Raw genomic sequence first — 54683 nt, 5'->3', positions numbered from 1 at the left:
GCGCCGCAACATCTATCTGACCCCCTTCAGCCGGCCGGTGCGCGGCTGGATCGCGCAGCAGATGATGAAGATCGCGGCGACCGCCGCCGCCTCGACCGACATCGTCGTCCATGTCGACAGCGACAACGTCTTCATCCGCGAGCTGACGCCCGCCCATCTCGTCCGCGACGGAAGGGTCCGGCTGTACCGCAATCCGGAGAAGGTCGAGCTCGACAGCCATCGCGCCTGGCACGCCGCGGCGGCGAAGCTGCTGGGCCTGCCGCCCGGCGACTGGCACGGCGCGGAGTATATCGACGCGCTGGTCGTGTGGCGGCGCTCCGCGCTGGTCGCGATGACCGAGCGGATCGAGGCGGTGACGGGCAAGTCCTGGCAAGTGGCGCTGGCTCGCACGCCGCACTTCGCCGAATACGTGCTCTACGGCGTCCATGCCGACAAGATCATGGGGCTCGACGCGGCCGGCCTGTTCGCCGCTCCGCGCTCCCTCTGCCACTCGCGCTGGTCGGGCGATTTCTCGGGGCAGGCCGACGAGGACGCCTTCGTGGCGGGCGTCGAGCCCGACCATGTCTCCTGCCTCGTCCAGTCGACCATCGACCTGCCGCTGGAGCGCCGGCTCGCGCTCTATGCGCGCGTGCAGGCCTATGCGGCGCAGCAGGATTCCGAGCGCGGCTGAGCCGCGCCGGGCTCAGGCCGCCGGCGCCTTCGGCGCGTCGCCCTCGCGATAGACGGGATAGAACCCGCCCGACGACAGCTTGCCGAGCACGCCCGCCCAGCGGAAGCCGTAGTCGGCCCGGGCCGCGGGGCCGCGCAGCAGATGAAGGGGCGCGGCGAGCGCGAGCAGGCCGGCCTGCGCAGCGGCCTTCGCCCTCAGGGTCCATCGCGCCACGGCCGGACGCCGGCTGCGGGCCGCCATGATCGCGACGTAGATCTGGCCGCCAGCGTAGAGCCTGCGGCGCAGATAGCCTTCGTCGCAGCGGTCGGCTGGAACGTGCTCGATGACCTCCGCGCCCGGAAGCCAGCCGAAGCGCAAGCCCCGCGCCTGCAGGCGGCAGAACAGGTCGTAGTCCTCGCCGCCCGCGTGCCCATAGGCCGCGTCGAAGGCGACGCCGCCGTCGAGGGCTCGCGCCGTGCGGAAGATCGAGTTGTTGGTGCCGAGCGTGATTCCCGGCGATTTGCGCGGGCCCATGGCGAACAGCTCATGGCCGGCCGGGGCCGCCACCTCCCGCGAAAACAGGTTGCGGATCGCGGCCGTCGCGCGCTCAGGCGTCTCGAAGGCGGGCGTGACGCGGCCGAAGAACACGTCGTGATCGTGAGCGCCGAGCCCTTCGGCGACCGCCGACAGCCAGCCCGGCGCGATTTCCTCGTCGTCGTCGATGAAGGCGAAGGTCGGCGAGGTCACCGCCGCGAGGCCGGCGTTGCGGGCGACCGAGATGTTCGGCGGATGCGCCTCGACATAGGCGATCGGATAGGGGCTCTCCGGCCGCAGCGCCTCGACCACGGAGCGCGCCGAGCCGTCGTCGCTGTTGTCGGCGACGACGATGGCGACCGCCATCCCGCCCGGCGCCGCCTGCCGCAGGACGCTGAGCAGCGCGCGGCGCAGAGGCTCCGGCCGCCGATAGGTGCAGATGACGATCGTGAGGTCGACCATCGCGTCTCCGAAGCCTAGCGTCTCAGCTCCTGGAGATAGAGACGCAGGATCTTCGGGCTGTCGATGACGTAACGCCGCCACATCCGGCGCGGCTCGGACAGCAGCCGGAACAGCCATTCCAGCCCGCGCTTGGACATCCAGGCCGGCGCCCGGCGGCGTCGGCCGACCAGGAACTCCACGGCCGCTCCGATGCACAGGCCGACGCCGCGCGCGATGCCGCGGGCGCGCAGAGCCTCGGCGAGCAGCTCCTGCTGGGGAGAGCCCACCGCGAGGAGCACGAAGCGCGCAGGATGGGTTTCGATGAAGTTCACGGTGGCGTCGAACGCTTCAGGATCGGTCAGAAGCCCCATTGGGGCGTCGAAATGACGTGCGTTCGTCAAGGAGGCCTTGGCGACGAGCGCCTCAAACAACTGCGCGTCGCCTCCCACCAGCAGGACCGGCGACGAGCGGTCGAACTCCGGGGCCGACAGCAGACTGACGACGAGATCGGCGCCGGGCGTCGCGGGCAGGGCGAGGCCCCTGGAGCGCGCCAGCGCTTCCACGATGCGGCTGTCGTTGAGGCAGAGCCACGCGTTGCGATAGGCCGGCGCGACCTCTTCGTCGGTGTCCGCGATCCGCACGACATGCGCGACGTTCGGGGTGACCACCGAGGCGAACGGCGCCTCCGCCTGCCGCGTCAGGAGCAGCGACACGACGTCCGGCATCGTCAGACGGTCGAACGAGACGCCCAGGAAGCGAAGCCGCGCCGGCTCGTCGACGCCGCTCTGATCGTGGGAGATCAGCGCGAATGACGCGTTCGGCGCCGGCATGCTGAGGGCGTTCATGGGGTCGGTCCGGTCTTTCGGTCGCGTCGATTGCATTCTCAACCACCGTCACGATCATTTCGCAAATGCGAAAAAGCTTGGGCTCTGCTCACTAATAGCATGGCTAACAAGGCGATGTTGCAGAAGGCCAGTCCCCGCATGAAGAGCGTGGCCTCCGTGAAGTTATGAAGCAGATAAAGCAAGAGTATGAGCCCGAGCATGCCGACGGCCGCGCGTTCGGCGGCGCCCGCGCTTCCGGCTGCGACATATCGCAGCGCGGTAAGGCCGCGTCGAGCGACCACCAGCACGCCGAGAATCGTGGCGGGCAGGCCGATATGGAGCCAGAGCTCGAGATAGCCGTTGTGAGCCTGGTTGATCGTGCCGATGTCGACGTCGCCGAGCCAGGTGCCGGGATCGAGCCGCTGCAGGGGATCGTTCGCTTCGCCGACGTCCCAGAAGGCGCCGTAGCCATGACCGAGCCACGGCCGCTCCAACGCGGCGTTCAGCGCGAAGGACCAGAGCTCGTCGCGGCCGGTGAAGGTCGCGTCTCCCGTGACGGCCGCCACGATGAGCAGCGGATCGAAGTCGAAGGCGGCGAAGATCGCGAGCAAAAGCGCCGAGGCGAGCAGGCCGGCGCCGAGCACCAGGAGGACGAAGCGCGCGCCGATCCACTCGGCGAGCGCGAAGACCGCGACGATTCCGAACGCGAGCGCGGTGAGCGCGATCGAGGTCTTGCTCTTGGTCAGAACGAGGAAGAGCAGCGCGGGGAGGAGCGCGGCCAGTCCGACCGCCACGGATCGGGCGCGCGACGCGCCGAGGATCCAGGTGGCGGCGACCACGACCGCGAGCATGGAGACGATGCCGGCGACGTTCTTCTGGCTGTAGATGCCGCGCACGCCGATGTCGGTGATCGCGACGCCCGGCGCGACCGCCGTCGCCACGAGGTTGAGCAGCACGACCGCGGTCAGGGTCCCGAACAGAACGCCGTGCAGCCGTCTGAGGTCGGTCGTCCCGGCGGCGATCGCCGCCGCGGCGACGGTGAGGAACACGAGCAGCAGCGCGCGGCGGATCGTGAGGGCCGGATAATCCGACCAGACGACGCTCAGCAGGCAGAAGCCGACCACGGCGGCGAGGCCGAGATTGGCGCCCAGCAGCGCGAGCGCCGCCGTCCGGTTCACCCACAGGACGGCGAGCGCCAGGCCGAACATGCCGAGGACCGCGATGCGGTCGAGCGAGCTGCCGTCGACGCGCTGCGCCGCCGAGGGATCGCCGAACGGCTGGGTGCCGATGAAGACATAGGCGAGGAAGCCAAGCAGCAGCGCCAGATGGAGGCCGCCGCCCACGCCGCGCCGCGCCGCGGGAGCGGTCCTGGTCGCGGGGATGGTAGCGTCGCTCATGCTCTGCCGCTCCGGCGAGGAGGTCGGGACGCAGCGCGGGCCCCAGCGGGGTTCGATGGCCGCGACATGCGCGCCACAGCGCGCCGACGGCGCGCTTCGTGACCAACTCTAGCGTTCTCAGCGCCCGATTAGGAGGGCGGCGGGCTTAAGGCGATGTTAAATCCCGCGAGCAGTAGTGTCGGAGCGAGGAAGCCCGCAGCCGATGGACGTCGTCTCGATCGTCATTCCGACCCTCAACCGGCCGCAGCCGCTGCGCCGGGCGGTCGAGAGCGCTTTGGCCCAGGCGCGCCCGGCCGACCTCGATATTGAAATCCTCGTCGTGGACAATTCCGCCGACGGCAACGCGCGCGCCGTTGTCGACGCGTTCCCTGCGATCTCCGGCCTGCCGGTTCGGTACGTCGCGGCGCCTGCGCCCGGCGTCGCCAACGCCCGCAACGCCGGCGTCTCCGCGGCGACCGGCCGCTGGATCGCCTTCCTCGACGACGACCAGGAGGCCTCCCCCGGCTGGCTCGCCGCCCATGTCGCGACCGCGCGGACGACCGGCGCGGACGCCGTCTTCGGTCCCGCCGAGGCGCGCGCCGAGGACGGACGCGCGATGGGGCCGTTCGGGCCGTATTTCTCCCGCGCCATCGACCGGCCGGACGCCGCCGACATCACCGATCTCAGCGCCTATGTCGGCACCAACAATTCGATGTTCGACCGGATCCGCTGCCTTTCAGACGATCCGCCGTTCGACACGAGCCTCAATGAATTCGGCGGCGAGGACAGCCTGCTGCTCAAGCGGCTTGTGATCGCGGGGCGCCGCTTCGCCTGGTCGGCGGAGGGCGGGGTCGTCGAATGGGTGCCGCCGCGGCGGCTCAACTGGGCCTATGTCCGAAAGCGCAAGTTTCTGAGCGGCCAGATCCGCAGCTTCGTGCCCCACATGCTGAAGCCGACCCGATGGGGGACCATCGCGCTGTGGATGGCGGTGGGCGCCGCACAGGCCGTCGCGGCGGGCGCGATGGCCGCGGCCTTGGCGCCGATCGACAGGACGCGCTCGGCCAAGGCGCTGGCGACCGCGTTCGGCGGCCTGGGCAAGATCCTGTGGATGCCGCGTTTCCGTTCGGCGATGTACGGATCGGGCCTAGTCTCTTGAAGCGCGGCCGCCCTCCGGCGGCGTCCGTCAGCCGCCGCACGGCGCTGGCCGGCGGGCTCGCGGCGCTGGCGGCGCGGCCGGCGGCCGCGAAGGCCGCATCGCCTCAAACGATCACGATCCGCGACGATCGTCCGGGCCGCCCGATCAGCCCGCTGATCTACGGCTCCAACGAGATCGGGGCGATGGACGGCGGTCCGCTGTCCGCCGATCTCGACCGGGCCGCCGGCGTCACCGCCCGACGGCTCGGCGGCAACCTCATGACGACCTACGACTGGGCGACCAACGCCTCGAACGCCGGCAAGGACTGGGAGCAGGCCAACGGTTTCTTCCTGCCGGACGCCCTGAAGCTCGACGCAGCGGCGCGCCGCGAGCCTTTCGCGGTCGTCGACGCCATGCACCGCGCCACCCTCGCCATGGGCGCGCGCAGCTTGGTCGCCGTGCCGCTCGCAGGCTTCGTCGCGGCCGACGCGGACGGCGAGGTCGCCTCGCGCGACGCCGCGCCCTCCGCCCGCTTCAAGCCGGTGCGATGGACCGGCGCGACGCCCGCGGCCGCGCCGATCGACCCGACGGTCTGCGACGCGCCCCAGCTTCTCGCCCGACTGGTGGAGCGCTATGGCGGCGCGGGTTCCGCGGAGGGGATCTACGCCTATTCGCTCGACAACGAGCCTGGGCTCTGGGCCGAGACCCATCCGCGGATCGTCCGGGCCAAGCCGACGATCGCTGCGTTGATGGAGCGCTCGGTGGCCGCTGCGCGCGTCGTCAAGGCGATCGATCCGCAGGCGCAGGTCTTCGGCCCCGCGAGCTGGGGGCCGACCGAATTCGCCACCTTCCAGGACGCGCCCGACTGGCCGGCGCACCAGCGCTTCGGCAGCTTCCTCGGCGCCTATCTCGACGGCTTCCGGCGGGCCTCCGAGCAGGCGGGCGTGCGGCTGCTCGACGTCCTCGACGTGCATTGGTACCCCTACAGCCGGCGTGGAGACCTGTTCCGCACGGAGGATCCTTCGCTCGCCTCAGCTCTGCTCGACGCGCCGCGCAGCCTGTCGGAGCCTGGCTTTTCCGAGGACAGCTGGGTTCCGCGCGCGCTGCCCGTCGGAAGCGGCGGGGAGGGGGTGACGCTGCCGCTGCTCCCCTCCCTGCAGCGGCTCGTCGACCGGTGGTTTCCGGGCACGAAGATCGCCGTCACGGAGTTCAATTATGGCGGCGCCGGAGCGGTCGCCTCCGGCCTTGCGCTCGCGGACGCGCTCGGGCGCTTCGGCGTAGAGGGCGTGCATTTCGCAAGCCATTGGGGGAGCCTCGCGGGCTTTCTCGGCGAGGCCTACCGGCTCTATCGCGCGCCCGACGCGGCGGGCGGCCGGTTCGGCGATCATTCCATCGGTCTCAAGGGCGCCGGCGGGCCGGGTCTCGCCGCCTACGCCGCCGGAGCCGCGGCGGAAGAGGTCCCGTTGCGACTTGTCGTCGTCAACAAGACCGAAGCTCCGCTCGCCGTCGATCTCGGCTTCGCGAGCGGACGCACGCTCAGCCCCCTCGCGGTGACCGGCTTCGACGCGTCGCAGCCCATGGAGTCCGCCGTCGACGAGCGGCCCGAGCCGGTCGACGGCGGCTGGCGGATCGTTCTGCCGCCGCGGTCCGCCCGCCGCTACGCCTTCGGCTGACCTGCGCCGACGCTGCGCGCAAGGCCGTCGCGAAGGCCGATGGCGGGCCGAAAGCTCAGGAGCCGCTCGGCCGCCTCGGTGGAAAAGGTCGCGTCGCGGGCGAACAGCGCCATCTCGCCGGAGGTCGGGGCGAGCGCCGCGGCCCGAAGGCCGGGCAGACCGAGCCGGCGCCACGCCTTGGCGGGCAATGAGAGCGCGCGGCGAAAGGCGATCTCGCGCGCGCCGACGGGCCTGAGCGGCGGCGCGCCGATCGCTTCTGCGAGCGCCGCGAAATAGGCGCGCCAGGACGGCGTTTCCGGCCCGACGACGTTGAGCGCGTCGGCGCCCTCCAGTCCCGGGGCACCTCCTGACGTCAGGGCCCGGACCGCCTGAGCCGCAAGTTCTGCGACGTCGTCCACATGGACGAGCGGCGCGGAGCCGCCCGCAGCGGCGCCGAAATCGCCCCAGGCGCCGGCCTGGATGCGATCGGCCATCTTGTCGACCCAGAAGCGGCTGCCGCGCCCATAGACGACGCCCGGCCGCAGCAGCAACGCCCGCCGGCCTGCCGAGGCGTCGGCCGCGACCCAGTCGCGGATCAGCCGCTCGCAACCGGCTTTGGCCTCGCCGTAGGAACCGAGCGCGCCGACCGGCCCGTCCGTCTCGACGATGCGGCCGGCGCGCTCGCCATAGACGGCGATCGAGGAGAAATGGACCAGGTCCCGCACGCCCGCGTTCGCCATGGCGGCGAGCAGGCGGCGGCACTGCGGGACCATGTCGGCGTCCGGGCCATAGGCGGCGTGCACGACCAATCCGGCGCCGGCGACGGCCGCCGCGACCTCGGCCTCGCGGTCGAGGTCGCAGGCGATCGGCGCGACGCCCGGCCGGCCGACAAGCCACGCCGGCGGCGCGGAGCGGCGGACGCCTGCGCGCACGGCGAAGCCCTGGTCCGCGAGGCGGCGCGCGACGGCGGCGCCGATGAAGCCCGCGGCTCCGGTGACGAGGATCTGAGAAGTTTCGGACGCGACCATCGGGGATCAGGCCTCCGCGCGGTGGGGTCGGACCGCCGCAGCCAGCGTCGTCAGGGTGTCGCGCGCGAACAGGGCGAGCAGCGCGACATAGAGCACGGCGCCGAGCGGGACGGAGATGAGAAGCGAGGTCAGGTCGCCCGAGGAGCGCAGCGCCGCGCCCAGCACCGCGACCGCGACCCCCATCCCGCCCGCGAGGATCCAGGCCGGCAGGAAGGCGCCGAGCCGCGCGGTCCGCGACCATGAGAGCAGGCGGTTGGGCAGGCCGATCGCGATCGCCGCCTGAACCCCGTCGCCCACGAGGCGGGCGAGCCCCACGGCGATCGGACCGAGCGCGATCGCGGCGACAAGGGCGACCACGGTCGCCGCGAAGCCGACGATGCTCGACATCAGCCCGAATTCGGGCCGCCCGCTTGCCGACAGCGCGGTGAAGATCAGGCGCGCGGGGACCGCGATCGCTCCGCCGAGCGCGAGGCAGGTCGCGATCTTCGTCGCCTGCTCCCAGCCGGGTCCCGCGACCACCGGCAGCAGCGCGGGCGCGACGGCGGCGAGGCCGACGAAGATCGGCGTGATGACGAAAGCGGTGCGCGACGCGATGGTGGAGGCGCTGTCCCTGAGCCGGGCGGCGTCGGCGCCCGCGAAGAAGGAGAAGGCGAGGTTGTGCGCGATGGCCACGATCGCGCCGCGGATGGGCTCGATCAGGCGCATCGCCATGTTGACGTAGCCAAGCGTCGTCACGCCGTAGAACACGCCGACGATGTTGTTGAAGGCGAGATAGGTCAGGTTGTCCGCCAGCCGGTCGAGGAAGGAGAAGCCGGCGAAGCGGCCGATCTCCTTCAGCCGGGGCGTGGACCAGCGCGGCCGTATCACCGCCCCGAGCCGCATCTGCAGAAGCACGGCGCGGGCGATCATCACGAACAGGCGGACCGCGATCAGCGCCCAGACCGCGGCCCCGGCGAAGGCGAGCGCGAGCGCGAGCGTCACGCCGATCGCGTGGCCGGCGAGATTGGCGAAGGCGACGTCGTTGAACCGCCGGCGCCGTCGCGCGAGCGCGGTCGCGATGTCCGTGTGTCCGCTGAAGAACATCGAGAGCGACGCGACCGGAAGCAGCAGGGCCATCTGCGGTTCGTCATAGGCGGCGCCGAGCGCCATTCCTGCCGGCACGGAGAGCGCGAGCAGGGCGAGCCCGACCGCCCATGACGCCGCGAGCGCCGCCTCGAGATGAGAGCGGCGCAGGCCGCGCTTCTGCGCCAGCGCCTCCTCGAACGGCGTGCCGACAAACACCGACATCACGGCGACGACCGTGAGGACGAGCGCCGTGATTCCGAAATCGCGCGGCGAGAGCATGCGCGACAGCACCGCCGTGCTGCCCGTGAGGAGCAGGATGCGGCCGACGGCGTCGGCTCCGGCCCAGCCCACCCAGCCGAGCACCCGCTTCGCCGGGCCTGCGTCGTGGCTGGACGTCATTGCGCCGCCAGCACGCTCCGGGGGCGCGGCGCGGCCGGATCCTCGACCCCTCCGTCGACCCTGGCCCTGCTCAGAGCCTCGGCCAGAGGGCGCTTCGGCGCCGCGCTCGCCGGGCGGATCTTGCCGGAGCGGCCGATCGCGACCATGGCCCAGAGCGCGACGCAGGCCACGCCGATGAGCGCGCCGAGCGCCGCTCCCAGAACGGCGAAGACGACAAAGGCGACCAGCCGCGAACCGCCTTCGGCCGGCAGCGCCACCGAGACGATCCGGAGATTGATGGCCGAGATCCGGCCGAACTCGTCGGCCTCGCGCGAGCGCGCCTCGAACGCCGCCAGCAGGTCGCGGTTCGCCTTGACCTCCTGCTCGAGCGCGCCGAGCTCGATCTGCGACTTGCGCGCCTTGGACACCTCGGCTGAGAGATCGGCGACGGTGCGGGAGATCGCGCGCTGCTCGCCGCGAGCGCGTTCGACCTCGACCTTCGAGGCCTCGCGGATGCGGTCGAGTTCGGATTTGATGCGCCGCTCGATCTCGTCGACCCGGCTCTGCGCGCTGGTGAGCGCGGGGTGGCGCGGACCGAGGTTCAGGCGCAGGTCCGCGAGGTTCTCGCGCGCTGCGCTGAGGCGCTCGATCAGATAGGACAGCGTGCGGATGTCCTCGGTGGCGGTGAGAGCCCCGACCGAGCCGATGTCGCGCTTGGCCTTCTCCAGTTGGTCGACCCGCGCGACGGCGCGGGCCAGACGATTCTGCGAGGCGCCGAGTTCGGTCACGGCCTCTTCGAGCCGCTGCTCCGAGACCAGCTTGTCGCCGGTCACGAGCAGGCCGTTCGCGGCGCGGAAGTTCTCGACCTTGACCTCGGACGCGTTCAGTCGCTCGCGCAGGGCGGCGAGCCGCCCGTCGAGCTCCGAGGTAAGGCGTCGGCCGGCGTCGGCGCGGGTCGCCGCGTCCTCCGCCATGAACGCCTTCACCACCGCGTTCGCGATCCGGGCGGCGAGTTCGGGCGTGCGCGCCGTCGCGGTGACGTCCACGAGGAAGCTGCGTTCGCCGCGTTTCACCGTCAGCATGCGTCGGAGCGCGGTCAGCGCCTTGGCGTCGACCGGTTCGCCGTCGGCGCCGAGGCTCGGACGCAGGTCGGTCGCGCCCTGCGCCGGCGCCTCCTCGCCGTCCGCGACGGGCTGGAACGCCGGATCCTCCGCCAGCTTCTCCTCCCGGATCACCCGGGACAGGACGCGCTCCGAGGTCAGGAGCTGCATCTGGCTTTCGACGAAGTTGATCGCCGAGTTGGCGTCGAGCTGGCTGTTGACCATCTCGTTCTGGAACACCTGCAGGTTCCGGGGATCGATCAGAAGCTGCGCGGTCGAGACGAAGCGCGGCGGCAGCGCCGAGCGGACGGCGAGCCCGGCGAGCGCGCCGATCACGGCGAGCGCGACGATCAGCCAGGCGGCGCGGCGCAGATAGGAGGTCAGCACAGCGAACGCGTAGGGCCACACGCCCGCGTCGGCCGGCGCGACGGGGCGGGCGCCGTCCGGATGTCCTGCGTCGCTGACCGTGCTGCCTGCCATTGTCCGCGATGTTCCGCTTCGCGCGCCGCGGCCGGAGCCGGAATGGACTCTCCCGCGCGGGGCGTCGTCAAAGGTCGCTCGACAGCGACCGCGACCCGGCCTCAAACTTCCATGGTAATCTTAATTTTTCGTGGGACGACAGGGCGGTTAAGCGGCCGCGCCCGACGGCTCGCCCGGCCTGCCGGTCCGCCGACGATGACGTCGTGACGCTTTTGCGGTATCTGCGCGGGAACCAACGGACGTCGGCCCTCCCATCAGCCGGACGGACATGGACCACCAGCGCGCAAACGGGCCGTCGCCTTTGATCGATCGATCGCCATCGCTTTCCGAGCCGTCCAAGGTCTCCGCCGCCCGCCGCTTCTCCGTCGCGCCGATGATGGATTGGACCGATCGGCATTGCCGGCTGTTCCACCGCTCGCTCACCCGGCGGGCGCTGCTCTACACCGAGATGGTGACGACGGGCGCGGTGCGGTTCGGCCCGCGCGAGCGGCTGCTCGGGTTTTCGGCCGAGGAGCAGCCTGTCGCCGTCCAGCTGGGCGGGTCTGAGCCGCAGGAGCTCGCCGAGGCCGCGCGCATCTGCGAGGATTTCGGCTACGCCGAGGTCAATCTCAATGTCGGCTGCCCCTCCGACCGCGTGCAGGACGGGCGGTTCGGCGCCTGTCTGATGGCCGAGCCGGAGCGGGTCGCAGCGTCGGTCGCCGCGATGAAGGCCGCGGTCGCCATTCCCGTCACAGTGAAGTGCCGGATCGGGATCGACGATCAGGACCCCGAGGAGGCGCTCGACGCGCTCGCCGACGCGGTCGTCGCAGCCGGTTGCGACGCGCTGATCGTCCATGCGCGAAAAGCATGGCTGAAGGGCCTGAGCCCGCGCGAGAACCGTGACGTGCCGCCGCTCGACTACGATCGCGTGTTCCGCCTGAAAGCGCGCTTCCCCGCCCTGCCGGTTTCGATCAATGGCGGGATCGGTTCGCTGGACGAGGCCATCGCGCTGCTGCGGCCGCGCGACGGCGTGACGCTCGACGGCGTCATGCTGGGACGGGCGGCCTACCAGAATCCCGAACTTCTTCTTGGCGTCGACGCGCTCGTGTTCGGCGCGGAGCCGTCGCACGCCCATGCGCGCGAGGCGGTGACAAGCCTGTTCCCCGCGATCTCGCAACATCTCGCAAAGGGCGGCCGCCTTTCGAACGTCACCCGCCACATGCTCGGCCTGTTCGCCGGAAAGCCCGGCGCGCGGGCCTACCGCCGGCTGCTGAGCGAGCAGGCGCCGCGTGAAGGCGCAGGGCTCGACGTGCTCGCGCGCGCGCTTGACCTCGTCGACGATCGGGAGATTGTGAGCGCCGCCGCCTGAGCGGCCTCCTCCCTCGGCGCGGAACCTCCATCGATGAGCATCTTCGCGTCGATCCCGGTCGACGAACTGGCGTCGCTCGGCGTCGGGCTGGTGTTCGCCGGCGTGATCACCGGCGTGCTCGCGGGGCTCTTCGGCGTCGGCGGCGGCGCCGTGATCGTGCCGGTGCTGGCTTCGCTGTTCGAACATCTCGACATGGCCGAAGGCTTCGAGATGCAGCTTGCGGTCGGAACCTCGCTCGCGATCATCATGCCGACATCGGTCCGGTCGCTGCAGGCCCATCGCGCGCGCGGCGGAGTCGACATGGCGGTGCTGAAGGCCTGGGCGCCCGGGATCTTCGTCGGCTGCGTGGTCGGCGCGGCGGCGGCCTCCTATGTCCGCTCCGACTGGCTGAAGCTGATCTTCGCCGTCTTCATGCTGCTGATGGCGGGACGATTGCTGTTCGCGAAGGCGAGCTGGACGATCGCCGACGATCTTCCGGGCCGCGCCGGCATGCTGGGCTACGGCCTGTTCATCGGGATCATCTCGTCGCTGATGGGGATCGGCGGCGGGACCTATGGCAGCCTGATCATGACCCTGCACAACCGGCCCATGCTGCAGGCGATCTCGACGTCCGCCGGGCTCGGGGCGCTGATCTCGATCCCGGGAACCCTGTCGTTCATAGTGGCGGGGTGGCCGCACCAGGCGGAGCTGCCGCCGCTCTCGCTCGGCTTCGTCTCGCTGATCGGCATTCTGCTGATGGCGCCGATCGCGACCCTGGTCGCGCCGCTCGGCGTGCGTCTGGCGCACGGGCTGTCGAAGCGCGCGCTCGAGACCTCGTTCGGGCTCTTCCTGGCGTTGGTCTCGGCCCGCTTCTTCTACGACTTCCTGACCTGAGTCCGATCAGGGCACGTTGACGCCCATCGAGATCAGGACATCCCTGCCGTAGACGTAGAGCAGCGCGACCGCGACGATGATCGCGAGCCAGAGCGCGATCGCGCGGAGGGCGGCCTGTCCGCCGCCCGGGCCCGCGTAGCGCCGGAGCAGGCCGGGGCCGATCCACACCGCGAGGCAGATGGCGGCGATCGCGCCGGCCCAGCGCTCGTCGGGGAAAGCGCCGAAGCCGCCCGCGAGATCGGCGACCACGAAGGTCACGATCGCGGCGAGCACGACTCCAAGGAGAATCTGCGCGGTTCCACCCTTCATTCGGCATGCTCCCGGCGGGGGCCGGCGACGCGCGCGGCCTGGCGGCGGACCGGCAGCAACGTGCGCATCACCCGCTCGCGCTCCTCGGGCGAAAAGCGCGCCCATCCGCCGATTTCGGCGAGCGTGCGGTAGCAGCCCTCGCACCAGCCGGTGGCGGGATCCATCACGCAGATCGAGACGCAGGGCGATTTGATCGGGCGGCTGTCGAGCATCGTCGCCTGATGTGGCCTGGCGGCGGTCGACGCGCAAGCGACGTTCGCGTCAGGAGGCCGCCGCGACCAGCGCGGCGAGCGCCGCGATTTCGGCGAGCTCCGCGACCGCGCCGCAGACGTCTCCGGTGTAGCCGCCGATCTGCCGGCGCGCGAGGGCCGTGACGGCGAGCGCCGCGAGACCCGCGACGACGATCGCCGCTCCGCCGGGCCCGAACCCGCTCAGGGCGAGCGTCGCCGCGGCGCCGAGCGCGCAGCCGCCCGCCACGGCGCGCGGCGAGGGACGCGCGGCGGCGCCGGCGCCGTCAGGCCGGGCAGGGGCGAGCAGCAGCGTGGGAAGCAGGGCGAGCGGCCGCGCGAGCGCCGCCGCCGCGATGAGCGCCGCGGCGGCGCCTCCCGGACCGAGTCGTTCGCCGAGGGCTGCGATGAGCGTGACGCGGGCGATGAGGGCGAGCGTCAGCGCCGTGACGCCGTAGGAGCCGACATGGCTGTCGCGCATGATGGCGAGCTTCGCCTCGCGCGTGCGGCCGCCGCCGAAGCCGTCGGCGACGTCGCAGAGCGCGTCGTGGTGGAGCGCGCCCGACAGGATGGCGGCGACCGCCACGGCGAAGGCCGCCGCGGCGAGCGGCGGCAGGCCGAGCGCCAGCACGAGGCCAAGCGCGGCTGCGGCGCCCGCGCCGACCGCGGCGCCGGCGAACGGCGCGGCCGCCGCCACGCCGTCGAACACGCGCGCCGCCGGCGATCCCAGCCCGTCGGGGACCGGCAGCCGCGTGAAGAACCGCAGCGCGTCGACGCCGGCGTCGAGGGCGACGCGCGCCGCGCCGCGGCTCGCCGTAGGAGGGGAGGGAGGAGAGGTCATTCGGCTCCGACTGCTGGCGCCCGGCCGTGCGCGCTCCATCCGTGAAGCGCGCCCATGGAACGTTTCTCTATGGGGACCGGCGTTTAGCGCAACTCTTTCCGTCGCGCCGAGGACCGCGTGGCGGCGCCTTCCACGGACCGGAGCAGCTCCCCGCTCATTCCTGGCCGCCCAGCCCGGCGGCGACACGCCTGCGGGAAAGACGGCGCAGAGCGGGCGGCTTGGCGCGGGACGCCCCATCCGCTATCCCCGCGTCTCAGTCACCCTCACGGAACAGACATGGCTCGCGCGCCGCAACCCCTGCCGGAGACACCGACCGGCCTGCCTTTCGACGACATAAGGGCGCTGCTCGCGAAGCTGCCCGGGCCCGACGGCGAGGCCGTCGCGCGCGTGCGGGAGCGTGAGGCGCAGCTCGTCAAGCCGGCCGGCTCGCTCGGGCGGCTCGAGAACCTGACCGAGTGGCTCGCCGCCTGGCAGCGCAAGGCGCCGCCGACGGTGGCGCGGCCGCTCGTCGCGGTGTTCGCCGGCTCGCACGGCGTGGCCGCCCGCGGCGTCTCGGCCTATCCGGCGTCGGTCACGCGGCAGATGCTCGACGCCTTCGCGGCCGGCCACGCCGCCATCAACCAGATCTGCTCGACCTTCGACATCGGCCTGAAGGTCTTCGACCTCGCGACCGAGAAGCCGACGCCGGACATCTCGGACGCGCCCTCCATGAGCGAGGCGGAATGCGCGGCCACAATGGCCTACGGCATGGAGGCGATCCATGGCGGGATCGACCTGCTGGTCGTGGGCGAGATGGGCATCGCGAACACCACGGTCGCCGCGGCGCTCGCCAACGCGCTGTTCGGCGGCGAGGCGGAGGACTGGGTGGGGCGCGGCACCGGCGTCGACGACGCGGGCCTCGCCCGCAAGGCGGAGGTCGTGCGGGCGGCGCTGCATCGCCACTCCGGTCATCTGGCTGATCCTCTGGAAGCGCTGCGCCGCGTCGGCGGCCGGGAGTTCGCGGCGATGGCGGGGGCGATCCTCGCCGCCCGGCTGGAGCGCGTGCCCGTGGTGATCGACGGCTTCGTCGCAACGGCGGCAGCCGCCGTGCTGCATGCGCTCGACGCCAGCGCGCTCGATCACTGCGTCATCGGCCACCGGTCGGCGGAGGCCGGCCACAAGCGGCTCCTGAAGCGGCTCGAGATCGAACCGGTTCTCGATCTTCGCATGCGGCTCGGCGAGGGCTCCGGTGGCGCGCTCGCGGTCGCGATCATCAAGGCCGCGCTCGCCTGCCACACCGGCATGGCGACCTTCGCGCAGGCGGCGGTGTCGGACAAGCAGCCGGGCTGACGGCCCGAATTCTCAAAAGGCGAGGCGCGACGCGTGGCCCCGGCGAGGGTCAGCCAGCGCGGCGCAGCGCCGCGCCCGGGGCCTCGGCGCGGTTGCGGGCGGGCGTCGCCTTCTCCGGCACCGGGGCGAGCGCGTTGACCACGCGGCTCGCCGGCAGCGTCACGATCACCTCGGTGCCTTCGCGCAGGCGGCTCTTGAGGGAGAAGCTGCCGCCGTGCAGATCGACCAGCCCCTTGACGATCGGCAGGCCGAGCCCTGCGCCCTGTTCGGCCGTCTTGATCGCGAGCGTGCCCTGGCCGAAGGAGGCGAGCACGGTCGACATTTCCTCCTCCGGAATGCCGGGCCCGGTGTCCGCGACCGACAGATACTGCCCGCCCGACGCGGTCCAGCCGACCTTGAGCCGGATCTCGCCGCCCTGTGGCGTGAACTTGATGGCGTTCGACAGCAGGTTCAGCGTGATCTGCCGGAGCGCGCGCTCGTCGGCCCAGACCGGCGGCAAGTGCGGCTCGATGATCTCGCGGATGGTGATGCCGCGGTTCTTGGCGCGCAGGTTCAGCAGATGGCGGCAGTCCTCGACGATGTAGCCGAGACGCACGCTCTCCTCGTTGAGCTCGTAGCGCCCGGCCTCGATGCGGGAAAGATCCAGGATCTCGTTGATCAGATTGAGCAGATGCTCGCCGCTCTGGTGGATGTCGGCGGCGTATTCCTTGTAGGTCGGGGTCGCATGCGCGCCGAACACCTCGGACTTCATCACCTCGGAGAAGCCCAGGATGGCGTTGAGCGGCGTCCTCAGCTCATGGCTCATGGTGGCGAGGAAGCGCGACTTCGCGAGGTTCGCCTCCTCCGCGCGCCGGCGCGCCTCGTCCGAGTTCGCCTTGGCCTGCTCGAGCTCGCCGATCAGGGCGTCCTTTTCGGCGCGGAAGGCGAGGGTGTCGACCGCGCTGCGGTGGAGGCGCTGGGCGAGGAGCAGGAAATAGAGCTCGGCCCCCGCCGTCATGGCGGCGATGGCGCTGGACGCGGCGTCGCCCTTCAGGAAATAGGCCGTGACGACGATGAGCGCGATCGGCAGCGTCGCGCCGCAGACCGCGATCGGCACGCTGGCGGCCAGCATCGTCGCGACGGCGACGCCGACCAGCATCACGAACAGGGACACCACCTCGGCCGCCTCGCCGGCCTCGACGACCGAGCCGATCAGCACCACGATCGCGCCCCAGGCGAGGCCGTTCACCGCTTCCGCGGCGCAGAACCGCCAGCGCCAGCGCGTGACCTTGCGCGGCTCGCCCGGGGTGCGCAGATACTGCCGGGCGACGGCCACGACGACCGCGTGCCCGGCGGCGACGCCGAGCAGCCAGCTGAGCGCGACCGGAACAGGGATCCAGATCGCCGTGAGCGCGGCGATCACCGCCGAAAGTCCGAGCACGACGGGCGCGGCGGAGATCCGGTTGCGGGCGTAGACGCGTGCGAGCTCGACGTCGAAGGCCGGCGGGGAGCCGGACGACGAGGTCAGCCGTTCGCGCGCCGCGCGGACCTTCGCGGTCACGAGGCGACGCCGATCGGACGTTTCGCTCGACCGGCGGTCCGCCAGCGGCCCGGCCGGGAGGTCGAACATGTCCACGATTTGGAAGGCCCGCCCTAGCCAACGCTGCTCTTGAGGTTTCGGATCATGGCGCACAAAGGCTTAAGACGATGCTGACGCGATCATTCCATTTGCGATCCGTCGCGGACCGGCCGCGCCATGGTTTGACGCCGTGACGGAGCCGTCTCTCGACGCGCTTCTCGCCCGCGTGCGGGCGTGCACCATCTGCCGCGATTCGCCGCGCGGACGGCCGCTCGCGCACGAGCCTCGCCCCGTGGTGAGGGCGGAAGCCTCCGCCCGCATCGCGGTGTGCGGTCAGGCGCCGGGCACGCGGGTCCATGCGAGCGGCGTGCCCTTCACCGACCCGTCCGGCGTGCGGCTGCGGGGATGGCTCGGCATGAGCGACGACGAGTTCTACGACGCCTCCCGCGTCGCCGTCGTGCCGATGGGCTTCTGCTTTCCCGGCCTCACGCCGGACGGGGCGGACCGGCCGGCCCGGCGGGAATGCGCGCCGGTCTGGCGGGCGGCGGTGTTCGCGGAGCTGCCCGACGTCGAGCTGGTGCTCGCCGTCGGGCGCCAGGCGCAGCTCTGGCACCTCGGCCCGGACGCCGGACCGAACCTCACCGAGGCGGTCGCCGACTGGCGACGGATCGTCGCGCGCCCGGTCCACCCTTGCGTCGTGCCGCTGCCGCATCCGTCCTGGCGCAACAACGCCTGGCTCAAGCGGAACCCCTGGTTCGACGCCGATCTCGTCCCAGTTCTGCGCGTCCTGGTCCGTGAGAGCCTGGAGGGCGCCCGACGCGCCAGCGTTCCGCGCAGGGTCGCGGCCTGTCCGCCGTGACAGGGGCGACAACGGATCGAATGGCGTCGAAAAAGGAGTTCTCCGCTCATGGTCAGAATCCACCTGGCGGCCAAGCCCTGTCCGACACGCGGTGGCCTCGCGGCCGCCCTCGCCACAGTTGCGGTCATCGCGTTCGCCGGGCCCGCCTCGGCTCAGCCGGCGGCCGGAGGCGACGCCGCCGCCAAGCGCGTCGAGCAGCGGGCCGATCGCATGCTCAAGGTCTTCGCCCGGCTCGACAAGAACAAGGACGGCGCGATCGACTCGACCGAGCTGGAGAAGCCGCGCGAACGGGCGTTCGCTCGCCTCGACAAGAACAAGGACGGCGTGCTGGACGCCGAAGAGATCAAGAAGGTCCGCGACCGCCGCGCCGCCCGAAGCAAGAAGCCGGCGCCGGCGCGCGACGCCTTCGACAAGGCGGACGCCGACAAGGACGGCAAGGTCACCCGGGCCGAGTTCTTCGCGGTGCGTCCGCCGTGGTTCGCCCGCGCCGACGCCGACAAGGACGGCAAGCTGACCAAGGCCGAGCTCGACGCCTTCCTCGACAAGGCCCGGGACCGCGCCGCGAAGCGCGCCGAGCCGGCCGCGACGCCGCCGGCGCCGTCCGCCGACAAGCCCGCTCCGGCGGACGGAAAGGCGGGCGACAAGCCTGACGCCGGGGATGACGGCGCGGCCGACGGCATGGATGATGGCGGCGACGACGGCGCAGACGCGCCGAAATAGGCCGGCGCGGGGGGGAACGGAGTGCGGAATGATGGCGGCCCTCGGAGCGACGAACCTCGCCGTGGTCGGACGCCGCGTGGCGGACAGTGACCCGCCGCGCCCGCAGCCCGCGGCTCCGGAGGACGACGACGCGCTGATGGAGCGTGTCGCCGCCGGCGACGAACGCGCCTTCGCCCGCCTCGTCGCGCGGCACGGGCCGCGCGCCCAGGCGCTGGCGCACCGCTTCACCGGTTCGGCGAGCGACGCCGAGGAGGTGGTGCAGGAGGCGTTCTGGCGGGTGTGGCGATCGGCCTCCCGCTGGCGGCCGGGCGGGGCTTTGTTCTCCACCTGGCTGCACCGGGTGGTGGTGAATCTCTGCGTCGATCACGAGCGCAGGCAGAAGATTCGCCGCTTCCTACCCTTCGCCGACGCCTTCGACCCGCCGTCGGACGACGTCGACCAGGAGCGCAGCCTCGCCGATCGCGACGAGGTCGCGGCGGTCCGAATGGACATCAGGGCGCTTCCCGAGCGACAGCGCGCCGCGTTGCTGCTCTCGGCCGACGGCGAACGCTCCAACGCGGAGATCGCGGAGGCGCTGGAGACGACCGAGAAGGCCGTGGAATCGATGCTGGTGCGCGCGCGCCGCGCGCTCCGCGCCAAGCTCGCAGGACGCGAGGAGACGTGAGATGACGACGATGACCCTCGACGCCTTCGCCGACCGGCTCGACGCGCTCGGCCCCGATCTCGCCCGCTGGCCTTCGGCCGAGGGGGCCGCGGGGCGGGCCCTGCTCGCGCGGTCGGCCGAGGCGCGCAGCCTTCATACGGAGGCGCGCCGGCTCGGCGCGCTGGTGGCGCGGGCGGCCGAGGCCGAGACCCCCAACGGCCTCGTGTTCCGCGTCGTCGCCGATGTCGCGGCGCGGCGTCGCGACCGGCTGGGCTGGTTCGGCTGGCTGACGGGTTCGCCCGGCCGCTTCGGTCTCGCCGGGGCGAGCTTCTGCGGGGCCGCGCTCGCGGCCGGCGTCGCGCTCGCGATGATCTCCGGACCCGCCACGGCGAGCGCCAATCTCGACCTCGGCGCGGCCTTCGAGGTCTCGCTTCTCGACGGCGACCTCTGAGGATGGCGCGGCGACCGCATGGTCTGGTCTACGGCGCGCTCGCCGTCTCGCTCGCGGTCAATCTGATCGGCGCCGGCTATCTCGGCTACGCGAGCTGGCAGCCGAAGCCGCCACGTACGGTCGAGAGCACCATCGGTTTCGTCTCAGGCCGCTACGCCGGTCCCATCGGCGAGTCGATCCGGGCCCGGCTCGAGGCCGAACGCGCCGCGCTCGGAACCGCGCTCGAGGAGATGAAGGCGGCGCGGCGCGCCACCCGCCAGGCGATGGCCGCCGAGCCCTTCGACCGCGCCCGCCTCGACGCGCTGTTCGAGGAGGCCCGAGCGAAGGCCGTGACGTTCCAGCGGCTCATTCACGGCGCGATCGCGGACGCCGCGGAGAAGGCCTCGCCCGCCGACCGCGCCAGACTGGACCGCAGCGGCGAAGACTGAGCCTCACCCCGCGCTGCGAAGGTGCCGCGTCATGCGGCGCTCCAGCCCGTTCCACGTTCTGCGGACGATCTCGACGAGCGCGAGATAGATCAGCGCCGCCCACACATAGACCTCGAAATCGACCGAGCCGGAGAACGCCCGCTTCGTCGCGCCCATGAGGTCGACGACGGTGACCACGCTTGCGACCGAACTCGCCTTGATCATCAGGATCACTTCGTTGCCGAGCGGCCGGAGGGCGATCAGCAGGGCCTGCGGCGCGATCACGCGGGCGTAGGCCGACATCGGTCCGAAGCCGAGCGCGCGGGCGGCCTCCGTCTGGCCGGCTGGCACCGCGCGCAGCGCGCCGGCGAGAATCTCGGCCTGATAGGCTGCGGTGTTCAGGGTGAAGGCGATCACGGAGCACCAGAACGGGTCGCGGAACAGGACCCAGAGCCCGGCGGATCGGAGCGCCGCGCTGAATTCGCCGGCTCCGTAATAAAGGAGGAAGAGCTGCGCCAGCAGGGGCGTGCCGCGGAAGAACCCGGTGAATCCGCGCGCCGCTCCGCGGACGAGCGGGCCGGCGTCGATCCGCGCGAGCGCGATCGGCCAGGCCAGAGCGAAGCCGAGCGGGACGGTGAGGGCGACCAGCGCGAGGGTCGTTCCGAGCCCTTTCAGCACGGCCGGGCCGTAGCGGGCCATGAGCTCGGCGTCGAGGCCGAGGGCCGCAGCCGCGGCCAGGACGGCGTGCCCGAGCGCCTCCATCGCTATACGCCCGTCCGGGCGAAGCCCCGCCCGGCGCGGCGCTCGAGCGCCGCCGCCACGGCGCCCGAGGCGATCGACAGCGCGAGATAGATCAGGCAGGCGACGAGATAGAAGGCGAAAGGCTGCCGCGTCGCGAGCGCCGCGACGTTCGCCTGCCGGGTGAGGTCGGCAAGCGCGATGACGGAGACGAGCGAGGTGTCCTTCAGCAGCACCAGCCAGGTGTTGGCGAGCGCGGGCAAAGCGAGGCGCACGACCTGCGGCAGCACGACCAGCTGAAAGGTCGCCGCGGGCGACAGGCCGAGCGCCTCCGCCGCCTCGCGCTGGCCCGCCGGCACGCTCCGGATCGCTCCCGACAGCGCCTCGCTGGCGTAGGCGCCGAACGCCAAAGCGAGCGCGATCGCGCCGGCCCAGAAGGCGTCGACGTCGGCGGCGAAGCCGGAGGGAGGAAGGCCCAGAGCCTGCTCGCACGCCGCGATCAGCCGGCTCACGAGACGGGGAAGGCCGAAATAGACCAGGAATATGGTGAGCAGTTCCGGCAGCCCGCGGAACACCGTGCCGTAGACTTCCCCGAGCGCGCGGAAGCCGCGGCTCCGGGCGTTCTTGAGCAGGGCGGCGCCGAGGCCGATCGCGAGCCCGACGGGCAGGGCGGTCAGCGCCAGTCGGACCGTGACCCAGGTTCCGGAGGCGAGCTCGTCGCCCCATCCGGTCGGTCCGAAGGCGAACAGCGCGAGAAGCTCGCTCACGGCGGGGGGCAGTCGGGACGCCGGGATCACCGGGGAAGGCTCAGTAGATGTCGAACGGGAAGTACTTGGCGTTTATCCGGGCGTAGACGCCGCTCGCCCTTATGTCGGCGACGCCCTTGTCGATCAGCGTCTTCAGTTCGGAATCGTCTTTCCGAAGCCCGGCGCCGATGCCGTCGCCGAAATAGTTCGGGTCGGAGACCTCGGCGGCGGCCTGACAGCATTTGCCGTCCGCCGACTTGTCGAGCCAGTCCAGCATCACGAACTTGTCCGCCAGCACCGCATCGAGGCGCCCCGAGGCGAGGTCGAGATTGGCCTCGTCCTGTGTCGGATAGAGCCGGATTTCGGCTCCTTTCTTGGCGTAGATTTCCTCGAGATAGCGGGCGTTGACGGTCGAGGACTGGGCGCCGACGGTCTTGCCCGACAGCGCCTCGGGCGTGACCGTCTGACCGGCGTTCCGCCTGTCGATCACGAACAAAGACGGCGACTGGTAGTATTTCTCGGAGAAGCCGATCGTCTTGCGGCGCTCGTCGGTGATCGACATCGAGGCGAAGATCGCGTCGTACTTGCCGGCGAGCAGTCCTGGGATCAGCCCGTCCCAGTCCTGGGCGACGAAAGCGCAGGTCACCTTTTCGGCCTCGCAGATCGCCTTGGCGAGGTCGATCTCGAACCCCTGGATCGCGCCGTCGGGGCCGATGAAATTGAAGGGCGGATAGGCGCCCTCCGTGCCGATCCGGATCGTCGTCCAGTCCTTGGCGGCGACCGGCGCGACGGCGGCCGCGAGGATGACGCCCGCAAGCAGCGCGCGACGGACCGACAATCGGCGCGCAACGCCGCGCAATTCGGTGCAAGCCATGCCGTCACCCCAAGGCCGGTCCCCGCGTCCGCGCCGCAGCCGGCGAGCCTGAGCTTTCCACCGCGCCCCTTCACGCGCAATCGAGGTCAGGCGCCGCGAAACGTCGCCTTCAGCGCGGCGAGGTCGTCCGGCGTGTCGACGTCGCGGAAGCGCTCCGCGAACCCGACCTCGACGGCCCCGAGCCGCGCCAGCGCGCGCTTCGGCGACTGGACGCCGCCGGCGATCAACTCGTCGAGCGCGGCGAGGCTCGCGACCGGCCAGAGCGCGTGCAGGGGCTCGACGCCGTCGGGACCGGAGGCCGCCGCGGCGCCGTCGCCTGCGGCCGCCGCCAGCCGGGCGACGAGATCGCGCGGCGGCGCGGGCGCGTCGCCGGGGATGGTGGCGAGATGGCTGACGCCGCCGATCTCCGCCGTCCATCGGAGCCCCGCCCGGACGCCGCCGAGCGGCCCCTCCGGCCCGTCGGCCGGGTCGGGCAGGACGGTGAGGCCGAAGCCCGCGAGCCGAGCCGGGTCTCCGTTCGCCGACAGCGCGAGCGGGCCGACCTGTCCGCGCAGCCGCTCGAGCGCGTGCGCCAGGATCGGGCGGCCGTCGGCGAGGACGAGCAGCGCCTTGTCGGCGCCGCCCATGCGGGTTCCGCGCCCGCCCATCAGGACGAGGCCGGCGATGGCGCCGTTGCGTTTCGTCGTCATGGCGCCGATTTGACCTCAAGCCCGGCCAAGGTCCATAGCGCGGGCGTATTCCCTGAGGAGATCGAGACATGGCCGTGACCGAGGACGACGTCAGGCGGGCTCTGAAGGCGGTTCCGGCCCCCGACGGCGCGCCGAGCCTCGCGGATTCCGGCGCGCTGTCGAAGATCGCGGTCATGCCTGGCGGACGGGTGATCTTCTCGATCGAGACGACGCCGGACCGCGCGGGCGCCGTCGAGACGATCCGCAAGGCCGCCGAGGCCGCGGTCAAGGCGGTCCCGGGCGTCTCCGACGTGCTGGTGGCGCTGACCGCCGAGCGCGCGCCGGGCTCCGCGCCCGCGCCGAAGCAAGCCGCGCCGGCCTCGCCGATGATGGCCCGCGGCGCCCGCGGGGCGCCGGAAGGGGCGGCCCCTCCGGCGCGGCCGGCCGGCGGCCCCGGACCCCAGGGCGCCGGCGTGCCGGGCGTCCGCCACATCATCGCGATCGCCTCCGGCAAGGGCGGCGTCGGCAAGTCGACGACGGCCGCCAACGTCGCGCTCGCCCTGAAAGCCCAGGGGCTCAAGGTCGGGCTGATGGACGCCGACGTCTACGGCCCCTCCGTGCCCACTCTGTTCGCCCTGCACGACCGGCCGGAGGTCGAGGGCAAGATGATGAAGCCGCTCGAGAAGCACGGCCTCAAGATCATGTCGATCGGCTTCCTCGTGGACGCCGGCACGGCGATGATCTGGCGGGGGCCGATGGTGATGTCGGCGCTGACGCAGATGCTGACCGAGGTCGCCTGGGGCGAGCTCGACGTGCTCGTGGTCGACATGCCGCCCGGCACCGGCGACGCCCAGCTCACCATGGCGCAGCGGGTGAAGCTGTCGGGGGCCGTGATCGTCTCGACCCCGCAGGACCTTGCGCTCGCCGACGCCCGCCGCGGCGTCGCGATGTTCCGCAAGGTGGACGTGCCGATCCTGGGGATCGTCGAGAACATGAGCTATTACTGCTGCCCGAACTGCGGCCACCGCGCCGACCTGTTCGGCCATGGCGGCGCGCGCGCCGAGGCGCAGGCGATGGGCGCGCCCTTCCTGGGCGAAATCCCGCTCGCGATCCAGATTCGCGAGGGCTCCGATTCCGGCGCGCCGGTGGTGGCGGCCGACCCGACCGGCGAGCATGCGCGGGCCTACGCCACCATCGCCGAAGGCCTGTGGCGCCGCCTGACGCAGGGCGCGCCGGGCCGCGCCTCGCCGCGGATCGTCATCGAGCGGTGAGCTAAGAAGCCGCCGTCGGAAGGCGGCGGACGTCTTCGGGCGGCGCCGCGCTCGGCGCGTCCATGAGGCCGAGCCGGGCCGCCATGACAGGGCGTTCGGGCCCCCCGACGAGATCGGCGAGCGTCTTGCCGTCGAGCACCGCCAGAAAGGCCTGCAGCGCGTCTCCGATGAGGCGCTGCAGACGGCATGCGTCGATCAGGGCGCAGCCCGGCCCGTCCGCTTGGAAGCAGGCGACGAGCGCGAGGTCGTCCTCCGTGAACCGCACGACCTCTCCGACATTGATCTCGCCAGGCGCGCGTCCGAGCCGCAAGCCGCCGCCCTTGCCGCGGGTGGTCTCGACGAACCCTCCGCGACCCAGATTGTGCACGACCTTGACCAGATGGTTCTCGGAGATCCGATGCGCCTGCGCGATCTCCCGGATTGACACACGTCGGTCGCGGCGGAGGGCGAGGTATATCAGGACCCGCAGGGCGAAGTCGGTGTGCAGGGTCAGGCGCATCTGAAAGATATATACGCTTTACACCTTTTGAACAGGCCGCTAGAAGGTGCATCGTCAATGCACCTTATGGAGAGCGCCATGCCCCGACAGCTCAGCGAAAACGCCATCGGCGTCGTCAAAGCGACGGTTCCGGCGATCGAGACATACGGCCTCGCCATCACCCAGCGCATGTATGAGCGGATGTTCGAGGACCCGGACATTCGCGGGCTCTTCAACCAGTCGCATCATGGCGATACCGGCTCGCAGCCGAAGGCGCTCGCCGCCGCCGTGCTCGCCTACGCCAAGAACATCGACAATCTGGCCGCGCTGACGGGCGCCGTGGAGCGCATCGCCCAGCGTCATGTCGGCCTCAACATCCTGCCGGAGCACTATCCCTTCGTGGCCGACGCGCTGCTCGGCGCGATCAAGGACGTGCTGGGGGCTGCCGCCACTCCCGAGGTGCTGGCGGCCTGGGGCGAGGCCTACTGGTTCCTCGCGGACATCCTGATCGGGCGCGAGGCGACGATCTATGGCGAGCACGCGGCGGCGCCCGGCGGCTGGACCGGCTGGCGCGATTTCGTGATCGCCGAGAAGCGCCGCGAGAGCGACGTCATCACGTCGTTCGTGCTTCGGCCGGCCGACGGCAGGCCGATCCTGCGGCACAAGCCCGGGCAGCACCTGACCTTCTGGCTAGACATTCCCGGTCACGCGGCGCTGAAGCGCAACTACAGCATCTCCTCGGCGCCCAGCGACGATCACTACCGGATCAGCGTGAAGCGCGAGCCCCAGGGTCTGGTCTCCGGCTGGCTGCACGATCAGGCGGCGGTCGGGACCATCCTCAAGACCGCGGCTCCGGCTGGCGAGTTCGTGGCGCCGGATACGCTCGAGCGTCCGCTGGTGCTCGTCAGCGGCGGCGTCGGCGTCACGCCGCTCCTCAGCATGCTCGGCGCGCTCGCGTCGGCCAAGCCGCGCCATCCGCTCCACTTCGTCCATGCCGCGATCTCGGGCGCGACCCACGCCCTGGGCGCCGAGGCTCGAGCCTTGGCCGAGGCGTCCGGCGGCTCGGTTCGCGTGACGACCTTCTACGAGACGCCCGGGGCGAACGACGTTCGCGGCGAGGCCTATGACGAGGAGGGCAGGGTGACGGCGGCCTGGCTGGCGGCCAACACGCCTCTCGCCGGCGCCGACTACTACCTCTGCGGCCCTCGGCCGTTCCTGCGGGCGGTCGCCGGCTCGCTGCGCCAGCATGGCGTGCCGACGGAGCAGATCCGTTATGAGTTCTTCGGCCCGACGGACGAAGCGCTCGCGGCCTGAGCGTCGAGGCGCTCTCACCCGTCACGCCGGGAGGCGCGCCGCGCATTCGTCCGTCCCAAGGCCCCAAATGCCGCCATCCAACAAAGATCAACTTGTTCTAATCTGATCACGCGCTGGAAAAACGCATGATGTCAAAGGCTCTTACGGCCCGATTGACAGAGCCGTGAGCGAGGTTTCCGGTGCGCCGAAAGCGCCCCTGGGCGTGCCGAGGAGACCGACGATGATCAGAAAATGGGCGGCGGCGCTGGCGGGCGTCGGGTTGAGCGTCGTTCTCGCGGGCTCCGCAGTCGCGCAAGGGCCGGCCCCGAAGGACGTGGCGAAGACCTACGCCGACGTCGCGCTCGCCATGTATGGCGACGCGGTGATTTCGGCGAAGGATCTCTCGGCCAAGATCGACGGCTTCCTGAAGGATCCGACCGACGCCACCCTCGCCGACGCGCGCAAGGCGTGGGTCGCGGCCCGCGCGCCCTACCAGCGCACCGAAGGGTTCCGGTTCGGCAACCCCGTGGTCGACGACCTCGAGGGCAAGGTCAACGCCTGGCCGCTCGACGAGGGGCTGATCGATTATGTCGATTCGACCTACGGGGAGACCTCGGACGAGAACCCGTATTACGCGCTGAACGTGATCGCCAACCCCAAGCTCAAGATGGGCCGCAAGACCGTCGACGCCTCGAAGATCGACAGGAAGCTGCTCACCTCGCTGCAGGAGGCCGGCGAGGTCGAGTCGAACGTAGCTACCGGCTACCACGCGATCGAATTCCTGCTGTGGGGGCAGGACCTCAACGGCACGGGGCCGGGCGCCGGCGACCGCAAGGCGACGGACTACGTCCAGGGCGCAGGCTGCACCAACAAGAACTGCGACCGCCGCGCGCAGTATCTCAAGGTCGCGACCGACCTGCTGGTGTCCGATCTGACCGCGATGGAGAGCGTCTGGGCCCCGAAGGGCAAGGCGCGCAAGGCGGTTCTGGCGAAGAAGGGCCCGGCGGCGCTGGCGCCGATCTTCACCGGCCTTGGCAGCCTGTCCTATGGCGAGCTCGCCGGCGAGCGGATGAAGCTCGGCCTCATCCTGCACGACCCGGAGGAGGAGCACGACTGCTTCTCCGACAACACCTACAACTCCCATTACAACGACATCGTCGGGATGCAGGACATCTGGCTCGGCAAATATGCGCGCCTCGATGGGACGACCGTCGAAGGGCCGTCCCCGAAAGCCTATGCCGAGGCCAAGGCGCCGGAGGAGGCGAAGCGGCTCGACGCGCTGTTCGCCGACACGGTCGCCAAGGCCGAAATCATGAAGGCGAAGGCTGAGGGCGGCATGGCCTACGACCAGATGCTGGCCGAGGACAACGCCGAGGGGAACAAGATCGTGCAGGATTTGATCGACGCGCTCGTCGCCCAGACCCGCGGCGTCGAGGCGGTGGTGGCGAAGCTCAACGTCAAGATCTCCGTCGAGGGCTCCGACAGCCTGGACGCGCCGGAGAAGGTGACGCAGTAAGGGCGCTCCGCCGAACGGAATCGCGCTCATGACAAGGCGTCATGGTCCGGCCCGACCGGACCATCCATGTCAGGCGTGGCGCTCTGCGCCCGGCATGGGTCCTCCGGTCAGGCCGGAGGACGACGCGGCGCTGTCGTCGCCCGGCGCGAGGCTCGGACAGGAAAGAGTGTGAGGGCGGCATGATCACGGCGTTCGGGCAGTCGGGCCGATGAGCTGCCTCTCCCGCCGCGCGGCCCTCGGCGGCGGGCTTGCGGTCGCAGGCGCGGCGCTGCTGTCGGGGAGGGGCTTCGCGAGGCCGGCCGCCTTGCCGCCAAGAACGACGGCCCCGGCGACGGGCGAGCGGCGTCTGTCGCTGGTCGCGGCCGAACGGTCGGCGCGCCTGCTCGGGCCGGAGAGGCCGGCGACGCCGGTCTGGAGCTACGGCGAGAACCTGCTCGACGTCGTCCGGATCCGGCTGGGCGAGACCGTCGTCGCCGAGCTCGACAACCGATTGCCCGAGCACACCGCGATCCACTGGCACGGCCTCAGGATTCCGAACGACCAGGACGGCGTGCCCTATGTCACGCAACCCCCGGTGAAGCCCGGCGAGCGCCACGGCTACCGCTTCACGCCGCCGGACGCCGGCACCTTCTTCTTCCACCCGCATTGCGACACCGTCGCCCAGCTCGGCCGGGGCCTCGCGAACGTGCTGATCGTCGAGGGCGACGAGACCGCGCCTTACGACGCCGACCTGATGCTGACGCTCAAGGACTGGCGGATCGACGAGCAGACCGGCGCGTTCCTGGCCTTCTCGACGCCCCGCGGGGCGCTCCGGGCCGGCACTTTCGGCACGGTGCGCAGCGTCAATGGCGGACCGGCGCCGCGGCTCAGCGTGCCGGCGGGCGGCGACGTCCGGCTGCGGCTGCTCAACGCCGACTCGACCCGCGTCGGCGACATCGGCGTCGAGGGGGCGGAGGCCGCGGTGATCGCGATCGACGGCAACCCGGTGGCGCCGTTTTCCCTGAAGGACTGGCGCCTCGGCTCGGCGATGCGGCTCGACCTCGTGGTGCGCGCGCCGGCGGCGGGGAAGGAGGCGCGGCTGATGGACTTCTTCGCCGCCGAGCCCGTGCTGCTCGCGACGCTTGCCGGCGAGGGCGAGGACCGGCCGCGCCGCGCCTTCGATCCCGCGCCGCTCACCCGCTCCGCCGTGCCGGAGCCGAAACTGAAGGGCGCCGAACGGCTGAGCTTCGCCTTTGCGACCGCGAGCACGCGGAAGACCGCGCTCGCGGTCGCAGCCGACGACGATCCGCTCGCCGCCGCCATGCTCGACAGCCTGTGCGCGGCCACGACGACCAACTGGACGATCAACCGCGAGGCCTGGCCGGCCGGCGACCATTCGCGCCTGCCGAAGCCGCTCGCGCTGCTCCGGACGGGCCGGACCTACGTCGCCGAGCTCTCGAACGAGACGCCGCACGTGCATCCGATCCATCTGCACGGCTTCACCTTCAAGGTGCTGAAATCGTCGAAGCGCGCCCTGCCGGTCCATTTCGCCGACACCGTGCTGCTGACGCCGAAGGAGCGCATCACCATCGCCTTCGTCGCCGACCGCCCGGGCGACTGGATGATCCACTGCCATCTGATCGAACACCAGGAGACGGGGATGATGGGCTACCTCAAGGTCGTATGATGGAGGCGCGGGCGTGCTTCGAGACGGCGCTTCGCGCCTCCTCAGCATGAGGACGCCGGAAGGATTCGAACCACGGGAACGGGGCGTCGGGCCTGGGGCCGCGGGAGACGTCTCTACCCCGCCCCTCATGCTGAGGAGCGCCGCGCAGCGGCGCGTCTCGAAGCACGCAGGCGTTATCCTCCTCCGCCTCGCCGCGCTCTCGCTCGCCGCGGGCGCGCTCGGGGCGGGCGTCGCAGCCGCGGCGACCGGCGGGCTCGACGTCGCGATCGGCAATGCGGTGTTCGACCGGATGTGGGCGCAGGCGCCGGCCTCGACGCGAAACGCGGACGGGCTCGGCCCGCTGTTTTCGGCCCGCTCCTGCGCGAGCTGCCACGCGGCGGGCGGCGGCCGGACGACCTTCCGGCTCGGACGCGACGACCCGGCGGCGCATCCCGGCCTTGTCATCCGCCTCGGCGACGCCAAGGGGCGTCCCGACGCGACCTATGGCGCGCAGCTGCAGCCCAAGGGCGTCGCCGGCATAAGCGGGGAGGGGGCGGCGTCGGTCGCCTTCGCCGCGGCGTCGCACGGGCTCCCGCCGCGGCCGGAGTGGAGCGTGCGCGACTGGGGCTACGGCGCGCCGGACGGCGCGACCCGCGCATCGCCGCGCGTCGCGCTCTCGCTCGACGGCGTAGGAATTCTGGCCCGCGTGCCCGAGGCCGCGATCCTCGCGCGCGAAGACCCCGACGACCGCGACGGCGACGGCGTCTCGGGCCGCGCGCACCGCATGGCGACGCCGGACGGCGAGCGGATCGGCCGCTTCGGCTGGAAGGCGACCGAGCCGACGATCGAGGCGCAGGCGGCCTCCGCCTTCGCGCTCGACATCGGGCTGTCGACGACGCTGCGTCCCGATCCCGCCGGCGACTGCACCGCGGCCGAGGCCGCCTGTCGGGCCGGGCCGCACGGCGCGGCGCCGGGCGAGCCGGAGGTCGCGCCGCAGCTGATGGCGAGCCTCGTCGCGTTCTTGCGCGCGCGGCCGGCTCCGGAGCCGGCGAAAAGCGGCGGGCAAGGCCGACGGCTGTTCGCCGCGGCCGGCTGCGCCGCCTGCCATGCGCCCGAACTGCCGCTCGACGGCGGCGGGACGGCCGCGGCCTATACCGACCTGCTGCTGCACGACATGGGCGCCGGTCTCGACGACGGCATGGGCGAGGGCGCCGCGCGGAGCCGGGAGTGGCGCACGGCGCCGCTCTGGGGCGTCTCCGCCGCGCTGGCGCAAGGCTCGGGATTGCTGCATGACGGCCGGGCCGCCGACGTGTCCGCCGCGCTCGCCTGGCACGACGGCGAGGCGGCAGGCGCCCGAGCGCGTTTCGACGCATTGTCGGCAAACGATCGCAACGCTTTGATAAACTTCGTTAACGGGCTTTAGCGTTTCGCCCGGAGGACGCCCCGATGTCGCCTCGCCTCGCTCTGGCCGCCCTGATCGTCGCCGCGGCCTGCCTCCCGGCGCGGGCGGCTGCGCCCGATCCCGGCCCGCTCGCGGTCCGGGTGATCGAGAGCTATCTGCTGCCGCGTTACGACGCCTTCGCCGGGGCCACGGCGGAGCAGCGGGCGGCGTGGGCTGAGGCCTGCCGCGACGGCGACTTCGCGCCCGACATTGAGACCTTGCGCGAACGTTTCCGGACCGCGTCGGACGCCTGGTCCGCGGTCGAGCATGTCACCACCGGGCCGATCAGCCTCTCGCTGCGGCCAGACCGGGTATTCTTCGCGCCGGATCGCCGCAACGCGGTGGCGAAGGCCATCGCCGAACTCGAGACGCGCGCCCAAACGGGCGAGATCAGCGCCGAAACCATGCGGCGGACGAGCGTCGCGGCGCAGGGCTTTCCGGCGCTCGAGCGGCTGCTCTACGACAGCGACGGCGGCGACGCAGGCGCGCGCTGCCGGGTCGGGGTCGCGATCGCCGACAACCTGGCCGGGATCGCAGGCGACGTCGCGAAGGAATGGCGCGCCGACGACGGCCCCCTCGCGCGGCTGAAGCGCGGCGAGGGCGATCCCGTCCATTTCGCGGATCCGACCCAGGCGGTCGCGCGGCTCCTGACCGACCTCGCCGGCGGGGTCCAGCGCGTCAACGACGTCAAGCTGCTCGCCGTCATGGGCTCGTCCGCGGAGACCGCGCGCCCCAAGGCGGCGGAAGGCTGGCGGTCCGGACGCTCGGCGCGGTCGATCAAGGTTCTGGTCGCGAGCCTCGCGGCGGAGGCGCGCGCCTTCACGGAGGCCGCGCCGAAGGGCGTGGCCGCGAGCGACGGCAAGGCCTTCGCCGCCGCCTCCGCCGCGGTCGCGCAACTGCCGGACGACATCGGCGCAGCCGCCGCCGATCCCGCCCGCCGCAAGACGCTCGAGGCCGCCATCGCGGCGCTCAGGGCCGCGCAGAACGACGTCGCGAAGACGCTCGCCCCGGCGCTCGGCGCCACGATCGGCTTCAACGCGCTGGACGGAGACTGAGGCCATGCATCTCACGCGCCGCCACGCGCTCGGCGCTCTCGGGGCGCTGACGCTCGCCGGCCTGGCGCCGGACGTCGCGCGCGCCGACGGCTTTGCCGGCGTCATCGGGGCCGCGATCGACGCCGCGGGCGGCTTCCGGGTCGGCGCGATCGACGGAGCGCTGGGCGAAGCGGAAGGCGCGCCGGCGCCGGTTCGGCTGCACGCTCTGTGCCCGCGGCCGGACGGGCGGGAGGCGGTCGCGGTGGCCCGGCGGCCGGGCGATCTGGCCCTGGTCCTCGACGGGCGGGCGACGCGGGTCCGCGCCGTCTTTCGCGCCACCGAGGGCCGCAGATTCTCCGGCCACGGCGTCTATCGCGACGGCGGCCGCCTCTTCCTGACCACCGAGATCGACGCCGGGACCGGCGAGGGCGTGATCGTCGCCCGCGACGTCGCGGGCGGCTATGCGGCGGCGTCGGAGTTCCGGTCTTCCGGCGTCGGGCCGCACGAACTGGTCGCCGCCGGCCGGCTGATCGCGGTCGCGAACGGCGCGAAGGAGCCAAAGAGCGATCCGGGGGTCGCGGCGCTCGAGACGACCCGGACGCGGTCGAACCTCGTGATGCTCGATCCCGGGGGCGGCGCGGTCGATCGCACAGCCGAGCTCGACGACGATCTCGCCAGCCTCTCGCTGCGTCATCTCGCGACGACGCCGGACGGCGGCGTGCTGGTGGCGGCGCAGGACACCGAGGCCGGCGTGCGCGATCGACCGCTTGTCGCCCGCCTGGACGGCGCGCGGCTGAAATGGCTCGACGAGGACCTCGCCGTGACCTCGCGCTTCGCGGGCTATGTCGGCTCGCTGGCGGTCGATCGCTCCGGCCGTTTCGCCGCGGCGTCGAGCCCCAAGGGCGGCGTGGTCGCGGCCTTCGATCTCGCGGACGACGCGGCGCTCGGCGTCGTCGCCATAGCTGACGTCTGCGGTCTCGCCGTCGACGCCGAGGCGGGCCGCTTCATCGCGACCACCGGTCTCGGCGAAGTTCTGCGGCTCGCCGTCCATGAGGGCGGCGTCGCCGTCATCGAGCGACGGTCGGGGCCGCTGCGGTGGGACAACCATCTGGCGTCGCTTCCGCCGGCGTGAGGCGCTGCTGAAGTTCGCGCCATTCCGCCCCGCCCCGCTTGCCGGGGAAAGCCTGAAGTCGTAACGCATTACGCAGCCGTCGGCCGCGGCGTCACGACGCGGCCGGAGCTTTCCGCGAGGCTTCGCGCCTCATGGAGCGGCCGTCCTCGGGACGGGCCGTCGCGACGCGATTCTCGCGGCGCCGGGCTCTCGCAACGACGCGGCGGGACTGTCGGGAGCAAGCGGCCGCAACAAGACGGGCCGCGCTGAGGAGAGGTGCAATGGAACGTCGCAAATTTCTCGCCGCGGCGGGCGCAGGCGTAGCCGGCTCGGTCGCCCTGGCCGCGCCCGCGATCGCGCAGAGCCAGCCCAAGATCAAATGGCGCATCGCGTCGAGCTTCCCCAAGTCGCTCGACACGATCTATGGCGGCGGCGAGACCTTCGCCAAGGCGATCTCCGAAATGACCGACGGCAATTTCTCCGCGCAGGTGTTCGCCGCGGGCGAGCTGGTGCCGGGGCTCGAAGCCGCCAACGCCGTCACCAACGGCACGGTCGAGGCCTGCCACACCTGCTCGTATTATTACGTCGGCAAGGACCCGACCTTCGCGCTCGGCACGGCGGTGCCGTTCGGCCCGAACGCCCGCCAGATGAACGCCTGGCTGCGCTCGGGCGGCGTCGAACTGCTCGACAAGTTCTACGCGCAGCACAACATCGTCAACCTCCCCTGCGGCAACACCGGCGCGCAGATGGGCGGCTGGTTCCGCAAGGAGATCACCAAGCTCGACGACCTCAAGGGCGTCAAGATGCGCATCGCGGGCCTCGCCGGCCAGACGATGGCGCGCCTGGGCGCCGTGCCGCAGCAGATCGCCGGCGGCGACATCTATCCGTCGCTCGAAAAGGGCGTGATCGACGCCGCCGAGTGGATCGGACCCTATGACGACCACAAGCTCGGCTTCTACCAGGTCGCGAAGAACTACATGTATCCCGGCTGGTGGGAGGGCGGCCCCTGCATCCACCTCTTCATCAACAAGGCCAAATGGGACGAGCTGCCGGCGAACTACAAGGCGATCGCCAAGGGCGCGGCCGCGATCGCGAACGAGACCATGCTGGCGAAATACGACGCCCAAAACCCGAAGGCGCTGCGTGAGATCGTCGGCTCGGGGGTCAAACTGAGGCCCTATCCGCGCGACATCATGGAGGCCGCCTACAAGGCGAGCCAGGAGATCTACGCGGATCTCTACACGAAGAACGAGTGGTTCAAGAAGATCCACGAGAGCCAGACCGCCTTCCGCAACGAGGAGGTGCTGTGGTTCCGCGTCGCGGAGCTGCCGTACGACAGCTTCATGGCGCAGATGCAGAGCCGCGGCTGAGGCGGCGGATCGAAGCAGGCGTCCGGGCGATCGTCCGGACGCCCCCTTGGTCGGCGCCGGAAGCCGTCGCGCCCCGGCGTCGCGCTTGTCCGCAGGCGCGCGCTGACTATCTAGCTGTCATACGCAGGTTCAGAGTTGAGGAGCGACGGCCATGGGTCCTGACGCCATGTCGGCGGACGCCGTCGCCACGGCCCCGAACGGCCGCGCGGCGCTGCCGCCGACTCCTCCGAACTTTCCCGACGGCGTGGCGCTGTTCCTCGACCTCGACGGCACCGTGCTCGACCTCGCCTCGACTCCGGGCGGCGTCACCATCGAGCCGGAGACGGTCGCCGCGATCGGCGTGCTGGCGCAGCGGCTCGGGGGGGCGCTTGCGGTCGTCACCGGCCGCAGCCTCGCCGACGTCGATCATATTCTCCGGCCGCTGCGGCTTCCGGCGGCCGCGCTGCACGGCGCGGAGCTGAGGCGCTTCGGAGGCGGAAAGACGGGGGCGGCCGTCGAGGCCCCCCACCCGCCGCAGCGGCTGACGGCGGCGCTCGGCGCCTTCGTCGACGCGCGTCCGGGCCTCAAGCTCGAGGACAAGGGCGCGAGCGTCGCGGTGCATTACCGCGCGACGCCGGAGCGCGAAAGCGAGGTGCGCTCGCGGATCGGCGATCTCGTCGCCCAGCTCGCCCCGGACCACGAGCTGCAGCCCGGCAAGATGGTCGTCGAAGTGCGTCCGCGCGGCTGCGACAAGGGCGCGGCGCTGAAGGCGATGATGCAGGACGCGCCCTTCGCCGGCCGCGCGCCGCTGATGCTGGGCGACGACCTGACCGACGAGTTCGCCTTCAAGGCCGCCGCCGAACTGGGCGGGTCCTCGGCGCTGGTCGGCGCGGTCGAGCGCCACTCGGCCGCGGCCTACGCGCTCGCGGACCCGGCCGCGGCCCGCGCCTGGCTCGCCGCGCTCGCCGCCCACGGCTGAGACGCCGCGGCGGGCGGCCGCTCAGACCCGCAGGATCGAGCGGAACGGCGCGCCGTGGCGGAAGAAGTTCACGTTGTAGAACGGGTCCTGATTGACCACGTGGCCCCAGCGCTCGAGGAACGCTTCGCGTTCGCGCTTGTGGCGTTCCTTCTTCTCGGTGGTCGTGTCGAAGCCGCGCGACTTGCTCTCGAAATGGAACAGCGTCGCGTGCGGCGTGTAGAGGTTGCTGTAGCCGGCCTCCTGCAGGCGCAGGCAGAAGTCGACGTCGTTGAAGGCGACGCCGAAGGTGATCTCGTCGAAGCCGTTCATCTCGTCGAACACCGACTTGCGCACGGCGAGGCAGGCGCCGGTGACGGCGCTGACCTTGCGCACCAGCTGGTTGCGGCCGAAATAGCCGCCTTCGCCCGAATGCGAGCCCAGCCCGTCATGGCCGGCGACGCCGCCCATGCCGATCAGCACGCCGGCGTGCTGGAACATGCCGTCCTCGTAGAGCAGCTTGGCGCCGACCGCGCCGATCTTCGGGCGTAGCGCGAGCGAGGCGAGCTCGGTCAGCCAGGTCGACGACTGCACGAGCGTGTCGTTGTTGAGGAAGACCAGCACCTCGCCCTTGGCCTTGCGGGCGCCCTCGTTGTTGATCGCCGACCAGTTGAAGGCGCCGCTCCAGACGTGGCGCGAGATCACCTCCTTGTCGTGCAGCACCTGGAGGTAGCGCTCGGTCTGCAGCTCCTCGCTGTCATTGTCCATGATCAGGATCTCGACGTCGCCGGGGTAGTCGAGCAGCGTCGCCTGGATCGAGGTGATGCACGGACCGGTCAGGTCGTTGCGGTCGCGGGTCGGGATGATGATCGAGACGCCCGGCGCCGGATCGGGCAACTGCCAGACGATGCGCGTCGTGAACTGCCGACGCTTGCCGGTCCCGGTGGCCTCGTTCTCCGCCGCGCCCTTCTGGCCGGTGCGCGCGAGGTGCTCGGTGACGAGCTTCGCGATGCGGTTCTCGATCGAGACGATGTTGTCGTCGGTCGTCGACATCGATCCCTCGGTCGTGCGCCAGTGATAGAGGATCTGGGGCACGTGCAGCACCTCGCCCGGACCGACCTTCTCGGCGACGCGCAGCATGTAGTCGTGATCCTGGGCGCCGTCGAACTCGCTGTTCAGCGGTCCGACCTCCTTCGCGACGTCCGCCCGGACCGCCACGAGGTGACAGATGTAGTTCTGGGTGAGCAGCAGTTCGTCGTCGAAGTCGGGCTTGAAGAACGGGGTGTGGTGGACCCGCTCGGCGCGCTTGTCGGTGAAGCGGTCCTCGTCGGAGTAGATCAGCTTGTAGCGGCTGGTCTGCAGCGCCTTGGCGTAGGCGAAGAGCGCGTCGTCCGTCAGCACGTCGTCATGGTCGAGGAACACGACGTAGTCGCCGGTGGCCGCCTCGAGCGCGACGTTCGTGTTCGCGCTGATGCCGAGGCGCGTCTCGGACGTCTTGAACACGAGCCGGTCGTCTTCGCCGAAGACCCCGTCGACGACCGACTGGATCTGCTTGATGTTCCGGGAGCCGCCGTCAGAGACGACGATCTCGAAATGGGGATAGATCTGCCGGCGCACGCTGTTCAGCGCGTCGCGCAGGAAGCCCGGATCGGTCTGGTAGGTCGGCATCACGACCGAGAAGCGCGGCCGATAGGCGAAGCCCGCGACCTCAAGGTTCATCTGGCGGCGTTCGGCGGCGGAGATGAAGTGCCAGTCGAGGGCGACGTCCTCGAAGCGCTCGACGGGCACGGTCGCCTGCCGGATGGCGCGGGGCAGCTGGGCGCTGATCTGGCCGATCTTGGACTGCAGCGCGGCGATCTCGGCGCGGAGCCGCGCGATGTCGTATTGCGTGGCTTCGTTGGGCAGCTCGACCTTGAGGCGTCCGCCGATCGGGGTCTTCGACGCCCAGTCGCGCACGCTCACCGTGAAGGAGCCCGCCGGGAACAGCTGGCGCAGCTTCGGCGAAGTCATGAGCTCGAAGCCGCACATCCCGTCGCCGCCGAAATGCTCCTGCACGTCGCGCCGGAACAGGTTGGCCTCGGTCGTGCCGAGCAGCAGATTGTCGCCGAACACCTCGACCTTGAGCGGAGCGCCGCGGTCGCCCGCGTCGAACGCCCAGCCGCGCACGGCGGCGCCCTCGAAGCCGTCGACCGATCCCTGGATCGCGGTCTGCTTCGCCGCCGGAACGGCCCTCATCTTGGCGGCCGCTTTCCTGAGGCGCGGCGGCCAGGTGGGCTCGACGCCGATCGTCTTCACCGCCTCGTTGAAGCGCTCGTCGAGCATCAGGCCGAGGAAGAAGCTCCGCCAGTCCGGGGCCGTCGGCAGCAACTCGTTCGCGACGAAGGAAAGGCCGAGCTGGGCGTCGAACCACTCCGCGATGTCGCGCGGCACCATCGAGCCTTGCGCGTAATGCGGCAGCGTCGCGCCGGTCGCGATCGGATCAATCACCGCCGCCGTGAACTTGTCCTGCCGCATGCAGAACGACATGAACGACCGGACATTGGCGTCGAGCCGCTTGGCGATCCGCTCCTCGGAGACGTTCGTCTCGCCGAAAAACAGGAAAAAGCAACGCTCGATGTCGGAGCGCGTGGCGGTCACCGGCGCGAGAACCGGCGCCGCCTTCGCGGAGACCACCGCCTTTTCGGTCTTGCCGCCGAAGGAGAACAGACCTCCGAAGGCGCCCGGCTTCTTCGGCTTTTGCTCGGCGGCCGACATCTTCGCTCCTTGGCTGGCGACGCAGCGCGCCCAATCGCCACGAACGGGACGACGGAGCGCCGGTCTTCTGGTCGCGCTTCCCCTATCACAGGACCGGCCTCGCCGGGAACGGGCGCGTCGTCCCCGAAATGTCGCACATGCGAAAGGCGTGTGCGCACTGCGGCGCCGCGCCGCCAACATAGCGGTCGGCGCGCGCGGAAACGTCCGTAGTGTTGCGTATGAAGGCTCCTCGCTCCGCCGGCGCGAGCAGGCCGTCATGCGCCTGCAGGATCGCGCGGACGCTGATCCCCTCGGGCGGCCGGCCAGCGCTCCGTCGGATCGGCGGGACGCGACCCGTCCTCGTCACCCGACCCCGGCGATCAGGCGCGCGCGGGCGACGAGGCGGGGGCCTTCGCTGGTCCGCGCCATCACCTCGTCCGCGCCCGCGAGCAGTTCGCCGAGGGCGACGGCGCCGAGCGGCGTCTCGACGACGACGTCCACGCGAAGCGGGGCGCCGGCCGCACGCCCGGCGATCGCGGCGAGCCTCGCCCCGTCGATCGGCGGAACGGCGCGCAGCACGATGTCGAGATCGCTCGCCCCGGTGAGCGCGGGCCGGCCGCTTGCGAGCTCGAAGCCCGCCGCGCCGACCGGTCCCCACGGCAGGCCGCTCCGGTCGAGGGCCGGCGCGAGCGCCTCGAGCGTCGCGAAGGCGGGGTGGGGGCGGGGAGGCGCGCGCCCCAGCCGGCCGCCTGGCGCGAGGTCTTCCGGCCGCGCCCGCTCGGCGACCGCCGCCGGCGGAAGCCACGCCGCGAACCGCTCCGACCGGTCCGCGCCGCGCACGCCGACGGACACGCGCCCGCCGCGGCTCGCGGCCCGTCGTACGACGACCCAGGGCGCGGCGGCGAGCGACGGCCCGACCCAGGAGGGCGGGTCGACCGCCTCGAGCGCGTGGGCGTCTCGGAGGCGCAGCAGATCGTGCGGCCGCAGGTCCATCGATTGGCCGATCCCGTCGGGGGCCTTCAGCCGGCGGAGGCGCCGGGATGCGGGACCTGCGCCATGAACGCCCGCGCCACGTCGATCCGGCGCGCGATCCACACCTTGTCATGGCCGAGGACGTAGTCGAGGAACCGCGTCAGCGCCGCGATCCGCCCGGGACGGCCGATGATCCGGCAGTGCAGCCCGACCGACATCAGGCGCGGCGTGTGCTCGCCTTCGGCGTAAAGAGCGTCGAACGAGTCCCTGAGATACTGGAAGAAATGCTCGCCGGTGTTGAAGCCCTGCACGGCGCAGAACCGCATGTCGTTGGCATCGAGCGTGTAGGGCACGACGAGGTGCGGGCGGTCGACCATCGCGCTCCAGAACGGCAGGTCGTCGCTGTAGTCGTCGGAATCGTAGACGAAGCCGCCCTCCTCGGCGACGAGGCGGCGGGTGTTCTCGCTGGTCCGCCCCGTGTACCAGCCGAGCGGGCGCGCGCCGCACAACCTGGCCTGGATCTCGATCGCGCGCGCCATGTGCTCGCGTTCGATCGCCTCCGGCACGCCGTGATAGTTGATCCAGCGGTAGCCGTGCGAGCAGATCTCGTCTCCGTACCGCAGCACGGCCTCAGCGACGGCAGGGTTTCGCTCGAGCGCCATGGCGACGCCGAACAGCGTGAAGGGCAGCCCGCGGCTGCGGAACGCCTCCAGCACGCGCCAGACGCCGACCCGCGAGCCGTATTCGTAGAGCGACTCCATGCTCTGGTGCCGCGCGCCGGGGTAGGGGACAGCGGAGACGATCTCGGACAGGAAGGTCTCCGACGCGGGATCGCCGTGCAGAACGCAGTTCTCCGCGCCCTCCTCGTAGTTCACCACGAACTGCAGCGCGACCCGCGCGCCGTCCGGCCAGCGGAGGCGGGGCGGCGTCGGCCCGTAGCCGAGCATGTCGCGCGGATAGGCGCGGTGGTCAGGCGGCATGAGCGGCTCTGCGGGCGGTGGCGGTCCGGGCGGGCGCGCACTCTACCAAGCCGCGCCGGGCCTGTCTCTCGGCGGGCGGCGCCGCATCAGTTCGAAATCCGTGGCCGTCGCCGAACGCCTCGCGTGGGATCCGCGCCGCCTGTATGCTCGGCGGGGCGCACGGGAGCGGTCGCATGAGCGTTCAGATCACGCTGGAGGATGCCCCGGACGAGGCGACCCAGCACGCTGTTTACGAGGGTCTTACGCGTTTCAACGAGGCGCGCGTCGGCCCCTGTCCAACGCTCCCGATCTGGGTGGTCGCGCGCGACGGAAACGGCGTGGTGATCGGCGGCGTCCAAGGCGTCGTTTCGTGGACGTGGCTCTATCTCAACATGCTTTGGGTAGACGATTCCGCACGTGGCGCGGGTTTGGGCTCGAGCCTTTTGAAGCGTGCCGAAGAGGCGGCGGTCAACAGGGGATGCACCGACGTCTTCCTTTACACTTTTAGCTTTCAAGCTCCCGAATTTTATCGACGACACGGCTACGAGGTCTTCGGAGACCTTGAATGCTTTCCTGGCGACAATCATCAGTTTTGGATGCGAAAGAAGCTTTCGAACGCCTCGTAGGACGTGAAGAGGAATCAAGCGCTGGACAGCAGACCCTCACAAGAAGGCGTCCGGGCGCCGTTTCAAACCGGCGCGCCGCCGGGCGGCGCGGCGGCTCGACAAGGCCGGCTCCGGATGGTACCCGCGGCCTTGAGTTTTCAAGGCTTTGAAACATGATCCGCGATCCCGCCGCGCCCGACTTCATCTACGACTACGTCAATCTCGCCTCGCCTCTGCTCGGGGCGGAGGCGGTGCTGGCGTCGGACGAGTTCTTCGCGGCCAAGGAGCGGGTCCTGAACGACGCGCCGGCGGTGTTTCTGCCCGACGCCTTCGACGACCACGGCAAGTGGATGGACGGCTGGGAGACGCGCCGGCGCCGCAACGGCGGCAATGACTGGCTGATGATCCGGCTCGGCGTGCCGGGCGTGGTGAAGGGCGTCGACATCGACACTTCGCACTTCACCGGCAACTACCCGCCGGCGGCCTCGATCGAGGCGCTCTACAGCGACCAGACGCCCGATCCCAACGGCCGCTGGCGGCCGCTGGTGCGCACCATCCCGCTGTCGCCGAGCCAGCACCACTACGCCTCGGTGTCGGACGTCGACCCGGTGAACTGGCTGAAGCTGTCGATCTTTCCCGACGGCGGGATCGCGCGGCTGCGCGTCCACGGCGTGCCGTTCCGCGAATGGACCGAGGCCGAGCGCGACGGGGAGATCGAGCTGTCGGCGGCGAAGAACGGCGGCCGGGTGATCGCCTACAACGACGCCCATTACGGGAACGTCATGCGCCTGCTCTCGGAAGGCCGCGGCCAGAACATGGGCGACGGCTGGGAGACGCGCCGCAGGCGCGAGCCTGGCGCCGACTGGATGATCGTCGCGCTCGCAGCCCCCGGACTCGTCGAGCGGATCGAGGTCGACACCGCGCATTTCAAGGGCAATTTTCCGGACCGCTGTTCGATCCAGGCCGCGCGCGTCGAGCAGGGCACGCAGCAGTCGCTGATCACCCAGTCGATGTTCTGGCAGGAGCTGCTGCCCTCTCAGAAGCTCGAGGCCGACCGCCTGCACGCCTTCGGCGCGGAGACGATCGCGACGCTCGGGCCGATCAGCCATGTGCGGTTCAACATCTTTCCGGACGGCGGCGTCTCCCGCCTCAGGCTGTTCGGCAGGCTCGCGGGGTGACCGCCGGCGGCCCCACGCTCGCGCCGGAGCCGCTGACCAAGGCCGCCTTCGCGCCGTTCGGCGACGTGATCGAGACGGCGGGGGCGATCACCCGCGAGATCAACCAGGGCTTCGCGCTCCGCCGCCACGACCTCGCGAACATCGACGTCGGGGCGGAGGGCGGCCGCCCGATCCTCTCGATCTTCGAGGCGAAGCGCCGCCCGTGCCCGATCGCGATCGACATGCTGGAGCGCCATCCGCTCGGCAGCCAGGCGTTCTATCCGCTGTCTCCGGACGACTGGCTCGTCGTCGTCGCCGAGGGCGGCGCGACGCCCGAACTCGCGACGTTGCGCTGCTTCCGGGCCGGCGGGCGGCAGGGCGTGAACTACGCCGTGGGCGTCTGGCACTTTCCCGTGCTGACTCTCGCCGAGCGGCAGGATTTCCTGATCGTCGACCGCGACGGACCGGGCGAGAACCTGCGCGAGCACGCCTTCGCCCCGCATGAGGTCGCGTCGATCCGGATCGGCTGATCGGGGATTGATCGTCGCGGCGCGCGGCCTCAGTGCTGCGCGCCGAGGAACTGGCGCAGCTCCGGCGTCTTCGGGTCGCCGAACACGTCGGCGGGCCGGCCGATCTCGTGCACGCGGCCGAGATGCATGAAGACGACGCGCGAGCAGACGTCGCGGGCGAAACGCATCTCGTGGGTGACCATCAGCAGCGTCATGCCTTCCGCCGCGAGCTCCTTCACGACCGCGAGCACCTCCTGCACGAGTTCGGGGTCGAGCGCGGAGGTGACCTCGTCGCAGAGCAGCGCCATCGGCTGCATCGCGAGCGCGCGGGCGATCGCGACGCGCTGCTGCTGGCCGCCGGAGAGCTCGTCGGGATAGGCGTCGAACTTGTGGCCGAGGCCGACGCGGTCGAGCATCTTCTGCGCCATGGCCCGGGCTTCGGCCTTCGGCGTCTTCTTCACCACCATCTGCGAGAGCATGACGTTCTCGCCCGCGGACTTGTGCGGGAACAGGTTGAAGCCCTGGAAGATCATGCCGACCTTGAGCCTGAGCGCCTTGAGGTGCAGCTCGTCCGGCGCGAGCTGGGCGCCGGCGACCTGGATCGAGCCGGCGTTGATCGTCTCCAGCCCGTTGATGCAGCGCAGCAGCGTGGACTTGCCCGACCCGCTCTTGCCGATGATCGCGATGACCTCTCCGGCTTCGACGTTGAGGTCGATGCCCTTCAGCACCTCATTGGCGCCGAAGCTCTTGCGCACGTCAGTGATTTCGATGAGCGACATTGAGCCTCCTCTCGAGGTACTGGCTGGACTTCGACAGCGGGAAGCACAGCGCGAAATAGATCAGCGCGACGAGGCCGTAGACGGTGAAGGGGAGGAAGGTGGCGTTGGTGACGATCGAGCCCGCCTTCGACAGCTCGACGAAGCCGATGATCGAGGTGAGCGACGTGCCCTTCACGACCTGGACGGAGAAGCCGACCGTGGGCGGCACCGCGATCTTGAGCGCCTGCGGCAGGATCACGTAGCGCATCTGCTGCAGCCGCCCCATGCCGAGGCTGGCGGACGCCTCCCACTGTCCCTTGGCGATCGCCTCCACGCAGCCGCGCCAGATCTCCGCGAGGAAGGAGGCGGTCCACAGGATCAGCGCGACGCCGGCCGCGAGCCAGGCCGGCACGTTGATCCCGAACAGCGCGAGCCCGAAAAAGGCCAGGAACAGCTGCATGAGCAGCGGCGTGCCCTGGAACAGCTCGACATAGCCGATCGCGACGAGCCTCACCCAGCGCGTCTTGGAGATCCGCATGAACAGCAGCAGAAGGCCTACGATCGCGCCGCCCGCAAACGAGACCAGCGACAGCACGACCGTCCAGCGCGCCGCGAGCAGCAGGTTGCGCAGGATGTCCCAGGTGGTGAACTCGATCATCGCCCCACCGCCCGCTTCGGAAACAGCGCCCAGCCGAGCCCCCTGAGGAGCTGGCGCAGCGCGATGGCGAGCGCGAGATAGATCAGCGTCGCGACGATGTAGGTCTCGAAAGCGCGGAAGGTGCGCGACTGGATGAAGTTCGCGGCGAAGGAGAGGTCCTGCGCCGCGATCTGCGACACCACCGCCGAGCCCAGCATCACGATCACGATCTGCGACGACAGCGCCGGCCAGATGCGCTGCAGCGCCGGGACCAGCACCACGTGCCGGAAGGTCTCGAACCGGCTCATGCCGAGGCTCCAGCCGGCCTCGAACTGGCCTTTCGGCGTCGCCTGGATGCCCGCGCGCACGATCTCGCAGCTGTAGGCGCCGAGATTGATCACCATGGCGAGCAGGGCCGCCGTCAGCTCGCTCATCTGCACGCCGAGCGAGGGCAGGCCGAAGAAGATGAAGAACAGCTGGATCAGGAACGGCGTGTTGCGGATCAGCTCGACATAGGCCGCGACGATCGGCTTCAGCCAGGCCGGCCCGAGCGCCCGCGCCCAGGCGCAGGCGATCCCGAGCGACACGCCGAGCGTCGCGCCGACCAGGATCAGCCAGACCGTGACCCAGAGCCCGGAGAGCAGCACGTCCCAGTAGTCGGCGAGCCAGGAGTAGTCGAAGACGTAGATCATGCGCGGCCTCCGAAGGGTGCGGGCGCGGCGGCCTTCACAGATCCTTCGGCAGGTCGGTCTTCAGCCATTTCTGGGCGATCGCGTTCATCGTCCCGTCGCTCTTGGCGGCGGCCAGGATCTCGTCGAGCTTCGCCTTGAGGGCCGGCTGGTCCTTGTTGAAGCCGATGTAGCAGGGCGAGTTCTTGATCAGGAACTTGAGCTCCGGCTTCTTCGGCGGATTGCGGGCGAGGATGGCCGCCGCCACGACGTTGCCGGTCGCCACTACGTTCACCTGGCCCGAGAGGAAGGACGAGATGGTGCCGTTGTTGTCCTCGTAGCGCTTCACCGTGGCGCTCGCCGGCACGATCTTGCTGAGCTCGAGATCCTCGACCGATCCGCGGGTGACGCCGACCGACTTGCCGGCGAGGTCTTCGGCCGACTTCACGTCGACCGAAGCGGGGGCGAACACGCCGTTGAAGAACGGGGCGTAGGCGGTCGAGAAGTCGATGACCTTCTCGCGATCCGGATTCTTGCCGAGGCTCGAGATGACGAGGTCGACCTTGTTGGTCTGGAGGTAGGGGATGCGGTTGGCGCTGGTGACCGGCGTCAGCTCCACCTTCACGCCGAGCTTCGCGCCGATCATGTTCGCGACGTCGATGTCGTAGCCCTGCGGGGCCATGTCGAGGCCCACGCTCCCGAAGGGCGGGAAGTCCTGCGGGACCGCGATGCGCACGCTGCCGCGCGCCATGATGTCGGCGAGCGCGTCGGCCCGCGCCTCGCGAGCGGGCGCGAGACCGAGCGCCAGGACGGCGGCGAAGGCGAGGAGGGCTCTGCGGGTCATCATGGATGCATGCGTCCTGTTCGTCTTTTTGCGCGGAATGGAAAGGTCGTGCGGAGTCGTCGCGCGCGGGTGCGGCGGGAGGAGACGGCGGCTCCGCGCGGAGGTCGAGAACGCAAGCGACATGCCACCTGAAATGGCGCCGGCCGCGCCGGCTCGCGGCCGGTCGGGGATCGTCGGAGGCGCGTCGTCCGCGCCGAAAAACGACGTGCGGTCTGTTGGCCTTGCCTATTTTTTAGTCACCAGACCGACGTTCCGCTCGAACGCCGGGACGGGCTCCGCCCGCCGTCGAAGGGCCTGACCGACCGTGAGGCCGCACGCTCGCCTATGGCGCACCGCTCACTACACCCCGTCCATCCGGCCGTCGCCGCCGTCGACCAGGTGAGAGACATCGCCTGTCGCGTCGGCGCAGGGCGCCCACAAAACCCGCTTGAGCATCCCAAATTAGGTTTGTAGGCTGCTCACCAGTTTCTCGTGGAGCGGTTAGATGGCGGACGGAAGAGGCGGTCAGCGACCCGTCGGCCATATGGCCGAGATCGCCATGCCGGACGCGACCCTTAGGGGCAATCAGGCCTATGACCTCATCCGCCGGGAGATCGTCTCCTGCCGGATCATGCCGGGCGCCCGCTTCACCGAAGCGGAGATGATGGACCGCTTCGCGCTCGGCAAGGCGAGCCTGCGGATCGCGCTGCAGCGGCTGACGCAGGCCGGGCTGCTGGTCTCGATCCCGCGCCACGGCTACCGGGTCGCGCCCGTCACCGTGAAGGACGTCGACGAGGTGTTCGCGCTCCGCATGGTGCTGGAGCCGTTCGCGGCGCGGCTCGCCTCCGGCCGGGTCAACCGCGTCCAGCTCGAACGCCTCGAACACGCCTGCCGCGGCCAGATGCCGGGCGACGTCGGAAACCAGCTCGACTTCTTTCTCGAAGCGAACCGCAGCTTCCACATGGCGATCGCCCAGGCTTCGGGGAACGGCCGGCTCTGCCGGATGCTCTCCGGCCTGCTCGACGAGATGACGCGGCTGGTCGCGCTGGGCTTCGGCGTGCGCCGCGAGCGGCCGAACATCGAGAACGACCACACTTTGATGATCGAGCATCTCGTCGCCGGCGACGCCGCGGCGGCCGAGCAGGTGGCGTGCCGCCATGTCGAGACCTTTCGCGAGATGACGATGCAGCGGGTCATGGCCAGCCTGAAGGAGGCGGCCGCGATCGTGCCGCTCCGGCCGGCCGGCGACGCGTTCGGAGACTGAGCGGTGGCGTCTGTGAAGGTTCAGTCCGTCAGCAAATGGTTTCCGCGTCGCGATGGCGAGCCGCTGCACGTTTTGCAGAACATCGACCTCGACGTGCCGGAGAAGACGATCGTCGCGATCGTCGGCGCCTCGGGATGCGGCAAGTCCACGTTGCTCAACATCATCGCCGGGCTGATCAAGCCCGACCGCGGCTGCGTGTTCCTGAACGGCGTCAAGGCGAGCGAGTTCAAGGACTGGCGCTCGATGACCTACATGTTCCAGGAGGACCGGCTGCTGCCCTGGCGGACCGCGGCGCAGAACGTCGCCTTCGGCCTCGAAGCGGCGGGCGTCGGCCGCGCGGAGCGCAAGGCGCGCGTCGCCGAGACGCTGGAGCTCGTGGGGCTGTCGCAATTCGCGAAGGCCTATCCGCACGAGCTGTCCGGCGGCATGCGCAGCCGGGTCGCGCTCGCCCGAAGCCTGGTGACGCGCCCGACGCTGCTGCTGATGGACGAGCCGTTCTCGAAGCTTGACGCGACCATCCGCTCGCAGATGCACGACGAGGTGCTGCGGATCGCGAAGCTCATGGACATGACGATCGTGTTCGTGACCCACGACGCCGAAGAGGCCGTGGTGCTGGCGAAGCAGGTCGTGGTGCTGAATCCGCGGCCCGGCCGCGTGCGCGAGACCCGCATGATCGATCTCCCCTATCCCCGCGACCCGTCCGCGCCCGCCGTGCACGAGCAGGCCCGCGCCTTGCGCCAGAGTCTCTGACATGCCGGTCGCGCCCCCCACTCCGCTCGCCCAGGAACGCGACAAAGAACGCGCCGAAGGGGCCCCGCAGGCCGCAGGGGCCGGCGAACGCCGTCTCCGCCTGCTCGTGCTGCGCCTCGCTCTGCTCGCCGTGTTGCTGGTGATCTGGCAGATCGCCTCGCTCGGCGCGCAGGCCTTCGTGCTGCCGGGGCCGGCCCGCGTCTACGAAGCCTGGTCCGTGCTCGTCGCCTCGAAGAGCTTCTGGCGCGACTTCGGCATCACCTTCTGGCGCGTCTTCATGGGCTTTGCGATCGCGACCGCGGTCGGCGTGCCGCTCGGCCTGGTGCTCGGCGCGAGCGAGAAGCTCGGCGAGTTCTTCGAGCCGGTGCTGACCGTGATCAACACCGTGTCGTCCACCATCTGGGCGATCTTCGCACTGATCTGGTTCGGCCTGTCGGACTGGACCACGATCTTCGTGGTGTTCATGACCGCGATGCCGCTGATCCTGACCAATGTCTGGCAGGGCACGCGCACGGTGAACGCCGACTTCATCGAGCTCGCGCAGACCTTCCGCATGTCGCGGCTGCAGGTGCTGACCAAGATCTATCTGCCGACGATCCTGCCGCCGTTCTTCTCCGCCGCGAGGCTCGCCTTCGGCTTCGGCGCGCGCGTCAGCCTGGTCGCCGAGACGCTCGGCGCGTCAAGCGGCATCGGCTACCGGCTCAGGCAGGCCGCCGACCTCGTCCAGACCGACCAGGTGTTCGCGTGGACGCTGACGCTGGTCGCGCTGATGATCGTGCTCGAAGCGATGATCCTGAAGCCCCTCGAGAACCACCTCTTCGCCTGGAAGAAGCGGCCGAACGTCCAGTGACGGCCGCTTGTTTCTCCCTTTCACGCCCCACGCACTCGGAGCAGCCCACGTGACACGCATCGCATTCTTCGCCGCCGCGGTCGCAGCCGTCGTCGGTCTCGCCGCCCCGGCGCACGCCGAAAAGGTCCGCATCGGCTACTGGAGCTCGGGCGTCAGCCTCGGCTTCGGCGCGGTGCTGGAGTCCGGCAAGTTCATGGAGAAGGAGGGGCTCGAGGTCGAGTATGTGAAATTCCCGGACGTCAACGCCCCGACCAAGGCGATGGCGGCGGGCGCGATCGACTTCGCGATCGGCGCGGCCGCCGGCGGTTCGCTCAGCGTCGCGGCCGACGGCCTGCCGATGTCGATCATGCTCGCGACCCAGGTCGCCGAGCTGGACTTCGTGGTGCCCGAGGACTCGCCGATCAAGACGATCGAAGAGCTCAAGGGCAAGAAGATCGGCACCTCGCCCTCCGGCAGCGCGACGGCCGCCATCACGGCGGCGATCCTCGAGAAGAACTACGGCATGAAGGCCGACGACTATCAGAGCGTGCCGGGCAACGACCCGCGCCTCGCCCAGTTCCTCGCCCAGAAGGACATCGACGCCGCGGCGCTGCGCACCGTCACCCAGGCGCTCGTCAAGGACATGAAGCTGCGCAAGCTCGCCTCCTTCCGCGACGAGTGGAAGAAGATCACCGGCCAGGACGCGCCCCCGGTGCTGGGCGTCGGCCTCGTCCGCAACGACTGGCTGAAGGCCAATCCCGATGGCGCCGCCAAGGTCGTCGCCGGCATGCGCAAGGCCTACGAGTTCGGCAAGGCCGACAAGGCCGCCGTCGCCAAGGCCCTGATGGAGGCGGCGAACATGAAGCAGGACGACGCGACGAACTACGCCGCGCTCTGGGACGGCATCTACACCGTCTCGATGGAGCCCGCCGACGTCGCCTCGCTGAAATCCGAGTTCGAGGTCTTCAAGTCGGTCGGCGCCGTGAAGGGCACGCTGCCCGACAGCGCCCTCGTCACCGGCCCTTACGAGGCCTCGAAGGCGATCAAGTGATCGCCGGACGTCGACACCCCAACGACAAGCGCTGAAGCGCCGCGAAAAGAGAAAGCAGTCTCATGCCAGCGACTATGAAGGCCTTGCTGCTGAAGCAGCACGGCGACGTCTCCGACTTGACCGTCGTCGACGACTACCCCGTCCCGACCGCGGACGCCGGCCATGTGGTGATCCGCGTCGGCGCGTCGTCGTTCAACTACCACGACGTGTTCACCGTGAAGGGCATGCCCGGCATCAAGGTGCCGCTGCCCGTGGTCATCGGCCTCGACATGGCGGGCGAGATCACGGAGATCGGCGAGGGCGTCACCGGCTGGAAGCTCGGCGACCGGGTGCTGGTCAATCCGCTCTACCCGAACAAGGGGCTGATGGGCGAGATGCTCGACGGCGGCATGGCCGAATACTGCAAGGTCTCGGCCGGCCAGCTGATCGCCATGCCCGACAAGGTGAGCTTCGCGGAGGCGGCCTCGCTGCCCGTCGCCTACGGCACGGCGCACCGCATGCTCGTCACCCACAAGACGGTGAAGGCCGGCGACAAGGTGCTGATCCTCGGCGCCAGCGGCGGGGTCGGCACCGGCTGCGTGATGCTGGCCAAGCAGATGGGCTGCGAAGTCATCGCCTGCGCCGGCAGCGACGACAAGATGGCCCGGCTGAAGGAGCTCGGCGCCGACCATGTGGTGAACTACCGCGAGACCGATTTCTCGAAATGGGCGATCCAGCACTACGGCAAGCCCCAGCGTCGGAGCTATGAGGGCGGCGTCGACGTCGTCATCAACTTCACCGGCGGCGACACCTGGGCGCCGTCGCTCAAATGCGTGAAGCGCGGCGGCGCGATCCTGACCTGCGGCGCGACCGCGGGCCACGATCCGAAGGAGGACCTGCGCTACATCTGGAGCTTCGAGCTCAGGATCATCGGGTCCAACAGCTTCTACGACGACGACCTCTCGGCGCTCATGGACATGATCCAGGAGGGCTCGCTGAAGCCGGTCATCGACAAGGAGCTGACGCTCGAGGAGGCGGCCGAAGGCCTGCGGATGATCCGCGACCGCGAGGTCATGGGCAAGATCGTGGTGACGCCGTGAGCGCGGATACCGGCGCCGCGATCACCGCGGCCGAGGTCGAGGAGAAGCTTCTCCGCGGGCCCTTCCACCAGTGGCTCGGCCTCAAGGTCACGTCGGTCGGCGACGGCGAGATCGAGATCAAGGCGACCTGGCGGCCGGAATGGGTCGTCAACGCCGAGCACGGCTATGTCCATGGCGGCATCCTCGCGACCCTGGTCGACCTCACCGCGGACTGGGCGCTGGTGTCGAAGACCGGCCGCGGCGTGCCGACGGTCGATCTGCGCGTCGACTATCACCGCGCCGCGATGCAGGGCGACCTGACCTGCCGCGGCAAGGTGGTGAAGTTCGGCGGCCAGATCTCGGTCGCGGAGGCGCAGATCCTCTCGGAAGACGGCAAGCTGCTGGCGAGCGGCCGCGGCGTCTACATGACCGCGACGCCGAAGTGACCATCGCGCCGCTCGACCATGTCGTGATCAACACGCTGCGCGGCATGGACGCGGCGGCCGACATCTTCGCAGGTCTCGGCTTCACGCTGACGCCGCTCGGCCGCCACTCGCTCGGCTCCATCAACCATCTGATGGTGGCGCCGGGCGCCTATCTCGAGCTGGTCGGCGTGCCCAATGAGGGCAAGCAGCGCCAGGAGGTGCTGGACAGCCCCTTCGGCCTGAGCGGCCTGGTCTTCAAGACCAAGGACGCCGACGCGACCTTCGCGAGGCTGTCCGACGCCGGGCTGGCGCCGGGCGAGCCGAAGGCGTTCTCGCGTCCCGTCGAGATCGACGGCGCGGCGCTCGAGGCGAAGTTCCGCACGGTGCGCGTTCCGGCCGAGCTGTTTCCCGCCGGCCGGGTCTATTTCTGCGAGCACCTGACGCCTGAGCTCGTCTGGCGGGAGGAATGGCTGTCGCATCCGAACGGCTTCGTCGGCTTCGACCGCATCGAGGTCGCGTCGCCCGCGCCGGAGGCGGACGCCAGGCGCTACGCCGCAGCGACGGGATCGTCCGCCACGCTGTCGGCTGCGGGCTGGCGGGTGGCCGTCGACGACTTCGCCATCGATGTCGCGCCGGGCGCCGCGGCGCGCTTCGCCAAGCTCGGGCTTCGGTTCGACGGCCTCGACGCGCTGGCGGCGCGCGCTTCGGCAACGCCCGCCGCGCGCTGGACCGCGCCCGGAGCCGACGGCGTTGCCCTGCTCGACATCGCCTCGCTCGACCTGCGCATCGAATGCCGGAGCTCCCGATGACCGTCCACAACCTCGGCGACGTGGTGAGCCGCGCCGGCGATCCGGACGCCCCCGCGATCGTCGGCGTCGGCCTCGACGGCGGCGAGACCGTCCTGAGCCGAGCCGGGCTCGACGCCATGGCGGATGCGTTCGCGCGCGGCCTGCTGCGCAAGGGGCTCGTCCGCGGCGACCGGATCGCGATCCTCTCCGCCAACCGGCCGGACTCGATCGCGGTGATCCTCGGCGCGATGCGCGCCGGGATCGTGCCCGCGCCCGTCAACCACAAGTTCCCGAAGGCCACGATCGCGCAGGTGGTCGCCGACAGCGGCGCGCGGGCGGCGTTCTGCGACGCAGGCCGCCGCGACCAGGTCCCGGACGGCGTCGAGGCGGTCGACTTCGACGGGCCGGGCTTCGCGGACTGGCTCGACCCCGGGCCGTTCGAGCCGATCGTCCCGCGCGACGACGAGCCTGCGCTCACGCTCTACACCTCCGGCTCGACCGGGCGGCCGAAGGGCGTGCTGCTGTCCCACAAGGCGCATCTGTGGGTGATCGCCGCCCGCATGGCGGACGACGATCTCGCCGGCGAACGCATGCTGGTCGCGGCGCCGCTCTACCACATGAACGCGCTCGCCAATTCCCTGCTCGCCTGCGCAGGCGGCGCGACCATCATCCTGCTGCCGCAGTTCCAGGCGCGCGTCTACATCGAGGCGATCGCCCGGCGCCGCGTCACCTGGGCGACTGCGGTGCCGCCGATGATCGCGATGATGCTGCGCGAGAAGGAGGCGCTGGCCGGCGCCGACCTGTCGAGCGTCCGGGTCGTGCGCATGGGCTCCGCCCCGGTCAACGACACGCTCGCGGCGCAGATCCGCGAGCTGCTGCCGAACGCCCGGATCATCAACGCCTATGGCACCACCGAGGGCGGCCCGGTCGTGTTCTCCGACAAGGGCGGCGCGCCGACCGGCTCGGTGGGCAAGCCGCATGACGGCGTCGAGGTCCGCCTCGTCGGGCCGGACGCGCCTACGGCCGGCGTGCTGCAGATGAAGAGCCCCGCGATCATGCTCGGCTACCACAACCGTCCGGACGTGCCGTCGCCGATCACGGCGGACGGCTTCTACGACACCGGCGACGTGTTCCGCCGCGACGCGGACGGCTACTACTTCTTCGTCGGCCGCGCCGACGACATGTTCGTCTCCGGCGGCGAGAACATCTTCCCCGGCGAAGTCGAGGCGGTGCTGGAGACGCATCCCGACGTGCTGCAGGCGAGCGTCGTGCCGGTCGACGACGAGATCAAGGGGCAGAAGCCGGTCGCCTTCATCGTCCGCAAGCCCGGCGCGACGGTGGACGAACAGGCGATCAAGGCCTTCGCGCTCGAGCACGCGCCGGCCTATCAGCACCCGCGCCGGGTCTGGTTCCTCGACGCGATGCTGCTCGCCTCGACCAACAAGATCGACCGGGCGGCGCTCCGCGCCCGCGCGGAAGCCGAACTGAGGAAGAATTGATGCTCGCGCTTCGTGAAACCGCTTCGGAACGGCAGGGCGCCGATCCGGACCGCCGCGCCTGGGTGGCGCAGGCGATCGGCCGCATCGAGACCGACATCAACCGCTCGGCCGACACCCATCTGATCCGGCTGGAGCTGCCGCGCGCGCCGGGGATCGACCTCTATCTCAAGGACGAGTCCAGCCACCCCACGGGCAGCCTCAAGCACCGGCTGGCGCGCTCGCTGTTCCTCTACGCGCTGTGCAACGGCTGGATCGGACCGGACACCACGATCGTGGAATCCTCGAGCGGCTCGACCGCGATCTCGGAGGCCTATTTCGCGAAGCTTCTCGGGCTGCGCTTCATCGCGGTGATGCCGCGCTCGACCTCGCCGGAAAAGATCGCCGCGATCGCGTTCCATGGCGGCGTTCCCCACCTCGTCGACCGCGGCGACGTCTCCGACGAAGCGGAGCGGCTCGCGCGCGAGATCGGCGGGCATTTCATGGACCAGTTCACCTACGCCGAGCGGGCGACGGACTGGCGCGGCAACAACAACATCGCGGAATCGATCTTCGCGCAGCTGTCGCTCGAGGACCGGCCGACGCCCGACTGGGTGGTGTGCGGCGCCGGCACCGGCGGCACCTCGGCCACGATCGGGCGCTATATCCGCTATCGCAAATATCCGACCTCGCTCTGCGTGGCGGACCCGGAGAGCTCGGTGTTCCACCGCCATTACGCCGAGCGCTCGGTCCACCGGGTCGAGTGCTGCGACAGCGTCATCGAAGGCATCGGCCGCGCGCGCGTCGAGCCGTCTTTCGTGCCCGAGCTGGTCGACCGCATGATCGCGGTGCCGGACGCCGCTTCCATCGCGGCGGCGCGGATGATCAGCGGCCTGCTCGGCCGGCCCTGCGGCGGCTCGACCGGCACGAACGTCTGGGCCTGCCTGCAGCTCATCGAGGAGATGAAGGCGGCCGGCCGCGAGGGTTCGGTCGTCACGCTGCTCTGCGATTCCGGCGAGCGCTACCGCTCGACGCTGTTCAACGATTCATGGCTCGCTGAGCGCGGCTTCGACCTGGCGGTCCCTCACGCCAGGCTCGAAGCCGTGTTCGGCGGGGCTTAAGGGCCTCGTTTATGAGAGACGGCTCGGGGGTAGACGCTTGCGTGCTTCAAGACGCGCCTTCGGCGCTCCTCAGCATGAGGAGCGTCGTGGTTCCTGAAGGCGCCAACGTGCCTCATGCTGAGGAGCCCGCGTCAGCGGGCGTCTCGAAGCACGCGGCGCGGCCCCGCCGGCCTCGCATCAGCCCGCTGACCGAGGCCCCGCGGAGAAACGCCCGATGACGAACTTCGACTGGACCGCCGGCTACCCCTCCCGCCGCATGCCGGTGTTCGGCCGCAACGTGGTGTCGACCTCGCACCCGCTTGGCGCGCAGGCCGGCCTGAAGATGATCTGGCGCGGCGGCAACGCGGTCGACGCGGCGATCGCCTCCGCGGCCGTCATGGCGCTGGTCGAGCCCTGCTCGAACGGCCTCGGCTCCGACGCGTACTGCATCCTGTGGGACGGCAAGGAGCTGCACGGACTGAACGGCTCCGGCGGCGCGCCGGCGGCCTGGACGCCGGATTACTTCGCGAAAAAATACGGCGAGGGCCACGCCCGTCCGCCGATGCGCGGCTGGGACTCGGTGACCGTGCCGGGCGCGGTCGGAACCTGGACCGCGCTCCACGAGCGCTTCGGCAAGCTGCCCTTCGCCGACCTGCTCGAGCCCGCGATCGAGATCGCCGAACGCGGCTATCTCGCGCCGACTGTCGTGCAGGGGAAATGGGCGGCGGCGGCCGAGGTCCCCGACATCGTGCGCCAGCCTGGATTCGGCGAGATGT

General features: G+C 70.8%; 55 protein-coding genes (2 of these 55 only partly in view). 33 read left to right on the top strand and 22 right to left on the bottom strand.

What is annotated here, in order from left to right:
• Positions 1-670, top strand: the 3' portion of a protein-coding gene (locus ACO2RJ_RS08970) for a DUF6492 family protein (protein ID WP_423267652.1). Its footprint begins 269 nt before the window's first position; the window shows 670 of its 939 coding nt (coding positions 270-939); the start codon falls outside the window, past its left edge; the stop codon is at positions 668-670.
• A 12-nt stretch (positions 671-682) separates the two neighbouring features.
• On the opposite strand, the gene ACO2RJ_RS08965 is transcribed toward ACO2RJ_RS08970, so the two are convergent.
• Genes ACO2RJ_RS08965 through ACO2RJ_RS08955 form a run of 3 tightly spaced genes read right to left on the bottom strand, consistent with a single transcriptional unit; the run spans position 683 to position 3845 of the window.
• Complete coding sequence (locus ACO2RJ_RS08965; protein WP_423267651.1) at positions 683-1645, bottom strand: glycosyltransferase family 2 protein; 963 nt, start codon at positions 1643-1645, stop codon at positions 683-685.
• Between the two features lie 14 nt (positions 1646-1659).
• The gene (locus tag ACO2RJ_RS08960) at positions 1660-2469 is read right to left on the bottom strand and encodes a WecB/TagA/CpsF family glycosyltransferase (RefSeq protein ID WP_423267650.1); all 810 of its coding nucleotides are present in this window, start codon (positions 2467-2469) and stop codon (positions 1660-1662) included.
• A 38-nt stretch (positions 2470-2507) separates the two neighbouring features.
• Positions 2508-3845, bottom strand: coding sequence for an O-antigen ligase family protein (locus ACO2RJ_RS08955; RefSeq protein WP_423267649.1), 1338 nt, complete (start codon positions 3843-3845; stop codon positions 2508-2510).
• A 202-nt stretch (positions 3846-4047) separates the two neighbouring features.
• On the opposite strand from ACO2RJ_RS08955, the gene ACO2RJ_RS08950 reads away from it, so the two are divergent.
• The gene (locus tag ACO2RJ_RS08950; RefSeq protein ID WP_423267647.1) at positions 4048-4980 is read left to right on the top strand and encodes a glycosyltransferase family 2 protein; all 933 of its coding nucleotides are present in this window, start codon (positions 4048-4050) and stop codon (positions 4978-4980) included.
• Positions 4977-6632 carry a glycoside hydrolase family 44 protein gene (locus ACO2RJ_RS08945; protein ID WP_423267646.1) on the top strand — a complete coding sequence of 552 codons (1656 nt, stop codon included), beginning with the start codon at positions 4977-4979 and terminating at the stop codon, positions 6630-6632. The genes ACO2RJ_RS08950 and ACO2RJ_RS08945 overlap by 4 nt, the downstream gene beginning before the upstream one ends.
• Here ACO2RJ_RS08945 and ACO2RJ_RS08940 read toward each other — a convergent pair.
• The 3 genes from ACO2RJ_RS08940 to ACO2RJ_RS08930 are packed head-to-tail and all read right to left on the bottom strand — an operon-like array spanning position 6617 to position 10662.
• Positions 6617-7639 (bottom strand): NAD-dependent epimerase/dehydratase family protein, encoded by a 1023-nt coding sequence (locus ACO2RJ_RS08940; protein WP_423267644.1) that lies wholly within the window; start codon positions 7637-7639, stop codon positions 6617-6619. The two genes, ACO2RJ_RS08945 and ACO2RJ_RS08940, sit on opposite strands and share 16 nt — an antisense overlap.
• Positions 7640-7645: 6 nt before the next feature.
• Positions 7646-9103, bottom strand: a complete 1458-nt coding sequence (locus ACO2RJ_RS08935; protein ID WP_423267643.1) for an oligosaccharide flippase family protein — start codon at positions 9101-9103, stop codon at positions 7646-7648.
• Positions 9100-10662: a GumC family protein gene (locus ACO2RJ_RS08930; RefSeq protein WP_423267642.1), complete on the bottom strand. Its 1563-nt coding sequence runs from the start codon at positions 10660-10662 to the stop codon at positions 9100-9102. The genes ACO2RJ_RS08935 and ACO2RJ_RS08930 overlap by 4 nt, the downstream gene beginning before the upstream one ends.
• 268 nt (positions 10663-10930) lie before the next feature.
• Between ACO2RJ_RS08930 and dusA the strand changes: the two genes are divergently transcribed.
• Complete coding sequence (gene dusA / locus ACO2RJ_RS08925; RefSeq protein WP_423267641.1) at positions 10931-12010, top strand: tRNA dihydrouridine(20/20a) synthase DusA; 1080 nt, start codon at positions 10931-10933, stop codon at positions 12008-12010.
• Between the two features lie 33 nt (positions 12011-12043).
• Entirely contained in the window at positions 12044-12883 is an 840-nt protein-coding gene (locus tag ACO2RJ_RS08920) for a sulfite exporter TauE/SafE family protein (RefSeq protein ID WP_423267640.1), read from the top strand.
• Between the two features lie 6 nt (positions 12884-12889).
• Here ACO2RJ_RS08920 and ACO2RJ_RS08915 read toward each other — a convergent pair whose 3' ends face one another.
• The 3 genes from ACO2RJ_RS08915 to ACO2RJ_RS08905 are packed head-to-tail and all read right to left on the bottom strand — an operon-like array spanning position 12890 to position 14260.
• Positions 12890-13192 (bottom strand): hypothetical protein, encoded by a 303-nt coding sequence (locus ACO2RJ_RS08915; protein WP_423267639.1) that lies wholly within the window; start codon positions 13190-13192, stop codon positions 12890-12892.
• Positions 13189-13404, bottom strand: coding sequence for a DUF1289 domain-containing protein (locus ACO2RJ_RS08910; protein WP_423267638.1), 216 nt, complete (start codon positions 13402-13404; stop codon positions 13189-13191). Before ACO2RJ_RS08910 ends, ACO2RJ_RS08915 begins: the two co-directional genes overlap by 4 nt.
• A 49-nt stretch (positions 13405-13453) precedes the next feature.
• Positions 13454-14260, bottom strand: a complete 807-nt coding sequence (locus ACO2RJ_RS08905; protein WP_423267637.1) for an adenosylcobinamide-GDP ribazoletransferase — start codon at positions 14258-14260, stop codon at positions 13454-13456.
• 276 nt (positions 14261-14536) lie between these two features.
• Here ACO2RJ_RS08905 and cobT point away from each other — a divergent pair, with 276 nt between their 5' ends.
• The gene (cobT, locus tag ACO2RJ_RS08900) at positions 14537-15589 is read left to right on the top strand and encodes a nicotinate-nucleotide--dimethylbenzimidazole phosphoribosyltransferase (RefSeq protein ID WP_423267636.1); all 1053 of its coding nucleotides are present in this window, start codon (positions 14537-14539) and stop codon (positions 15587-15589) included.
• A 49-nt stretch (positions 15590-15638) separates the two neighbouring features.
• Here cobT and ACO2RJ_RS08895 read toward each other — a convergent pair whose 3' ends face one another.
• Positions 15639-17198: a sensor histidine kinase gene (locus ACO2RJ_RS08895; RefSeq protein WP_423267635.1), complete on the bottom strand. Its 1560-nt coding sequence runs from the start codon at positions 17196-17198 to the stop codon at positions 15639-15641.
• A 139-nt stretch (positions 17199-17337) separates the two neighbouring features.
• Here ACO2RJ_RS08895 and ACO2RJ_RS08890 point away from each other — a divergent pair, with 139 nt between their 5' ends.
• Genes ACO2RJ_RS08890 through ACO2RJ_RS08870 form a run of 5 tightly spaced genes read left to right on the top strand, consistent with a single transcriptional unit; the run spans position 17338 to position 20248 of the window.
• Positions 17338-18006, top strand: a complete 669-nt coding sequence (locus ACO2RJ_RS08890; protein WP_423267634.1) for a uracil-DNA glycosylase family protein — start codon at positions 17338-17340, stop codon at positions 18004-18006.
• A 48-nt stretch (positions 18007-18054) separates the two neighbouring features.
• Positions 18055-18726 carry an EF-hand domain-containing protein gene (locus ACO2RJ_RS08885; protein ID WP_423267633.1) on the top strand — a complete coding sequence of 224 codons (672 nt, stop codon included), beginning with the start codon at positions 18055-18057 and terminating at the stop codon, positions 18724-18726.
• A gap of 28 nt (positions 18727-18754) precedes the next feature.
• Positions 18755-19390, top strand: coding sequence for a sigma-70 family RNA polymerase sigma factor (locus ACO2RJ_RS08880; RefSeq protein WP_423267632.1), 636 nt, complete (start codon positions 18755-18757; stop codon positions 19388-19390).
• A gap of 1 nt (position 19391) precedes the next feature.
• Positions 19392-19820, top strand: a complete 429-nt coding sequence (locus ACO2RJ_RS08875; RefSeq protein ID WP_423267631.1) for a hypothetical protein — start codon at positions 19392-19394, stop codon at positions 19818-19820.
• Between the two features lie 2 nt (positions 19821-19822).
• Positions 19823-20248 (top strand): periplasmic heavy metal sensor, encoded by a 426-nt coding sequence (locus tag ACO2RJ_RS08870; RefSeq protein WP_423267630.1) that lies wholly within the window; start codon positions 19823-19825, stop codon positions 20246-20248.
• A gap of 3 nt (positions 20249-20251) precedes the next feature.
• On the opposite strand, the gene ACO2RJ_RS08865 is transcribed toward ACO2RJ_RS08870, so the two are convergent.
• The 4 genes from ACO2RJ_RS08865 to mobA form a co-directional block, all read right to left on the bottom strand.
• Positions 20252-20989: an ABC transporter permease gene (locus ACO2RJ_RS08865; protein WP_423267629.1), complete on the bottom strand. Its 738-nt coding sequence runs from the start codon at positions 20987-20989 to the stop codon at positions 20252-20254.
• Positions 20990-20991: 2 nt separating this feature from the next.
• Positions 20992-21732 carry an ABC transporter permease gene (locus ACO2RJ_RS08860; protein WP_423267628.1) on the bottom strand — a complete coding sequence of 247 codons (741 nt, stop codon included), beginning with the start codon at positions 21730-21732 and terminating at the stop codon, positions 20992-20994.
• A gap of 40 nt (positions 21733-21772) precedes the next feature.
• Complete coding sequence (locus tag ACO2RJ_RS08855; RefSeq protein ID WP_423267627.1) at positions 21773-22585, bottom strand: transporter substrate-binding domain-containing protein; 813 nt, start codon at positions 22583-22585, stop codon at positions 21773-21775.
• 86 nt (positions 22586-22671) lie between these two features.
• On the bottom strand, positions 22672-23274 hold the full coding sequence (mobA, locus tag ACO2RJ_RS08850) for a molybdenum cofactor guanylyltransferase (RefSeq protein ID WP_423267626.1): 603 nt from the start codon (positions 23272-23274) through the stop codon (positions 22672-22674).
• 68 nt (positions 23275-23342) lie between these two features.
• On the opposite strand from mobA, the gene ACO2RJ_RS08845 reads away from it, so the two are divergent.
• The gene (locus tag ACO2RJ_RS08845; RefSeq protein WP_423267625.1) at positions 23343-24524 is read left to right on the top strand and encodes an Mrp/NBP35 family ATP-binding protein; all 1182 of its coding nucleotides are present in this window, start codon (positions 23343-23345) and stop codon (positions 24522-24524) included.
• Position 24525: 1 nt separating this feature from the next.
• Here the strand turns inward: ACO2RJ_RS08845 and ACO2RJ_RS08840 are convergent, their stop codons facing one another.
• A complete protein-coding gene (locus ACO2RJ_RS08840) occupies positions 24526-25023 on the bottom strand; it encodes an RrF2 family transcriptional regulator (protein WP_423267624.1) in 498 nt (165 codons plus the stop codon).
• Positions 25024-25101: 78 nt separating this feature from the next.
• On the opposite strand from ACO2RJ_RS08840, the gene hmpA reads away from it, so the two are divergent.
• The 8 genes from hmpA to otsB all read left to right on the top strand — a co-directional run bounded on the left by hmpA (position 25102) and on the right by otsB (position 35370).
• Entirely contained in the window at positions 25102-26316 is a 1215-nt protein-coding gene (hmpA, locus tag ACO2RJ_RS08835; RefSeq protein WP_423267623.1) for an NO-inducible flavohemoprotein, read from the top strand.
• Between the two features lie 220 nt (positions 26317-26536).
• On the top strand, positions 26537-27811 hold the full coding sequence (locus ACO2RJ_RS08830) for an imelysin family protein (protein ID WP_423267622.1): 1275 nt from the start codon (positions 26537-26539) through the stop codon (positions 27809-27811).
• Between the two features lie 208 nt (positions 27812-28019).
• Positions 28020-29477: a multicopper oxidase family protein gene (locus ACO2RJ_RS08825; protein ID WP_423267621.1), complete on the top strand. Its 1458-nt coding sequence runs from the start codon at positions 28020-28022 to the stop codon at positions 29475-29477.
• A gap of 127 nt (positions 29478-29604) precedes the next feature.
• Entirely contained in the window at positions 29605-30879 is a 1275-nt protein-coding gene (locus ACO2RJ_RS08820; RefSeq protein ID WP_423267620.1) for a di-heme oxidoredictase family protein, read from the top strand.
• Positions 30880-30902: 23 nt separating this feature from the next.
• Positions 30903-31952 (top strand): imelysin family protein, encoded by a 1050-nt coding sequence (locus ACO2RJ_RS08815; RefSeq protein WP_423267619.1) that lies wholly within the window; start codon positions 30903-30905, stop codon positions 31950-31952.
• Positions 31953-31956: 4 nt separating this feature from the next.
• On the top strand, positions 31957-33063 hold the full coding sequence (locus ACO2RJ_RS08810) for a DUF1513 domain-containing protein (RefSeq protein ID WP_423267618.1): 1107 nt from the start codon (positions 31957-31959) through the stop codon (positions 33061-33063).
• A gap of 260 nt (positions 33064-33323) precedes the next feature.
• Complete coding sequence (locus tag ACO2RJ_RS08805; RefSeq protein WP_423267617.1) at positions 33324-34412, top strand: TRAP transporter substrate-binding protein; 1089 nt, start codon at positions 33324-33326, stop codon at positions 34410-34412.
• A 151-nt stretch (positions 34413-34563) separates the two neighbouring features.
• The gene (gene otsB / locus ACO2RJ_RS08800; RefSeq protein WP_423267616.1) at positions 34564-35370 is read left to right on the top strand and encodes a trehalose-phosphatase; all 807 of its coding nucleotides are present in this window, start codon (positions 34564-34566) and stop codon (positions 35368-35370) included.
• Positions 35371-35391: 21 nt separating this feature from the next.
• Here otsB and ACO2RJ_RS08795 read toward each other — a convergent pair whose 3' ends face one another.
• The 3 genes from ACO2RJ_RS08795 to puuE form a co-directional block, all read right to left on the bottom strand.
• Positions 35392-38100: a glycosyltransferase family 2 protein gene (locus tag ACO2RJ_RS08795; protein ID WP_423267615.1), complete on the bottom strand. Its 2709-nt coding sequence runs from the start codon at positions 38098-38100 to the stop codon at positions 35392-35394.
• 342 nt (positions 38101-38442) lie between these two features.
• Positions 38443-39072 (bottom strand): malonate decarboxylase holo-ACP synthase, encoded by a 630-nt coding sequence (locus tag ACO2RJ_RS08790; RefSeq protein ID WP_423267614.1) that lies wholly within the window; start codon positions 39070-39072, stop codon positions 38443-38445.
• Between the two features lie 26 nt (positions 39073-39098).
• Positions 39099-40031: an allantoinase PuuE gene (gene puuE, locus ACO2RJ_RS08785; protein ID WP_423267613.1), complete on the bottom strand. Its 933-nt coding sequence runs from the start codon at positions 40029-40031 to the stop codon at positions 39099-39101.
• Positions 40032-40204: 173 nt separating this feature from the next.
• Here puuE and ACO2RJ_RS08780 point away from each other — a divergent pair, with 173 nt between their 5' ends.
• The 3 genes from ACO2RJ_RS08780 (at position 40205) to ACO2RJ_RS08770 (ending at position 42302) form a co-directional block, all read left to right on the top strand.
• The gene (locus tag ACO2RJ_RS08780) at positions 40205-40636 is read left to right on the top strand and encodes a GNAT family N-acetyltransferase (protein ID WP_423267612.1); all 432 of its coding nucleotides are present in this window, start codon (positions 40205-40207) and stop codon (positions 40634-40636) included.
• A 152-nt stretch (positions 40637-40788) separates the two neighbouring features.
• Positions 40789-41793 (top strand): allantoicase, encoded by a 1005-nt coding sequence (gene alc / locus ACO2RJ_RS08775; RefSeq protein WP_423267611.1) that lies wholly within the window; start codon positions 40789-40791, stop codon positions 41791-41793.
• Positions 41790-42302 (top strand): ureidoglycolate lyase, encoded by a 513-nt coding sequence (locus ACO2RJ_RS08770; RefSeq protein ID WP_423267610.1) that lies wholly within the window; start codon positions 41790-41792, stop codon positions 42300-42302. Before alc ends, ACO2RJ_RS08770 begins: the two co-directional genes overlap by 4 nt.
• A gap of 29 nt (positions 42303-42331) precedes the next feature.
• On the opposite strand, the gene ACO2RJ_RS08765 is transcribed toward ACO2RJ_RS08770, so the two are convergent.
• Genes ACO2RJ_RS08765 through ACO2RJ_RS08750 form a run of 4 tightly spaced genes read right to left on the bottom strand, consistent with a single transcriptional unit; the run spans position 42332 to position 45191 of the window.
• A complete protein-coding gene (locus ACO2RJ_RS08765) occupies positions 42332-43060 on the bottom strand; it encodes an amino acid ABC transporter ATP-binding protein (protein WP_423267609.1) in 729 nt (242 codons plus the stop codon).
• Positions 43038-43697, bottom strand: a complete 660-nt coding sequence (locus ACO2RJ_RS08760) for an amino acid ABC transporter permease (RefSeq protein WP_423267608.1) — start codon at positions 43695-43697, stop codon at positions 43038-43040. Before ACO2RJ_RS08760 ends, ACO2RJ_RS08765 begins: the two co-directional genes overlap by 23 nt.
• On the bottom strand, positions 43694-44368 hold the full coding sequence (locus ACO2RJ_RS08755) for an amino acid ABC transporter permease (RefSeq protein ID WP_423267607.1): 675 nt from the start codon (positions 44366-44368) through the stop codon (positions 43694-43696). The genes ACO2RJ_RS08760 and ACO2RJ_RS08755 overlap by 4 nt, the downstream gene beginning before the upstream one ends.
• 34 nt (positions 44369-44402) lie before the next feature.
• Positions 44403-45191, bottom strand: a complete 789-nt coding sequence (locus ACO2RJ_RS08750; protein WP_423267606.1) for a transporter substrate-binding domain-containing protein — start codon at positions 45189-45191, stop codon at positions 44403-44405.
• Between the two features lie 481 nt (positions 45192-45672).
• Between ACO2RJ_RS08750 and ACO2RJ_RS08745 the strand changes: the two genes are divergently transcribed.
• The 10 genes from ACO2RJ_RS08745 to ACO2RJ_RS08700 all read left to right on the top strand — a co-directional run.
• Positions 45673-46431 (top strand): GntR family transcriptional regulator, encoded by a 759-nt coding sequence (locus ACO2RJ_RS08745; RefSeq protein WP_423267605.1) that lies wholly within the window; start codon positions 45673-45675, stop codon positions 46429-46431.
• A gap of 3 nt (positions 46432-46434) precedes the next feature.
• Positions 46435-47181 carry an ABC transporter ATP-binding protein gene (locus ACO2RJ_RS08740; RefSeq protein ID WP_423267604.1) on the top strand — a complete coding sequence of 249 codons (747 nt, stop codon included), beginning with the start codon at positions 46435-46437 and terminating at the stop codon, positions 47179-47181.
• 1 nt (position 47182) lies between these two features.
• Positions 47183-48031, top strand: a complete 849-nt coding sequence (locus ACO2RJ_RS08735) for an ABC transporter permease (RefSeq protein WP_423267603.1) — start codon at positions 47183-47185, stop codon at positions 48029-48031.
• A 49-nt stretch (positions 48032-48080) separates the two neighbouring features.
• The gene (locus ACO2RJ_RS08730; RefSeq protein ID WP_423267602.1) at positions 48081-49061 is read left to right on the top strand and encodes an ABC transporter substrate-binding protein; all 981 of its coding nucleotides are present in this window, start codon (positions 48081-48083) and stop codon (positions 49059-49061) included.
• A gap of 62 nt (positions 49062-49123) precedes the next feature.
• Positions 49124-50140 carry a zinc-binding dehydrogenase gene (locus ACO2RJ_RS08725; RefSeq protein WP_423267601.1) on the top strand — a complete coding sequence of 339 codons (1017 nt, stop codon included), beginning with the start codon at positions 49124-49126 and terminating at the stop codon, positions 50138-50140.
• A complete protein-coding gene (locus ACO2RJ_RS08720) occupies positions 50137-50565 on the top strand; it encodes a PaaI family thioesterase (protein WP_423267600.1) in 429 nt (142 codons plus the stop codon). Before ACO2RJ_RS08725 ends, ACO2RJ_RS08720 begins: the two co-directional genes overlap by 4 nt.
• On the top strand, positions 50562-51353 hold the full coding sequence (locus ACO2RJ_RS08715; protein ID WP_423267599.1) for a VOC family protein: 792 nt from the start codon (positions 50562-50564) through the stop codon (positions 51351-51353). The genes ACO2RJ_RS08720 and ACO2RJ_RS08715 overlap by 4 nt, the downstream gene beginning before the upstream one ends.
• Positions 51350-52831: a class I adenylate-forming enzyme family protein gene (locus ACO2RJ_RS08710; protein WP_423267598.1), complete on the top strand. Its 1482-nt coding sequence runs from the start codon at positions 51350-51352 to the stop codon at positions 52829-52831. The genes ACO2RJ_RS08715 and ACO2RJ_RS08710 overlap by 4 nt, the downstream gene beginning before the upstream one ends.
• Positions 52831-53928 (top strand): PLP-dependent cysteine synthase family protein, encoded by a 1098-nt coding sequence (locus ACO2RJ_RS08705; RefSeq protein WP_423267597.1) that lies wholly within the window; start codon positions 52831-52833, stop codon positions 53926-53928. Before ACO2RJ_RS08710 ends, ACO2RJ_RS08705 begins: the two co-directional genes overlap by 1 nt.
• A gap of 214 nt (positions 53929-54142) precedes the next feature.
• Positions 54143-54683: the 5' end (the start) of a gamma-glutamyltransferase family protein gene (locus tag ACO2RJ_RS08700; RefSeq protein WP_423267596.1), read on the top strand. The gene runs 1082 nt beyond the window's last position; only the first 541 of its 1623 coding nucleotides appear in the window; it begins with the start codon at positions 54143-54145; its stop codon lies beyond the right edge, outside the window.

It is taken from the genome of Hansschlegelia sp. KR7-227 (assembly GCF_049446035.1).
GTDB lineage: Bacteria > Pseudomonadota > Alphaproteobacteria > Rhizobiales > Methylopilaceae > Methylopila.
The sequence above is the reverse complement of the archived record's forward strand: the minus strand, read 5'-3'. Positions and strand labels throughout refer to the sequence as shown.

Excerpts from the sequence above, each read along its gene's own strand:
- ACO2RJ_RS08960 (WP_423267650.1), bottom strand. The coding sequence starts at position 2,469 with ATGAACGCCCTCAGCATGCCGGCGCCGAACGCGTCATTCGCGCTGATC.
- ACO2RJ_RS08815 (WP_423267619.1), top strand. The coding sequence starts at position 30,903 with ATGTCGCCTCGCCTCGCTCTGGCCGCCCTGATCGTCGCCGCGGCCTGC.
- ACO2RJ_RS08820 (WP_423267620.1), top strand. The coding sequence starts at position 29,605 with ATGCTGAGGAGCGCCGCGCAGCGGCGCGTCTCGAAGCACGCAGGCGTT.
- ACO2RJ_RS08805 (WP_423267617.1), top strand. The coding sequence starts at position 33,324 with ATGGAACGTCGCAAATTTCTCGCCGCGGCGGGCGCAGGCGTAGCCGGC.
- ACO2RJ_RS08745 (WP_423267605.1), top strand. The coding sequence starts at position 45,673 with ATGGCGGACGGAAGAGGCGGTCAGCGACCCGTCGGCCATATGGCCGAG.
- ACO2RJ_RS08915 (WP_423267639.1), bottom strand. The coding sequence starts at position 13,192 with ATGAAGGGTGGAACCGCGCAGATTCTCCTTGGAGTCGTGCTCGCCGCG.
- ACO2RJ_RS08755 (WP_423267607.1), bottom strand. The coding sequence starts at position 44,368 with ATGATCTACGTCTTCGACTACTCCTGGCTCGCCGACTACTGGGACGTG.
- ACO2RJ_RS08875 (WP_423267631.1), top strand. The coding sequence starts at position 19,392 with ATGACGACGATGACCCTCGACGCCTTCGCCGACCGGCTCGACGCGCTC.
- mobA (WP_423267626.1), bottom strand. The coding sequence starts at position 23,274 with ATGACGACGAAACGCAACGGCGCCATCGCCGGCCTCGTCCTGATGGGC.
- ACO2RJ_RS08895 (WP_423267635.1), bottom strand. The coding sequence starts at position 17,198 with ATGTTCGACCTCCCGGCCGGGCCGCTGGCGGACCGCCGGTCGAGCGAA.
- ACO2RJ_RS08950 (WP_423267647.1), top strand. The coding sequence starts at position 4,048 with ATGGACGTCGTCTCGATCGTCATTCCGACCCTCAACCGGCCGCAGCCG.
- ACO2RJ_RS08760 (WP_423267608.1), bottom strand. The coding sequence starts at position 43,697 with ATGATCGAGTTCACCACCTGGGACATCCTGCGCAACCTGCTGCTCGCG.
- ACO2RJ_RS08810 (WP_423267618.1), top strand. The coding sequence starts at position 31,957 with ATGCATCTCACGCGCCGCCACGCGCTCGGCGCTCTCGGGGCGCTGACG.
- ACO2RJ_RS08870 (WP_423267630.1), top strand. The coding sequence starts at position 19,823 with ATGGCGCGGCGACCGCATGGTCTGGTCTACGGCGCGCTCGCCGTCTCG.
- ACO2RJ_RS08920 (WP_423267640.1), top strand. The coding sequence starts at position 12,044 with ATGAGCATCTTCGCGTCGATCCCGGTCGACGAACTGGCGTCGCTCGGC.
- ACO2RJ_RS08955 (WP_423267649.1), bottom strand. The coding sequence starts at position 3,845 with ATGAGCGACGCTACCATCCCCGCGACCAGGACCGCTCCCGCGGCGCGG.
- ACO2RJ_RS08710 (WP_423267598.1), top strand. The coding sequence starts at position 51,350 with ATGACCGTCCACAACCTCGGCGACGTGGTGAGCCGCGCCGGCGATCCG.
- alc (WP_423267611.1), top strand. The coding sequence starts at position 40,789 with ATGATCCGCGATCCCGCCGCGCCCGACTTCATCTACGACTACGTCAAT.
- ACO2RJ_RS08780 (WP_423267612.1), top strand. The coding sequence starts at position 40,205 with ATGAGCGTTCAGATCACGCTGGAGGATGCCCCGGACGAGGCGACCCAG.
- ACO2RJ_RS08795 (WP_423267615.1), bottom strand. The coding sequence starts at position 38,100 with ATGTCGGCCGCCGAGCAAAAGCCGAAGAAGCCGGGCGCCTTCGGAGGT.
- dusA (WP_423267641.1), top strand. The coding sequence starts at position 10,931 with ATGGACCACCAGCGCGCAAACGGGCCGTCGCCTTTGATCGATCGATCG.
- ACO2RJ_RS08880 (WP_423267632.1), top strand. The coding sequence starts at position 18,755 with ATGATGGCGGCCCTCGGAGCGACGAACCTCGCCGTGGTCGGACGCCGC.
- ACO2RJ_RS08855 (WP_423267627.1), bottom strand. The coding sequence starts at position 22,585 with ATGGCTTGCACCGAATTGCGCGGCGTTGCGCGCCGATTGTCGGTCCGT.
- ACO2RJ_RS08825 (WP_423267621.1), top strand. The coding sequence starts at position 28,020 with ATGAGCTGCCTCTCCCGCCGCGCGGCCCTCGGCGGCGGGCTTGCGGTC.
- ACO2RJ_RS08865 (WP_423267629.1), bottom strand. The coding sequence starts at position 20,989 with ATGGAGGCGCTCGGGCACGCCGTCCTGGCCGCGGCTGCGGCCCTCGGC.
- ACO2RJ_RS08845 (WP_423267625.1), top strand. The coding sequence starts at position 23,343 with ATGGCCGTGACCGAGGACGACGTCAGGCGGGCTCTGAAGGCGGTTCCG.
- cobT (WP_423267636.1), top strand. The coding sequence starts at position 14,537 with ATGGCTCGCGCGCCGCAACCCCTGCCGGAGACACCGACCGGCCTGCCT.
- ACO2RJ_RS08840 (WP_423267624.1), bottom strand. The coding sequence starts at position 25,023 with ATGCGCCTGACCCTGCACACCGACTTCGCCCTGCGGGTCCTGATATAC.
- ACO2RJ_RS08750 (WP_423267606.1), bottom strand. The coding sequence starts at position 45,191 with ATGATGACCCGCAGAGCCCTCCTCGCCTTCGCCGCCGTCCTGGCGCTC.
- ACO2RJ_RS08830 (WP_423267622.1), top strand. The coding sequence starts at position 26,537 with ATGATCAGAAAATGGGCGGCGGCGCTGGCGGGCGTCGGGTTGAGCGTC.
- ACO2RJ_RS08930 (WP_423267642.1), bottom strand. The coding sequence starts at position 10,662 with ATGGCAGGCAGCACGGTCAGCGACGCAGGACATCCGGACGGCGCCCGC.
- otsB (WP_423267616.1), top strand. The coding sequence starts at position 34,564 with ATGGGTCCTGACGCCATGTCGGCGGACGCCGTCGCCACGGCCCCGAAC.
- ACO2RJ_RS08735 (WP_423267603.1), top strand. The coding sequence starts at position 47,183 with ATGCCGGTCGCGCCCCCCACTCCGCTCGCCCAGGAACGCGACAAAGAA.
- puuE (WP_423267613.1), bottom strand. The coding sequence starts at position 40,031 with ATGCCGCCTGACCACCGCGCCTATCCGCGCGACATGCTCGGCTACGGG.
- ACO2RJ_RS08725 (WP_423267601.1), top strand. The coding sequence starts at position 49,124 with ATGCCAGCGACTATGAAGGCCTTGCTGCTGAAGCAGCACGGCGACGTC.
- ACO2RJ_RS08885 (WP_423267633.1), top strand. The coding sequence starts at position 18,055 with ATGGTCAGAATCCACCTGGCGGCCAAGCCCTGTCCGACACGCGGTGGC.
- ACO2RJ_RS08910 (WP_423267638.1), bottom strand. The coding sequence starts at position 13,404 with ATGCTCGACAGCCGCCCGATCAAATCGCCCTGCGTCTCGATCTGCGTG.
- ACO2RJ_RS08965 (WP_423267651.1), bottom strand. The coding sequence starts at position 1,645 with ATGGTCGACCTCACGATCGTCATCTGCACCTATCGGCGGCCGGAGCCT.
- ACO2RJ_RS08705 (WP_423267597.1), top strand. The coding sequence starts at position 52,831 with ATGCTCGCGCTTCGTGAAACCGCTTCGGAACGGCAGGGCGCCGATCCG.
- hmpA (WP_423267623.1), top strand. The coding sequence starts at position 25,102 with ATGCCCCGACAGCTCAGCGAAAACGCCATCGGCGTCGTCAAAGCGACG.
- ACO2RJ_RS08935 (WP_423267643.1), bottom strand. The coding sequence starts at position 9,103 with ATGACGTCCAGCCACGACGCAGGCCCGGCGAAGCGGGTGCTCGGCTGG.
- ACO2RJ_RS08940 (WP_423267644.1), bottom strand. The coding sequence starts at position 7,639 with ATGGTCGCGTCCGAAACTTCTCAGATCCTCGTCACCGGAGCCGCGGGC.
- ACO2RJ_RS08765 (WP_423267609.1), bottom strand. The coding sequence starts at position 43,060 with ATGTCGCTCATCGAAATCACTGACGTGCGCAAGAGCTTCGGCGCCAAT.
- ACO2RJ_RS08905 (WP_423267637.1), bottom strand. The coding sequence starts at position 14,260 with ATGACCTCTCCTCCCTCCCCTCCTACGGCGAGCCGCGGCGCGGCGCGC.
- ACO2RJ_RS08790 (WP_423267614.1), bottom strand. The coding sequence starts at position 39,072 with ATGGACCTGCGGCCGCACGATCTGCTGCGCCTCCGAGACGCCCACGCG.